General features: G+C 64.1%; 32 protein-coding genes. 19 read left to right on the top strand and 13 right to left on the bottom strand.

The genetic code is table 11. The features are described from left to right. From gatA to dnaK, 5 genes are all read right to left on the bottom strand, one after another. Positions 1 to 1,456, bottom strand: a 1,456-nt coding sequence (gene gatA, locus ACQRBR_RS11840) for an Asp-tRNA(Asn)/Glu-tRNA(Gln) amidotransferase subunit GatA (RefSeq protein WP_427813037.1), incomplete at its 3' end; no start/stop codon positions are given. Positions 1,457 to 1,468: 12 nt separating this feature from the next. Further along, on the bottom strand, positions 1,469 to 1,765 hold the full coding sequence (gene gatC, locus ACQRBR_RS11835) for an Asp-tRNA(Asn)/Glu-tRNA(Gln) amidotransferase subunit GatC (protein WP_006007921.1): 297 nt from the start codon (positions 1,763 to 1,765) through the stop codon (positions 1,469 to 1,471). A gap of 23 nt (positions 1,766 to 1,788) precedes the next feature. Next, positions 1,789 to 3,195, bottom strand: a complete 1,407-nt coding sequence (locus ACQRBR_RS11830) for a hypothetical protein (RefSeq protein ID WP_303880960.1) — start codon at positions 3,193 to 3,195, stop codon at positions 1,789 to 1,791. Between the two features lie 545 nt (positions 3,196 to 3,740). Continuing rightward, positions 3,741 to 4,034 (bottom strand): hypothetical protein, encoded by a 294-nt coding sequence (locus tag ACQRBR_RS11825; RefSeq protein WP_303880962.1) that lies wholly within the window; start codon positions 4,032 to 4,034, stop codon positions 3,741 to 3,743. A gap of 117 nt (positions 4,035 to 4,151) precedes the next feature. After that, positions 4,152 to 6,068, bottom strand: coding sequence for a molecular chaperone DnaK (gene dnaK, locus ACQRBR_RS11820; RefSeq protein ID WP_303880963.1), 1,917 nt, complete (start codon positions 6,066 to 6,068; stop codon positions 4,152 to 4,154). 427 nt (positions 6,069 to 6,495) lie between these two features. Between dnaK and ACQRBR_RS11815 the strand changes: the two genes are divergently transcribed. Continuing rightward, positions 6,496 to 7,332 carry a split-Soret cytochrome c gene (locus ACQRBR_RS11815; protein WP_427813036.1) on the top strand — a complete coding sequence of 279 codons (837 nt, stop codon included), beginning with the start codon at positions 6,496 to 6,498 and terminating at the stop codon, positions 7,330 to 7,332. Positions 7,333 to 7,505: 173 nt separating this feature from the next. Here ACQRBR_RS11815 and ACQRBR_RS11810 read toward each other — a convergent pair whose 3' ends face one another. From ACQRBR_RS11810 to ACQRBR_RS11790, 5 genes are all read right to left on the bottom strand, one after another. Next, positions 7,506 to 8,321 (bottom strand): ZIP family metal transporter, encoded by an 816-nt coding sequence (locus tag ACQRBR_RS11810; RefSeq protein ID WP_006007932.1) that lies wholly within the window; start codon positions 8,319 to 8,321, stop codon positions 7,506 to 7,508. 437 nt (positions 8,322 to 8,758) lie between these two features. After that, a complete protein-coding gene (gene recR, locus ACQRBR_RS11805) occupies positions 8,759 to 9,367 on the bottom strand; it encodes a recombination mediator RecR (protein WP_168936081.1) in 609 nt (202 codons plus the stop codon). A gap of 3 nt (positions 9,368 to 9,370) precedes the next feature. Further along, the gene (locus ACQRBR_RS11800) at positions 9,371 to 9,682 is read right to left on the bottom strand and encodes a YbaB/EbfC family nucleoid-associated protein (RefSeq protein ID WP_006007936.1); all 312 of its coding nucleotides are present in this window, start codon (positions 9,680 to 9,682) and stop codon (positions 9,371 to 9,373) included. Further along, positions 9,675 to 11,675: a DNA polymerase III subunit gamma/tau gene (dnaX, locus tag ACQRBR_RS11795; RefSeq protein WP_427813035.1), complete on the bottom strand. Its 2,001-nt coding sequence runs from the start codon at positions 11,673 to 11,675 to the stop codon at positions 9,675 to 9,677. The genes ACQRBR_RS11800 and dnaX overlap by 8 nt, the downstream gene beginning before the upstream one ends. 60 nt (positions 11,676 to 11,735) lie before the next feature. Continuing rightward, complete coding sequence (locus tag ACQRBR_RS11790) at positions 11,736 to 12,656, bottom strand: branched-chain amino acid transaminase (RefSeq protein ID WP_006007938.1); 921 nt, start codon at positions 12,654 to 12,656, stop codon at positions 11,736 to 11,738. Between the two features lie 421 nt (positions 12,657 to 13,077). On the opposite strand from ACQRBR_RS11790, the gene ACQRBR_RS11785 reads away from it, so the two are divergent. From ACQRBR_RS11785 to ACQRBR_RS11705, 17 genes are all read left to right on the top strand, one after another. Beyond that, complete coding sequence (locus ACQRBR_RS11785) at positions 13,078 to 14,814, top strand: hydantoinase/oxoprolinase family protein (protein ID WP_427813034.1); 1,737 nt, start codon at positions 13,078 to 13,080, stop codon at positions 14,812 to 14,814. Between the two features lie 264 nt (positions 14,815 to 15,078). Beyond that, positions 15,079 to 15,564, top strand: coding sequence for a tRNA (cytidine(34)-2'-O)-methyltransferase (locus ACQRBR_RS11780; protein ID WP_427813033.1), 486 nt, complete (start codon positions 15,079 to 15,081; stop codon positions 15,562 to 15,564). Between the two features lie 345 nt (positions 15,565 to 15,909). Continuing rightward, positions 15,910 to 16,650, top strand: a complete 741-nt coding sequence (locus ACQRBR_RS11775) for a sulfite exporter TauE/SafE family protein (protein ID WP_006007943.1) — start codon at positions 15,910 to 15,912, stop codon at positions 16,648 to 16,650. A gap of 141 nt (positions 16,651 to 16,791) precedes the next feature. Next, complete coding sequence (locus ACQRBR_RS11770) at positions 16,792 to 19,944, top strand: efflux RND transporter permease subunit (RefSeq protein WP_303880975.1); 3,153 nt, start codon at positions 16,792 to 16,794, stop codon at positions 19,942 to 19,944. Further along, positions 19,934 to 20,560, top strand: coding sequence for a hypothetical protein (locus tag ACQRBR_RS11765; protein ID WP_427813032.1), 627 nt, complete (start codon positions 19,934 to 19,936; stop codon positions 20,558 to 20,560). The genes ACQRBR_RS11770 and ACQRBR_RS11765 overlap by 11 nt, the downstream gene beginning before the upstream one ends. A 184-nt stretch (positions 20,561 to 20,744) precedes the next feature. Beyond that, positions 20,745 to 21,959 carry a bifunctional 3,4-dihydroxy-2-butanone-4-phosphate synthase/GTP cyclohydrolase II gene (locus tag ACQRBR_RS11760; RefSeq protein ID WP_204625544.1) on the top strand — a complete coding sequence of 405 codons (1,215 nt, stop codon included), beginning with the start codon at positions 20,745 to 20,747 and terminating at the stop codon, positions 21,957 to 21,959. Between the two features lie 740 nt (positions 21,960 to 22,699). Further along, positions 22,700 to 23,680 (top strand): lipoate--protein ligase, encoded by a 981-nt coding sequence (locus ACQRBR_RS11755; protein ID WP_427813031.1) that lies wholly within the window; start codon positions 22,700 to 22,702, stop codon positions 23,678 to 23,680. Positions 23,681 to 23,825: 145 nt separating this feature from the next. Then, positions 23,826 to 24,908: a glycine cleavage system aminomethyltransferase GcvT gene (gene gcvT, locus ACQRBR_RS11750; protein ID WP_321128340.1), complete on the top strand. Its 1,083-nt coding sequence runs from the start codon at positions 23,826 to 23,828 to the stop codon at positions 24,906 to 24,908. 204 nt (positions 24,909 to 25,112) lie between these two features. After that, positions 25,113 to 25,496: a glycine cleavage system protein GcvH gene (gene gcvH / locus ACQRBR_RS11745; RefSeq protein ID WP_040369793.1), complete on the top strand. Its 384-nt coding sequence runs from the start codon at positions 25,113 to 25,115 to the stop codon at positions 25,494 to 25,496. Positions 25,497 to 25,573: 77 nt separating this feature from the next. Continuing rightward, complete coding sequence (gene gcvPA, locus ACQRBR_RS11740; RefSeq protein ID WP_204625885.1) at positions 25,574 to 26,905, top strand: aminomethyl-transferring glycine dehydrogenase subunit GcvPA; 1,332 nt, start codon at positions 25,574 to 25,576, stop codon at positions 26,903 to 26,905. Continuing rightward, positions 26,902 to 28,353, top strand: coding sequence for an aminomethyl-transferring glycine dehydrogenase subunit GcvPB (gene gcvPB, locus ACQRBR_RS11735; RefSeq protein ID WP_303880974.1), 1,452 nt, complete (start codon positions 26,902 to 26,904; stop codon positions 28,351 to 28,353). Before gcvPA ends, gcvPB begins: the two co-directional genes overlap by 4 nt. A 666-nt stretch (positions 28,354 to 29,019) precedes the next feature. Then, the gene (locus ACQRBR_RS11730; RefSeq protein WP_006007954.1) at positions 29,020 to 29,481 is read left to right on the top strand and encodes an EVE domain-containing protein; all 462 of its coding nucleotides are present in this window, start codon (positions 29,020 to 29,022) and stop codon (positions 29,479 to 29,481) included. Between the two features lie 521 nt (positions 29,482 to 30,002). Next, entirely contained in the window at positions 30,003 to 31,388 is a 1,386-nt protein-coding gene (locus ACQRBR_RS11725; RefSeq protein WP_006007961.1) for an FAD-binding oxidoreductase, read from the top strand. An 11-nt stretch (positions 31,389 to 31,399) separates the two neighbouring features. Further along, a complete protein-coding gene (locus tag ACQRBR_RS11720; protein ID WP_006007962.1) occupies positions 31,400 to 32,692 on the top strand; it encodes a (Fe-S)-binding protein in 1,293 nt (430 codons plus the stop codon). Between the two features lie 29 nt (positions 32,693 to 32,721). Then, the gene (locus ACQRBR_RS11715; RefSeq protein ID WP_006007963.1) at positions 32,722 to 33,360 is read left to right on the top strand and encodes a lactate utilization protein; all 639 of its coding nucleotides are present in this window, start codon (positions 32,722 to 32,724) and stop codon (positions 33,358 to 33,360) included. A gap of 3 nt (positions 33,361 to 33,363) precedes the next feature. After that, the gene (gene ldhH / locus ACQRBR_RS11710) at positions 33,364 to 35,520 is read left to right on the top strand and encodes an L-lactate dehydrogenase (quinone) large subunit LdhH (RefSeq protein ID WP_289616808.1); all 2,157 of its coding nucleotides are present in this window, start codon (positions 33,364 to 33,366) and stop codon (positions 35,518 to 35,520) included. Positions 35,521 to 35,910: 390 nt separating this feature from the next. Further along, positions 35,911 to 37,608, top strand: coding sequence for an L-lactate permease (locus ACQRBR_RS11705; RefSeq protein WP_303881487.1), 1,698 nt, complete (start codon positions 35,911 to 35,913; stop codon positions 37,606 to 37,608). Between the two features lie 131 nt (positions 37,609 to 37,739). Here the strand turns inward: ACQRBR_RS11705 and ACQRBR_RS11700 are convergent, their stop codons facing one another. The 3 genes from ACQRBR_RS11700 to ACQRBR_RS11690 all read right to left on the bottom strand — a co-directional run bounded on the left by ACQRBR_RS11700 (position 37,740) and on the right by ACQRBR_RS11690 (position 40,041). Further along, a complete protein-coding gene (locus ACQRBR_RS11700) occupies positions 37,740 to 38,144 on the bottom strand; it encodes a hypothetical protein (RefSeq protein ID WP_427813030.1) in 405 nt (134 codons plus the stop codon). A gap of 164 nt (positions 38,145 to 38,308) precedes the next feature. Beyond that, complete coding sequence (locus ACQRBR_RS11695; RefSeq protein WP_427813029.1) at positions 38,309 to 38,908, bottom strand: hypothetical protein; 600 nt, start codon at positions 38,906 to 38,908, stop codon at positions 38,309 to 38,311. A gap of 74 nt (positions 38,909 to 38,982) precedes the next feature. Beyond that, positions 38,983 to 40,041: an alpha/beta hydrolase family protein gene (locus ACQRBR_RS11690; RefSeq protein ID WP_427813028.1), complete on the bottom strand. Its 1,059-nt coding sequence runs from the start codon at positions 40,039 to 40,041 to the stop codon at positions 38,983 to 38,985. Between the two features lie 134 nt (positions 40,042 to 40,175). Between ACQRBR_RS11690 and ACQRBR_RS11685 the strand changes: the two genes are divergently transcribed. Then, the coding region (locus tag ACQRBR_RS11685; protein WP_427813027.1) for a DedA family protein at positions 40,176 to 40,845 on the top strand (670 nt) is incomplete at its 3' end.

Raw genomic sequence — 40,845 nt, 5'->3', positions numbered from 1 at the left:
GCTGGGCCAGACCGATGCCGGGCAGGGCGGCTTCGAGACCGGCGCCCAGGCGGAAGAGACCGGCTTCGTCAAAGGCCTTGCCGATGAGCTGCATGCCCACGGGCATCTTGCTCTCGGCGGCCATGCCCACGGGCAGGGACAGGCCGGGCAGACCGGCCAGGTTCAGGGACAGGGTGTAGGCGTCCATGAGGTACATCTGCAGCGGATCGGCGCTGTGGCAGCCCATTTCCCAGGCCGTGACGGGGGAGACGGGGGCCAGCAGGGCGTCGCACTGTTCGAGGGCGGCCAGGTATTCGTCGCGGATAAGGCGGCGGACCTGGGCGGCCTTGCGGAAGTAGGCGTCGTAGTAGCCGGAGGAGAGCACATAGGTGCCCAGCAGGATGCGGCGCTTGACTTCCTGGCCGAAGCCTTCGCTGCGCGAGCGCACATAGAGCTCGGCCAGCTGCTTGACGTCGGCGGCACGATGGCCGTAGCGCACGCCGTCGAAGCGGGCCAGGTTGGAGCTCGCTTCGGCCATGGCGATGATGTAGTAGGTGGCGATGGCCGCGTTGGTATGCGGCAGGCTCACTTCCACGATCTCGGCACCTTCGGCGCGGGCCGTTTCGATGGCTTTTTCACACACGGCGCGCACTTCGGGGGCCAGACCTTCGGCATAGAATTCCTTGGGCAGGCCCAGGCGGGCGCCCTTGAGGGAAGGCGCGGCGGCAGCGGCGTCATAGTCGTCCACGGGGCGGGGATCGCAGGTGGCGTCGCGCTGGTCATGACCGGCGATGACGCCCAGCACGCGGGCGCAGTCGGCCACGCTGCGGCCCAGGGGACCGATCTGGTCCAGGGAGGAGCCGTAGGCGATGAGGCCGTAACGGGACACGCGGCCGTAGGTAGGCTTGATGCCGGTGCAGCCGCAAAGGCTGGCGGGCTGGCGGATGGAGCCGCCGGTATCGGAGCCCAGGGAGGCGAAGCACTGGCAGGCGGCCACGGATGCGGCGGAACCGCCGCTGGAGCCGCCGGGCACGCGCTGGAGATCCCAGGGGTTGTGCGTGGTCTTGTAGGCGGAATTTTCCGTGGTGGAGCCCATGGCGAATTCGTCGAGGTTGTTCTTGCCCAGGATCACGGCACCGGCCTCACGCAGGCGCTGCACGGCAAAGGCGTCGTACACGGGCATGTAGCCTTCGAGGATGCGGGAACCGGCGGTGGTGGGCATGCCCTGGGTGGACAGGGCGTCTTTGACGGTGACGGGCACGCCCCAGAGGGGCCGGGAGGCGTCGGGGCCCTGGGCGTCCAGCTGGCGGGCATGGGCCAGAGCGCCTTCGGCATCCACATGGAGCAGGGCCCCCACGCGTTCTTCAGTGGCGGCGATGCGGTCGAGGCAGGCGCGGGTGGCTTCTTCGGCACCGATCTCTTTCTTTTGCAGGGCATCGGCCAGCGCGGTCAGGTTCAGCGAGCAGATCTCGTTCATTATGCGTCTCCTTTAGACGATGCGCGGCACGATGAAATAGTCTTCATCATGTTCGGGAGCGTTGCCCAGCACGTCCTCACGGCGACGCTTGCGCTCGGGCTGGTCGTCGCGCATGGGGGTGGCATGACTCACGGGGCTGTAGAGGGGTTCCACGGCGCTGGTGTCCACCTGGGCCAGCACATCCATATAGGCGAGGATGTCGCCGAACTGGCGGGCAAAGAGGGCCTTTTCCTCGTCACTGACGGCAAGGCGGGACAGTTGGGCCATGTGGGCCACGACGTCCTGGCTGATATTCTTGTTTTCGGACATGGGATCTACCTTGAGGTGCACCGTTATCGGGCGGTACGGGTTGTGCCGGTGGTGGCCGGCGAAAGGCGCAGTTTGTACGACGGCTGGGGCGTGGTGGACAGGGGCGCCACACCGGGCGTCGGGGACGTGGCCGCGGGCGTGTTGAGCACGGCAGGCCCGGCCGACATGCCGGGCAGGCCCGGAATGAGGGAGTTGCCCTGCTCGTCCACGGTGGGCAGCCCCTGCATGCGCAGGGCGGCACGCTGCAGGATGGCTTCACGCATGTTGCGGAAGCGGGTCAGATCCAGCGGCTCCATACCGTTGGCGCCGGGCTGGAACAGATGCAGTTTCTGATGGGCGATGCCTTTTTCGTCCCAGGAAAGGGGAGCCATGGCCCACTGGATCTTCATGTTGGCAGCCTGGGCATTGACCGTGGCGGCCGGGGGACGGCTGTCGAAGGCCATGCGCACGGCAAATCGCACGAAGTCATAGCCCAGGGCCACCCAAAAATCGGTGCCGGGGGCCCGCAGGGCGGCGGGGGCCTGCGTGGCGTCCCAGGCGGCGGGGAAGACGGCCAGGGCATAGCGGTCGGGCTCGGCCACGGTCTTGCCGTCCAGGCCCTGCTCCCACAGGGTGGTGCCCAGCAGCACGAGGCGGTCCTCGCCGTTGTACATCAGGCTGGTGGTCAGCAGGTTCATGTTCTTCCAGGAGTCGGGCAGGAAGAGCGCCTCGAACTGCGTCTGGGGGATGGGCGCGGTGATGTTCTCCTGGGTGGTCGGATTGATGAGCGTGGCGGCCTGGCCGCTCCAGGTGCTGGACTGACCGGGCGTGTAGCTGGCCGAATGCAGGGTGATGCCCATGCCGGTGAGCTTCTGGTCCAGCAGGCCGGTCATGCGGGGGCCGTAATTGTCCGTGGGATAGAAGGCGCCGAAGGTACGCAGGCCCAGGTCTTCGGTGACGAAGCTCACCAGACGGTCGATCTGGTCCTGGGGGCTGGGGAAGAAGCGCCAGGCCCGCACGCCTTCGTCACCGGGCAGCAGGCTGGGCATGAAGGCGAAGAAGACGCGCTTTTCCAGCATGCCGGACGTCTGGAGCTGCTTGAAGACGGGGGCCTGCAGGGGGCCGCCCACCATGACGCAGTTGGGGGGCAGGGCGGCAAGCTGGGCGTTCCAGTCGGGCTTGCTGGTATCCACCACATGCAGCTGGGCCAGCAGACCGCCGGCCTGGAGTTCGCGCAGGGCGATCTCGGCGCCGTTGCGGATCTTGGCACTTACGCCGGCATAGGGGCCGCTGCTGGGCAGGGCCAGGGCGATGTGAGGCCCCGTGGGCGTGGCGGGCTTGGGAGCCGGAGCCTTGCTGGGAGCGGAGGAAGAGAACTGGCAGGCGCTGAGCGCCAGAGCCAGGAGCAGCAGGATCGGGAGAAAAACGCGGGGCGAGCAGCTGTTTTTCATGGCAGTACAGGGCTGAAAGGATGCGTCGTTTCCGGACGCGGGACGGGCCGGGACCGGATGGCCGGTGATGGCATGCCTCAGGCAGGCGGCATGACGGACATGCTGCCGGGCACGGGACGGGCAGGAGCGGCGTTCCCGGGCAAGTCTGGAATCATAGCCCGCTCTGCGGCGTGGCGCAAGGGGCGGGAGAGAGGCAGGCGGGGAGGGGAAAGGGACAAAAAAACGCGACGCGCCCAAGGATTGGATTGGAGCGGAGCGCGTCGCGGCTGTGCCTGTGGGAGGCACAAATATGGAGGTCTTCCGGTGTGCCGGAAGGGGGGACCATCTGCAAATCCAGAAAGTTATGCAGCAAAAAAAAATTTTTGTAAAGATGCGTCATGGCAGGAAATATCCTTGTCCCGACAAAGCGTTTCCCGGTAGCGGCCGGCGGTGTGCGCAGGGCCTGTTGCAGGCCGTATGCGGGGCTGCGGCCATCCCCGTTCCATGCCCTGTGCGGGGCCGGAGACGAAAAATGCGGAAGCTCCGGGGAGCTTCCGCAAAGGGGATCAGCGGCGCGGGGGATGGTCCCGCCTGTCGTCACGGCGGTCATGGACCGGGATGGGCTTGTTGTCCCCGTGACGGGGTTCCGGGCGGGGAGACACATGGGGCGGCGGCGCGGGCTTGCTGGGCTGGGCCCTGTGCGGCGGTGGCGGCGGTTGCCGGTGATGGCGCGGCGGTGGCGGGTCGTCATACCAGGGGTCATTGTTATGCACACAGCCTGTCCCCAGGACGAAGAGCCCGGAGAGCAGGATCAGGGCCAGGACATGCAGGAGCCTGACAAAAGCGGGATGCGTACGCATAGGCACTCCTTGGTTCCCTCCAGGATAGCACCCCCGGCCAAGGAACAAAAGAGGCTGCGGGCATAAAAAAAGGGACGGCCCCGAAGGGCCGTCCCTGAGATGCACAGGGTATGGGGATTATTTCTTCACTTCGGTGAAGTCGGCGTCCACCACGTCGTCGTTGTTGTTGCCCTGGGCGGCACCGGCGCCGGGGTTGGCGCCCGCACCGGGCTGCTGGGCACCGCCGTTGGGGGCCTGCTGCTGGTAGAGCTGTTCGGCCAGCTTGTGGGAAGCCTTGGCCAGCTCTTCGGTGGCAGCCTTGATGGCGGCGGCGTCATCGCCTTCCATGGTCTTGCGCAGGGCGGCGATCTTGCCTTCCACGTCGCTCTTCACAGCGGCGTCCACCTTGTCGCCCAGATCGTTCAGGGACTTTTCGGTACCGTAGATCAGGCTGTCGGCGTGGTTGCGGGCCTCGATGGTCTCCTGCTTCTTCTTGTCTTCGCTGGCGTGGGCTTCAGCTTCACGCACCAGGCGCTGGATGTCTTCTTCGGACAGACCGGAAGAGGACTGGATCTTGATGGACTGTTCCTTGCCGGTGCCCATATCCTTGGCGGACACGTTGACGATACCGTTGGCGTCGATATCGAAGGTCACTTCGATCTGCGGCACGCCACGGGGTGCCGGCGGGATACCGGTCAGGTCGAAGCGGGCCATGGTCATATTGTCGGCCGCCATGGGACGTTCGCCCTGCAGCACGTGGATGGACACGGAGGGCTGGTTGTCAGCGGCCGTGGTGAACACGTTGCTCTTGCGGGTGGGGATGGTGGTGTTGCGGTCGATCAGCTTGGTGAACACGCCGCCCATGGTCTCGATACCCAGGGACAGGGGCGTCACGTCCAGCAGCAGCACGTCCTTCACGTCACCGGCCAGGATGCCGCCCTGGATGGCGGCGCCCATGGCCACCACTTCGTCGGGGTTCACGGAACGGTTGGGATCCTTACCGAAGAACTCGCCCACCTTCTTCTGCACCAGGGGCATACGGGTCATGCCGCCCACCAGGATGACTTCGTCGATCTGGTTGGGGGAAAGACCGGCGTCGGCCAGAGCCTTCTGGCAGGGAGCGATGGTGCGGTCCACCAGGTCGCTGACCAGGGCTTCCAGCTTGGCGCGGGAGAGCTTGACCACCAGGTGCTTGGGACCGGTCTGGTCGGCGGTGATGAAGGGCAGGTTCACTTCCGCTTCCATGGAGGTGGACAGGTCCTTCTTGGTCTTTTCAGCGGCTTCTTTCAGGCGCTGCAGGGCCATGCTGTCCTTGGACAGGTCGATGCCGTTTTCCTTCTTGAATTCTTCCACCAGGTAGTTGATGACGCGCTGGTCGAAGTCTTCGCCGCCCAGGAAGGTATCACCGTTGGTGGCGAGCACTTCCACCACGTTGTCGCCCACTTCCAGGATGGAGATATCGAAGGTACCGCCGCCCAGGTCGAACACGGCGATCTTTTCGTTGGCCTTCTTGTCGAAACCGTAGGCCAGAGAGGCGGCCGTGGGTTCGTTGATGATACGCTTCACTTCCAGACCGGCGATGCGGCCGGCGTCCTTGGTGGCCTGACGCTGGGCGTCGTTGAAGTAGGCGGGCACGGTGATGACGGCTTCGGTCACGGATTCGCCCAGGTAAGCTTCGGCGTCGGCCTTCAGCTTGGCCAGGATCATGGCCGAAACTTCAGGAGCGGTGTAGGTGCGGCCGTCCACTTCCACACCGGCGTCGCTGTTGGCGGCGGAGGTGATGGTGTAGGGGGAATGTTCCTTCCAGCGGTCCACTTCAGGAGAAGCGTACTTGCGGCCCATCAGACGCTTGATGGCGAAAATGGTACGCTTGGGGTTGGTCACGGCCTGACGTTTGGCGATCTCGCCCACCAGGCGTTCCTTATCGGTGAAAGCCACCACGGAGGGAGTGGTGCGGCCGCCCTCAGGATTGGTGATGCACTTGGGGTCCTTGCCTTCCATGACGTAGACACAGGAGTTGGTGGTCCCAAGGTCGATGCCGATGATTTTGGACATATGTGGATCCTCCTCGGAGAAATAAAAACTGTATCGGTGAACGCCTTAGCGGCGTCTCTTTCGCTTGCGTCCTCTAAGTAAGTCTTTCTGCGTGCTCGTCCAGTGGCAAATGAAAATTTTTTTCTGTAGGCCCGGCATCCAGGCAGGGAGGAAAGGGGAAGCGCGGAGGATGGGCAGCCATGAAAAGATAGCCGTCCGACACTGGCGGCAGGCCCTGTCTACAGGCGGGGAGGGGCGGGCAAGAGCGCCTCATGCCCGCATGACCGGCAGGGGAGCGGAGCTGTTTGTCGAGGGCCGGGACCCGGCCGGAGCGGAGGAAAAGTACCCCTGTTCCAAGGGATGTGGTCTTGCTTTCCCCGCTGGAAAAATGTAGTGAAAAAAGTAACGACTATCATAGAGGGCGCAACGCGCCGAAGAAGGAGGATATATGGACAACAGCAGACGCAATTGCCTGTGTGGCCTCGGTGGTCTGGCCGTAGGCGGGGCTGTGGCAGCCCTGGTGGGTACCGGCAGCAGCATCGCCCAGGCGGCGGCTCCGGCCAAGCGCTTCGAGCAGGTCAACGGCGAATTCGGCTGGAAGCCCCACAAGCTGGATCCCAAGGAATGCGCCAAGGTGGCCTATGAAGGTTACTGGTACAAGGGCTACGCCTGTGGTTACGGTGCCTTCTACAGCATCATCGGTGTGCTGGGCGAAAAATACGGCGCTCCCTACAACCAGTTCCCCTTCAGCATGCTGGAAGCCAACAAGGGCGGCATCTCCGACTGGGGCACCATCTGCGGCGCCCTGTATGGCGCTGCTGCGGCCTTTGCCCTGTTCTGGGGCCGCAAGGAACGCACCCCCATGGTCAACGAGCTGTACCGCTGGTACGAAGTGACCAAACTGCCTATCTACAACCCCGGCGACCTGGCCCAGGGCGTCAAGGGCGACCTGCCCAACAACGCTTCCGGCTCCGTGCTCTGCCACATCTCCGTGTCCAAATGGTGTGCCGCCAACAAGATCGAAGCCACCAGCAAGGCCCGCAGCGAGCGCTGCGGCCGTCTGACCGCCGACGTGGCCTACAAGGCCGTGGAGATCTTCAACGCCAAGATCGAACAGGGCAAGAACTACAAGGGCACCTTCGCCGTGCAGCCCGTCGTGAGCGGCTGTGGCGAATGCCATCAGACCAAGGGCAACGATGCCAACTGGGCCAAGGGCGTCATGGACTGCACCCCCTGCCACAACGGTGCGGAACCCCTGCTGAACAAGTTCGAAAACCATCCCTAGGTCTGGGACCCCGCTGCGGGGCATCCCTGCCTGAAAGCATAGGATAAAAAGAAGGGCGCGGCTCCAAGGAGCTGCGCCCTTTTCGTTTGGCTGGTTTCCGTTGGTCCGATGGTCAGGCTCCATGCCTTGTCGGCTGAAGGTGCGGCAGCAGGCCGCAGGCTCCCTTCCGTCGCCTAGCCCACCAGGCTGGAAAAACTCATGACCAGACAGAGGCCGCCGATGCAGGCCACCGTGGCGGCGTTGCCGTTGCCGGAGGCATTGGCTTCGGGGATGACTTCTTCGATGACCACATAGACCATGGCGCCCGCCGCCGCGGCCAGGGCAAAGGGCAGCAGGCTGCCCGCCACCTGGGAGGCGACGGCACCGAGGATGGCGCCGATGGGCGCCGTACAGCCGGAAAAGACGCCGCACAACCAGGACCGTTTGGCCGAGAAGCCTTCGGCACGCAGGGCCGTGGCCACCACCAGGCCTTCGGGCAGGTTCTGGAGCAGGGTGGTACCGGTGACCATGAAGGCGGAGCTCATCTCCAGGGCCACGCCCGAGGGCAGGGTACTGCCCGCAGCCACCGCGCCGTAACCCACGCCCATGGTCAGGCCTTCGGGGATGTGGTGCAGGGCCATGGCCGTGACCAGCAGGACGCTGCGGCGCCAGCTGGTGGAAAGGCCTTCCTGCTGCTTCTGGCGGATGTGCAGATGGGGCAGGAGATGGTCAAGGCCCATGAGGAAGGCGGCACCGGCCATGAGGCCGCAGACGATGGGGATGAAGTGCCAGCGGCCCATATGAGAGGCCATCTCGGCCGCGGGCTGCAGCAGGCCCAGGAAGGCCGCGCCCAGCATCATGCCGCCGGCGGCCCCCAGCATGCAGTCCATGGCCAGACGGGAAAACTCGCGGCGCAGGAAGATGGCACTGGCCCCCAGACTGACCGAGATCCAGGAAAGGATACCGGCAAGCAGGGACTGCAGGATGGGATGACCAAAAAGTGCTTCCATGAAACATTCTCCTTCTGGTTGGTCAGACCGGGCCCGACGTGTCACGCGTTGTTGCAGCAACGCGCGACCGGATGGCGGCCGCAGGCCGTGCCCGTTGGCCAAAACTCTCGGCAAAAGGCCGGGCGTGGATCCGGGGCCGTCGGTATGACCGGCAGGGGGCTGTAAGGCGAAAGGTCCACGGAACACACCGTAAAACGGCATCCCTGCGGCCTGCCGCGCCCCCCGGAACGGCAGCCGCCGGACATGCGTACATGACGGCGTGATGAAGACGTCTTCCCGGTATGTGCCGGGAAGGAGGGGACGGCTCTGGCCGTCCCTGCGGGAAGATCCCCGTGCCGGGACAGGGGCGGACGGGCCGCCGCTGTTCCCGGGCATGAAAAAAAGAAAGGGCGCCTTGGGCAAGGCTCCCTTTCCCGTCTGGAAATTGCCGGGATGCGCTAGATGTCCTGCCGGTATTGCAGGGACTGGCGCAATGTCTCCCGGTCCATATATTTGACCTCTGCCCCCAGGGGGATGCCCTGGGCCAGGCGCGACACCCTGATATGCGGGAAACGCTTGCGGACGAGGTTCCTGATGAACGACGCCGTGTTCTCCGCATCGATGGTGGCCCCCAGGGCAAGGATGAGCTCGTGGATCTCGCCTTCCTCCAGCCGGGAGATGAGGCGGTCGAGGTCGAGGCTGTCGCTGTCCATGTTGGCCAGCGGGGCCAGCAGGCCGCCGAGGATCATGTACTGGCCGTGGTAGAAGCCGCCTTCGTCCAGGGTCAGCATGCTGTCCCATTCGTTGACCAGGCAGAGCGTATCCCGGGAGCGGTTCTCGTCCTTGCAGATGTCACAGGGATCGGTGGCCGAAAGGCCGCCGCAGCGCGAACACAGGTGCAGATTGTCCCGCAGGTCGTGGATGCCCTTGCCCAGGCGCCGGGTCTCGGCCTCGGGCCATTTGAGCAGGGTCATGGCCACGCGCATGGCCGATTTGGGGCCAAGCCCGGGCAGGCGCGCCAGCTGTTCCACCAGGGCGCGCAGCGGTTCGGGAATCTGGCTGTGCATGGCCTAGAACACGCCGGGAAGGCGGATGCCGCCGGAGATGGCGCTCATCTCGCGGTCCAGGGTCTCGCGGGCGATGCGGCCGGCTTCATTGACGGCAGCCATGATGAGGTCCTGCAGCATTTCCACGTCGCCGCCTTCCAGGGCCTTGGGGTCGATGGTGAGGCCGCGCAGTTCCTGCTTGCCGGAGACCACGGCCTTGACCATACCGCCGCCGCTGCTGGCTTCGTAGGTGCGTTCGTTGAGTTCGTTCTGCAGCTTGGCCAGCTTGTTCTGCATGACCTGCGCCTGGCGCAGGATATCGTTCATGTTACGCATGGGTATCTCCTTGGTTGGATTCAGTGCAATGTTCGATATTGGCGTTGAGCAGACGGAGGCAGGCCTGCATCTCGGGCCTGTTCCGAAATTCTTCTATCAATTCCGCCTCGGTACGGGCCTGACGCGGGGCCACGAACTCCAGGCGCAGATGCCCGGCGCCCCAGGCCGCCAGGGCCTGTTCCAGCTGGGGCCGCTGCTTCTCGGTCTGATGCAGCAGGGTCTCGGCCTTGGGGGTCAGGCGCAGGCAGTCCGGTTCCCAGCTGGCGCGCAACTGGCGCAGCAGATGGAGCTGCGGCGCGGCCTCGCCCTTTTCCAGACGCTGGGCGCAGAAATCACAAAAGGCCTGCCAGTCGGGACGGAAGCCTTCCGCAGCCGCAGGGGCTGCCGGACGCGTCTCCACAGCAGGGGCTGCCGGAGGCACGGGGGCCGTCGTCGCGGCCGGTGCCACAGGGGCGGTCGGAGCTGCGGGCCGGGCGGGTGCCACCGGTGCGGCGGCCGGGATGTCGTCCGCTTCGATCATGCCCGCTTCGCTGGGCCCCACATGCTCCAGATGCTCCGGGGCCACGGGGATGGGCTGGGCGGCTTTCGGGGCTGAGGTTTCCGTCACCCGTGCGGGACGGGCCGTAGTCTGGCGGGCGGGCATTTCCCGCTGGGGCCGGGCGCAACTTCCGGGACGCCGGGAGGGCGCAGGCTCGGGAGCGGGTTCGTTGCTGCCGGCAGCGGCGCTCTTTTCCGCCGGGGTCCCGTGCTCACGGGAGCGGGTCGCCGGGGCCTGGACAGGCGCGGCATGGCCCATGTCCCGGGGCGGGAGGGGGCTGCCTTCCTGCCTGTCGTGAGCGGGATGCCCCTGTACGGGCGCGGACGGTGCAGGGACGCTGTCCATACGCTCCAAAGGCAGCAGCTGCGGCAGCAGGGCCAGGTTGAGCAGCAACAGTTCCAGGGCCGCGGCCGGCTCGGGATTCTGCACGATACCGCGCTGGGCGTCCAGTACCATCTGCCAGGCCGCGTGCAGGTGTCCGGCGGAGAAACGCGGGGCCAGGCCCTGCCAGAAAAGGATCTCCTCGCCGGGCAGGCCCAGGGTAGGGGCCACGGCCTCACCACCCTGCCGCAGCAGGAACAGGTCGCGCAGATGTCCGGCCAGCTCGCGCACGAAAAATCCGATGTCCACCCCCTGGCGGAACAGGCTGGCGCACAGCTGCGAGACGGCGGCGCAGTCCCGGGCATGGAGGGCGTCGAAGAGGTCGGCGAACAGCTCCTGCCCGGCCAGGCCCAGCACTTCGCGGGTCACGGCGCTGGTAAGGTTGTCGCCGCCCAGGGCCAGGGTCTGGTCCAAAAGGGACATGCTGTCGCGCACGCTGCCCGCGGCCCGGCGCGCGATGAGGCGCACGGCGCCTTCCTCGAAGGGGACGTTCTCCTTGTTCAGGACCTGGGAAAGGTGCTGCACGAGGGCGTCCTCGCCCAGATGGCGGAAGACGAAATGCTGGCAGCGGCTGACGATGGTGATGGGGAACTTGTGCGCCTCGGTGGTGGCGAAGATGAAGACCACGCGCGCGGGCGGCTCTTCCAGCGTCTTGAGCAGGGCATTGAAGGCGCTGCGCGAGAGCATGTGGGCTTCGTCAATGATGAAGACCTTGTAGCGACCCTCCATAGGGGCGTAGCCGATGTTCTCGCGCAGGGCGCGGGCGTCTTCCACGCTGTTGTTGGAGGCGCCGTCGATCTCGGTGACGTCCACATGGCTGCCCTGGGTGATCTTGCGGCACTGGTCGCACTGGTTGCAGGGCTCGGGGCCCGGCGCATGGCGGCAGTTGAGGGCCTTGGCGAAGATGCGGGCGATGGTGGTCTTGCCCACGCCGCGCGTGCCGCTGAGCAGATAGGCGGCGGCGACCCGGTCTTCGGCGGCGGCACGGGAGAGCACGGCCTTGACCATGTCCTGTCCGGCGACCTGGGCAAAGGTCTGGGGGCGGTATTTGGCGGCGAGGGAGAGGTGCTTCATGAAAAAAACGGCAGGGCGCGCCTGTCCCCCTAAAGGTTACAGGCGCGCCGGAAGAGAGTGCTAGAACGTGTAGTGGCTCAGCCAGTCGGCGTACTTGGCGTTCTGGCCCTTGACCACGCCGAAGTATTCCTTCTGCAGATGCTTGGTCACAGGACCGGCATGGCCGGCGCCGATGGTGCGGTTGTCCACTTCGCGGATGGGCGTGATCTCGGCGGCGGTACCGGTGAAGAAGGCTTCGTCGGCGATGTACAGTTCGTCACGGGTGAACTGCTGTTCTTCCACGGTGTAGCCCAGGTCGCGGGCCACCTTCATGACGGAGTCACGGGTGATGCCGCCCAGGATGGAGGTCCAGGGCGTGGTCTTGATGATGCCGTCACGCACGATGAAGATGTTTTCACCGGTGGCTTCGGAAACGAAACCGTTGGTGTCCAGCATCACGGCTTCGTCGTAGCCGTCTTCCTTGGCTTCGATCTTGGCCAGGATGGAGTTCACATAGTTGCCGGCGGCCTTGGCCTTGCTCATCAGAGTATTGACGTGCATGCGGGCGAAGGAGCTGGTCTTGGCGCGGATGCCCATTTCCAGGGCTTCGGGGCCGAGGTAGGCGCCCCAGGGCCACACGGCGATGATGGTGTGGACCTTGTTGTTGCCGGGGTAGACGCCCATTTCGCCATCACCCACGAAGGACAGGGGACGGATGTAGCCTTCCTTCATCTTGTTGGCCTTCAGGGTGTCCAGGATGCCCTGGCTGATCTCGTCGACGGTGTAGGGAATGTTCAGACGCAGGATCTTCGCGGAATTGAGTAGGCGCTGGCTGTGTTCCTTCAGGCGGAAAACGGCGGAAGTGCCGTCGGCACAGGCATAGGCGCGGATGCCTTCGAAAACGGCGCTGCCGTAATGCAGGGCATGGGTGAGAACGTGAACCTGGGCGTCGGCCCAGGGGACCATTTTGCCGTCAAACCAGATGAAATCGGTCGTTTGCATGATACATTCCTCAATATATTCCGCGATATTGGTCAGGCCGGATCTTCCGCGCGCGGCGGGGCCTGTCCGAAGGGTAAAAATTTACTGGAAAGCGCCGCGTATGGCAAGCGTCCGCGGGCAGGAAGATGCGCTGCCCGCAACGGGAAGAGGCAGGGACCGGCACAGGACGCGGACTGTCGTGCCGCAGAGCGGGGAATCCCCGGTAGCCTTTCGGCGGGGCAGCCCGGGCGGCTCTCCCGCATCCCTGTTGCCGCCGGGCATCCACCGGCAGTCTTCCCCGTCCGCGCCCGGGAGGTCTGACCTCCGGCGATCCCGTCCTCCAGCCGTCAGGGCTGTGGCCGGGCCTTGCTTGTCAGTGGCGGGACGAAAGTTTACAACCCAGCAGACAAACATTTCAGGCAGCGATGCCTGTGGAGGCAGCATGACAGCGCAGACGTTTCTGGGGATCGATGCGGGCGGCACGCACACCGATGCCGTGCTTTGCGGACCGGAAGGCATCCTGGCCGGGGCCAAGGCGCCCACCTGCCACGAAGATCTGCCCTCTTCGGTGCGCGCGGCACTGGCCGCTCTGGAAAAGGCTCTGGAAGAAAAGTTCGGCCCCGAGGGCCCGGCGCGTTTGCGTGCCGCGGATCGGGTGACCGTGGGCACCACCCTGGCCGTCAACGCCCTGGTGCAGGGCCGGGCCGACCGCGTGGCCCTGGCGTTGAGTGCCGGGCCTGGTCTGGCGCCCGCCCGTTTCGCCATCGGGGACGATGTCTGCATCCTGCCCGGCGGTCTGGACCATCGCGGCGTGGAAGTGACGCCGCTGGATACCCGTCCCCTGGCCGACGCCTGCGCCGCCTGGAAAAAGAAGGGCGTGCGGGCCGTGGCCTGCGTGGGCAAGTTCTCGCCCCGCAATGCCGCGCACGAGCTGGCCATGGCCGACGTGGTGCGCGCTGCCGGGCTCACGCCCGTGTGCGGGCACAGCCTGTCCGGCGAACTCAATTTCCCGCGCCGTATCGCCACGGCCTATTACAATGCCGCCGTGGCCCGCATCGTGGACGGCTTTTTGACCGCCGTGGAGCAGAGCCTGCAGGAAGCGGGCATCCGGGCCCCCCTGCGCCTGCTCAAGGCCGACGGCGGGGCCGTCCCGGCGGCCCTGGCCCGGCAGGAACCCGTGCAGTCCGTCCTGTCCGGCCCGGCGGCCAGCGTCATGGGCATTTTGGCCCTGTGTCCCGCCGTGGCGGAAGATGCCTGCTCCGTATTGCTGGACGTGGGCGGCACCACCACGGACGTGGCCCTGTTCGCCCAGGGCTCGCCGGTGGTGGACCGTGACGGCATGAGTGTGCGCGGCCGCCGGACGCTGGTGCGTTCGCTGGCGTCCCTGTCCATCGGCGTGGGCGGCGATTCCCTGCTGCGCGTGGAAGGGCAGGGCGCGGAGGCCCGCGTGCATACCGGCCCCCTGCGCGAAGGCCCGGCCATGGCCTTTGGCGGCACGCGCCCCACGCTGCTGGATGCCCTCAACGTTTGTGATCGGGAGCGCCCCGGCAGTCTTTCCGGGGATGCGGCGGCCTCCCTGCGCGGCGTGGCGGCCCTGGCCGGGGAACACGGCATGGAGCCCGAAGACCTGGCGGCCCGGGCCGTGGCCGATGCCCTCGATCAGGTAGCGGCGGCCGTGCGCGAGCTAGTGGACGGCGTCAATGCCCGCCCCGTCTACACGCTGGCGGCCCTGCGCGGCCTGCGCGACATCGCACCGGAGCGGGTCTGGCTGGTGGGCGGCCCGGCGGAACGCCTGCGCGAGCGTCTGGCCGGACGGCTGGCCCTGCCCGTGGACTGTCCGCCCCATGCGCCGGTAGCCAATGCCGTAGGCGCGGCCCTGACCCTGCCCACCGCCGGTCTGGAAGTCTACGCCGACAGCGGCCGTGCCCTGCTGCGCGTGCCCTCGCTGGAGCTGGAAGAAAAGTTGCCGCGTGCGGCCACCCTGGAGACCGTGAAGGAACGCGCCGTGGCCCTGCTGGAAGAACGCCTGGCCGCCCATGACGCTGCCGGGGCCCGGGTGGAGGTGGTGGAAGCCGACCTTTTTGCCGTGCTGGACGACAGCGGCCGTGCTTCGCGCGACATGCGCGTGCGCTGTCAGGCCGTGCCGGGTATCACCGGGCAGGTGGGGACCGCCGGTTAGGCGGGACGCTTCACCGGTTGGGCGTATCGTTTTTGGGGGAGGGGAGTCCCCTGCGCGCTGCCCATGCCTGCAAGGCCGGCCCAGCGGATACGGCCCTTCGTTTTTTGCAGCCTTCGCACCTCTCCCCATGCCTGTGACACCTCCGTGTGGCCGGCGGGTAGGGCCCCGTGAAGGCTCCTGCTGCCGGTGCGGGAGGATCGTTTCACCATTGCCTCTTCCCGCCACACATGAGTTACCGTCGTCATCAATAAGGGACATCATCCTATGAAGATCGTCTTGTTCGAGCCGGAGATCCCGCCCAATACCGGCAACATCGCGCGCCTGTGCGCCTCCACGGGCATCCACCTCAACCTCATCGAGCCGCTGGGCTTCAAGCTGGAAGACCGCTACCTCAAGCGTGCCGGACTGGATTACTGGCCGCATGTGCGCATGGATGTCTGGCCGGACTGGGACAGCTGGCTGGCCGCCGCCACGGCGGAGAACGGCGGTACGCCGCCGCGCTGTGTGCTGACCTCGGCCCGGGGCGGGGAGCCTTTGCAGCACTTCGTCTTCGCGCCGGACGACTGTCTGGTCTTCGGGCCCGAGACGCGCGGCCTGCCGCCGGAGATCCTGAAGCGCTCCCCGTACAAGGTGCGCATCCCCATGCTCAAGGACAGCGTGCGCAGCATCAATCTTTCCACGGCTGCGGGTATCGTGCTGTTCACGGCCATGAGTTCCTGCGGGCTCATGGAAGGCCCGGAATGGCAGTGATCCGGCTTTTCGCGCCGTAGCCCTGCGGGGCAGGGGCGGTCTTTCCCAAAGCCAGACAGGCAGGGCATGGCCCTGCCTTTTTTCATGCCCTTTGCCGGGACGGCGCGCCTGCCGTGCTCCCCTGTTGGGAGGGCGCTCTGTCGGGGTATGCGGCAACTATCAGTAAAAAGAATTTATTACCTTTTTATGATGCACGGATGCAACGCATTTTGAGCCTCGGGGAAGGCTGAGGACGCATCCGCGCAACATTCGCGCCGTATCTTGCCAGCAGGGCCAAAAAGGAGAATAAGGCATAGAAGGTGCGGCCAGCGTGCCGCATCGACTTTTGCACATCCGGGGGTCGTGATGATCGTTGTTTTGCTGGTATGTCTGCTGGTGGGCTTTCTTGTGGGGCTGGCCGGGGTGGGCGGCATCCTGGTGCCGCCGGTGCTCATCCTCATGAGCGGTCTGGAGCCGCACACGGCCATGGGGACGGCGCTGGCCTCCTTCATCGGCACGGGCTTCGTGGGCACATGGCTCTATCACAAGAACGGGCATTATCGTTTTATGGAGGCCGTGCCCTTTGCCCTGGGCAGCTTTGTTTGTGCTGCGCCCGGTGCGCTGGTCAATGCCCGCATCGACGCCGGACCGCTGGTCATGATCCTGGCGGTCATCATCGTCTTTGCCGGTGCCTGTACCTTGCGTCCGCCCAAACCGGGCCGCAAGGGCAGCCCCTTCTGGCTGGGCTGGAAGGGCAGGGCGGTCATCGGCGGCGCCACGGGCTTCATGGCCGGGCTCACCGGTGCGGGCGGTCCCGTAGCCTCCATCCCCTGGATGGTGCTGGTGGGCTATTCCCCCATCCATGCCGTGGCCCTGTCCATGCCCTACCAGATCGCCACCTCGTTTTCCGGCAGCGTGGGCAACATGATGGGCGGCCATGTGGACTGGATGCTGCTGCCCGCCCTGTGCGCCGTGCAGGTGGTGGGTCTGCTGGGCGGCATCGCCATGGCCCAGCGCGTGTCGGCGCCGTTTTTGCGCAAGGTCATCGGTGCCCTGTGCATCGGGTTGGGGGCCTTCCTCTTCCTGCGTCAGGCGGGCTGTTTTTAGCAGAAAAAATTCCCGGCTTTTTTCTTGGGGATAATCCCCTTGAATCTCAAATAAAATACCGTTGCAGACGCAACATTTGTGCGGGCGGGCCAGGGGCTCGCCCGCTTGTGTCCTGCGGGACGGGCAGGTATGCTGCAGCGTATGAATATCGCTGCCCTTTTCATCCGCCGACCTGTGGCCACGGCACTCATCATGCTGGGCATGCTCTTCTTCGGGGCTGCCAGTTATGTGAACCTGCCGGTCAACCAGTTGCCCAACGTGGACTTTCCCACCATCCAGGTGAGCGCCGACCTTTCCGGCGCTGACCCGGAGACCATGGCCGCTTCCGTGGCCACGCCGCTGGAAAAGGAATTCTTCACCATCGCGGGCATCGACTCCATCTCGTCCGTCAATGCCACGGGCCGAACACGCATCACCATCCAGTTCGCCCTGGACCGTGATATCGACGCCGCGGCCCTGGACGTGCAGGCCGCCATCGGTCTGGCCCAGCGCCGTCTGCCTACCAACATGACCAATGACCCCAGCTTCCGCAAGGTCAACCCGGCAGACTATCCCATTCTTTACCTGCGCGTGGGCTCTCCCACCCTGCCGCTGTACGAGCTCAACGAATACGCCGATACCCTGGTGGGGCAGCGACTCTCCATGGTCAAAGGGGTGGCCCAGGTGGTCATCTACGGGCAGAAAAAATATGCCGTGCGCGTGCGGGTAGACCCCGACGCCCTGGCCAGCCGCGGGCTGGGCATCGATGAAGTGGCCGATGCCGTGAGCGGCGCCAACAGCAAGCTGCCCACGGGGTCGCTGGAAGGGGAGCGACGCGCCAGCGCCATCAAGGCCTCGGGCCAGCTGGAGAATGCCGAGGCCTTCCGTGATGTGGTGGCGGCCTACCGCAACGGTGCGCCCGTGCGCCTTTCGGACATCGGCGAAGTGGTGGACAGCGTGGAGCAGGACAAGCAGCTCTCCTGGGAGGATGACGGCAAGCCCTGTATCATGCTGGCTGTGGAACGCCAGCCCGGCGCCAATACCGTGCAGGTGGTGGACGACATCAAGACCCTGTTGCCCGGCCTGACCCGCCAGCTGCCGCCATCGGTCAAGCTGGAGATCTTCTATGACCGTTCGGAATCCATCCGCGAGTCCGTGGCCGAGGTGAAGTTCACCCTGGTGCTGACGGTCTTCCTGGTGGTGCTGGTCATCTTCCTCTTCCTGCGTAACCTGCCGGCCACCATCATCCCCAGCCTGGCCCTGCCCATGTCGGTCATCTCCACCTTCTCGGTGATGCTGGCCATGGGATTCAGCCTGGACAACCTGTCGCTCATGGCCCTTACCCTGGCCGTGGGCTTTGTGGTGGACGACGCCATCGTCATGCTGGAGAACATCGTCCGCCACCAGGAGATGGGCAAAGACCCGCTCACGGCGGCCTATGACGGCTCGGGCGAGATCGGCTTCACCATCCTTTCCATGACCGTCTCCCTGGCGGCGGTGTTCATCCCGGTACTGTTCATGGGTGGCATCGTGGGCCGTCTGTTCTACGAGTTCGCCGTGGTCATCATCACGGCCATCCTGTTCTCGGGCGTGGTCTCCCTGACCCTGACCCCCATGCTCTGCGCCTACTTCCTGCGCCATTCGGGCAGCAAGCACCGCGTGGGCTATGAGGGCATCTACGGCAAGCTGGAGCGCGCCTTCGAATGGCTGGCCGACAAGTACGCCCGCTCTCTGGATGTGGTGCTGCGGCATCGTCGCACCACGCTGATCTTCTCGCTCCTGTTGCTGCTGGCCACCGGCTGGCTGGGCGTCATCGTGCCCAAGGGCTTCCTGCCCAGCGAAGACATGGGCTTTGTGGTGGCCACCACCGAGGCGGAGCAGGGCATCTCCTTTGAAGGCATGGTCAAGGCCCAGCACAAGCTGGACGAGGTGCTGCGCAACAACCCGCACGTGGACCGCTTCAATTCCGTGGTGGGTATCGTGGGCAGCAGCCAGAGCATGAGCAACGGCACGCTCATGATCCACCTCAAGCCCCACGGCGAGCGGCCGGACATCCAGACCGTGGTGCAGCGCCTGCGCCGCGAGCTCAACACCTCGCCGGCCATGCAGGTCTTCCTGCGCGTGCCGCCGGCCATCAACATCGGCGGGCGTTCCACCAAGGCCCTGTACCAGTACACCCTCACCGGTACCAATATGCAGGAGCTCTTCGAGTGCGCCCAGAAGGTGGAGGCCGCCCTGCGCCAGGTGCCGGAGATCCAGGACGTCAACAGCGACCTCCAGCTCAAGAACCCCGAGATCCGGGTGACCATCGACCGTAACCGCGCCTCGGCCCTGGGCATCAGCGCCGGGCAGATCGAACTGGCCCTGCAGACGGCCTACGGCTCGCGCGAAGTCTCCACCATCTACGCGCCCACCAACGACTACACGGTCTTCGTGGAGGTGCGCAAAGACTTCCAGCGCAACCCCGACGCCCTGACGCGCCTGTATGTGCGCTCTTCCAGCGGCGAGCTGGTGCCCCTGTCCACCGTGGCCAAGATGAGCCCCGGCGTGGGCCCCATCGCCGTGAACCATGACGGCCAGTTCCCGGCCGTGACCATTTCGTACAACCTGCGTCCCGGCGTGGCCCTGAGCGAAGGCGTGGCCGCCGTGGAACGCGTCAGCCTGCCGCTGTTGCCCGACTCGGTGAGCGCCAAGTCCCAGGGCACGGCCCAGGCCTTCCAGGATTCGCTCAAGGGCATGGGCTGGCTGCTCCTGCTGGCCATCGTGGTCATCTATCTGGTGCTGGGCATCCTCTACGAAAGCTTCATCCATCCGCTGACCATCCTTTCCGGCCTGCCGTCGGCGGGCTTCGGGGCCCTGTTCACCCTTTGGATATTCGGCCAGCCGCTGGACCTCTACGGCTTCGTGGGCGTCATCATGCTGCTGGGCATCGTGAAGAAGAACGCCATCATGATGCTGGACTTCGCTCTGGAAGCCCAGCGCCATGATCCTTCGCGCACGCCGCTGGACGCCATCACCGAAGGCTGCCATGTGCGTTTCCGTCCCATCATGATGACCACCATGGCGGCCCTCATGGGCGCGCTGCCCATCGCCATCGGCATGGGTGCCGGCGCCGAGGCCCGCCGTCCCCTGGGTCTGGCGGTGGTGGGCGGCCTGTGCTTCTCGCAGCTGGTGACCCTGTACATCACGCCTGTGTACTACGCTTATATGGAAGACTTCTCGCGCTGGCTCACCCGCCGCTTCGGACAGCGTTTCGAGGCCAACCGTGCCGCCCGCGCCGAGCATGAGAAGGAGGAAGGCAGCCATGCCGGATAACACGCCTGTTTGCCGCCGTTGCGGCCGTTGCTGTGAGCTGGGCGGGCCCGGCCTGCTGCGGGACGATGCCCCGCTGCTGTCCTCGGGCTCTCTGAAACCGGAGATGCTCGTCTGCCTGCGTCGCGGCCAGTGGGCCCGGCAGGACGGCATGGGCGGCGGTCTGGCCCAGCTGGAGAACGAGATGATCAAACTGGCCGGGACGGGCAAGGCCCCGCATCCGTGGCAATGCCTGGCCTATGCGCCCGGCACGGGCTGTACCATCTATGACCGGCGTCCCGTGCAGTGCGGCGTGCTGTTCTGCGAGGACACCCGGCCGCTGGAGGCCCTGCTGCGGGATGTCCCGGCCCTGGACCGCCGGGCGGCCATCGCCCTGCTGCCCCTGCCCGACGCGCAGCGCCGTTTGTGGGAGGAGTTGGTGCAGGCCCATGAGGAAGCCTGCGACGTGCGTCAGTATTTCGCCCTGCTGGACATGGGCGACCGTGAGGCCGCCGCGGCCATGGAGCGATACGACGCCGCTTTCCGGCAGCTTTGCGTGGAGCGCGGCGCGCTGACGGAGGCCGAACTGCCCTTTTTGCTGGGACAACCCCTGCGCGATCTGCCCCGCAACGAGGGCTAGCCCCCGGCTGCGGACTGCGGGCCGCCGGATGCTCCTGCCTGTCTTCGGGCTTCCTGCGGAGGGCATGCCCGGCCACGACCCGGCCCCAAAGCGCGTCCCCCGTTGACAGGACGGCAGAGCGGCCCTACCTTTAGGCACAAACGAAGATAACGCCGTCCCGTACGGCACAAGCCAAGGAATTGACATGCCTCTGTGCAGCACTGAAGAAGCCATTGCCGAGATCCGGCAGGGCAAAATGATCATTCTTGTGGACGATGAGGACAGGGAAAACGAAGGCGACCTGACCATGGCCGCTGAATTCGTGACCCCTGAAGCCATCAATTTCATGGCCAAGTTCGGCCGTGGTCTCATCTGCCTGCCCATGTCCGGCGAAATGGCCGACAAGCTGCAACTGCCCCTGATGGCCAAACATAACGGCTCGCGTTTCGGCACCAACTTCACGGTGTCCATCGAGGCCCGCGAAGGCATCACCACCGGCATCTCCGCCGCCGACCGCGCCACCACCATCAAGACCGCCGTGGCCGACGGCGCCCGTCCCGACGACCTGGTGACCCCCGGCCACGTCTTCCCCCTGCGCGCCCGTCCCGACGGCGTGCTGGCCCGCGCCGGCCAGACCGAAGGCAGCGTGGACCTGGCCCGTCTGGCCGGTCTCAAGCCCGCCGCCGTCATCTGCGAGATCATGAAGGACGACGGCACCATGGCCCGCATGCCCGACCTGGAAGTCTTTGCCGCCGAACATGGCCTGAAGATCGCCTCCGTGCGCGACCTCATCTGCTACCGCATGCGTCGCGGCCAGGTGTCCGTCAAATGCGATGCCAAGGCTCATCTGCCCAGCCTGTACGGTGACTTCACGGTCTACGCCTACGAGAGCGACCGCGAGCCCGGCACTCATCTGGCTCTGGTCAAGGGCGACATCACCACGCCCGAACCCGTGCTGGTGCGCGTGCACAGCCAGTGCCTCACCGGTGACGCCCTGGGCTCCCTGCGCTGTGACTGCCGTGGCCAGCTGGCCGCCGCCCTGCGCCAGATCGAAAAGGAAGGCCGCGGCGTGCTGCTCTACATGCGCCAGGAAGGCCGCGGCATCGGCCTGGCCAACAAGATCCGCGCCTATGCCCTGCAGGACGAGGGCTACGACACCGTGGAAGCCAACCGCAAGCTGGGCTTCCCCGATGACCTGCGCGACTACGGCACCGGCGCCCAGATCCTCGTGGACCTCGGCATCACCAAGATCCGCCTGCTGACCAACAACCCCAAGAAGATCGTGGGTCTGTCCGGTTACGGTATGGAGATCGTGGAACGCGTGCCCATCGAGATCGAAGCCTGCCCCGAAAACGAATCCTACCTGCGTACCAAGAAGGAAAAGATGGCCCATCTGCTGACGGGCATCCGCTGCCACTAGGCCGCAGGACAAAGCGTCCGCATGGCGGGGAAGAGGACTTGCTCCTCTTCCCCGCTTTTTTTGTGCCCTTGCTCCATCCCCGGCTGCGGAAGGAGCGGATCGGGCCCTGCCATGGACGGACCGCAGGAGAAAAACGGGGCTGATGGCGCGAAGATGTTTACGTCATTACAGGTGAATGTTTGTAAACGATAGATGAAATTTATAAGATATTTAAAAAAATTTTATAAGAAAATCATTTCACATGATTGCATAAATTATTTTTTATGACAGTCTGTCTTCTGGTAGAGTGCTGTTTTTTACATATTCGCTCTTTCTTCCTGCATTGGTATCGCAAAAAATGAACAGGAAAAATCGACGCAGTATGCGGATAGTATGCATGAGACTGCGTTGAAAAACGTTCTTTTCCTGAGGAGGATGATTCCTTTTTACCTCTGCATCCAAATGTGGCACAGCGGCGGCAGCCTTGCGGCCGGTCCCGTGCGCGGCCTTTTGGAATGGGCGTATCTTTCCGGGCGTGTCGGGGGGTGGCGTTCCCTTTTTTTTCACAGCAGGCTATGCTCCTGCACTGTCTCGGGATGCCAGGAGGCGGCCTGTGCCGCCCTTGCCGTCACCGGGCTGGGGCTCGACTTCACGCCATATTTCACAAAGTATTTTTTGAAATATTTCTTGTTGGGGCCCTGTCGCTATGCTATTTTTATGCCGGACCCGGCACCGACCGGCGGTCTTTTCAGGAGCGTCCCATGCAGTTTCTTTCCCTTTCCTCCACGGATCCTGCTCTCAATCTCGCTCTTGAAGAATGCCTGCTGCAATGGCTGCCCGCGGATCATCCGGGCCTGTTTTTGCTCTGGCAGAATGCCCCCAGCGTCATCGTGGGGCGCCATCAGGTGACGCTGGACGAGATCGACAGCGACTTTGTCCGTCGGCGCGGCCTGCCTGTAGTCCGCCGCATGACCGGCGGCGGCGCGGTCTATCATGATCTGGGCAACCTCAATTTTTCCTTCATGGAGAATGCGCACGGGCGCAAGACCGTGGACTTCGTGCGCTACTTGCGCCCTGTCTGCGCGGCGCTGGCCGAGCTCGGCGTGCAGGCCTCCCTTACCGGACGCAACGATCTGGAAGCCGGGGGCCGCAAGATCTCGGGCAGCGCGCAGTCCCTGCGGCAGGGGCGCATCCTGCATCACGGCACCCTGTTGGTATCGCTGGATTTTAGCGAGCTGGTGCAGGCCCTGCATGTGGACCCGGACAAGATCCGCTCCAAGGGCATCGCCTCGGTACGCTCGCGGGTGGCCAACATCTCCGATTTCTGGGCGCCGGGCAGCAGCATGGAAGACCTGCGGGCCGCGCTGCTGCGCCACTGCGCCGACGGGGAAGGGAAGCTGGAGCCGGAGGTGCTGCGGGCCGCGGAAGAACTGGCGGAACGCAAATACCGCAGCTGGGACTGGAATTACGGTGCCTCGCCGGCCTTCACCCTGCAACGGCGCGAGCGTTTCCCCTGGGGGCTGGTGGACTGGCGCCTGGACGTGCGGGACGGCGTCGTCCGGGACTGCCGCATCTGCGGGGACTTTTTCGCCACTGCGGACATCGCCGGTCTGGAAGAGCGCCTGCGCGGGGTACGCTGCCGGAGCGACGCGCTGGCCGGGGCCCTGAACGGGGTGGCCTGGCAGGAATATTTTTCCCATTGCGATCCGCAGCGCATGGAGCAGTTTTTCACGACGTTGTAGGCCATCCCTCCGGGCGTTCCGGGACAGGTCCCGCACGCTTCGGGGAGGAGCGACCTCTCTGCGCTAACATCAGGCCGGTCGGGCCCTGCCCTGACCGTGCCATCCGTCATCCGGCCGGAGCCGCGCCGGAAAGGAGGAAGGAACCGTGGCCGAACTCAAGACCCCGCTCACGGACTGGCATGTGGCCCACGGCGCCAAGATGGCGCCTTTCGCGGGCTGGCTGATGCCCATCCAGTATGAGGGCATCCTCGTGGAGCACCAGCATACCCGTCAGCATGCCGGCCTGTTCGATATCTGCCATATGGGCGAGTTCCGCATCCGGGGCGCCGGTGCCGATGCGGCGCTGGCCGCCGCCGTGAGCCACAACCTGGCCACGCTGGCCCCGGGCCGCTGCCGCTACGGCTTCCTGCTGACGGAAAAGGGGACGGTGCTGGATGACTGCATCGTCTACCGTTTCGGCCCGGACGACTTCATGGTGGTGGTCAATGCCGCCTGCGCCGCCGGGGATTTTGCCACCCTGCGTGCCCGCCTGCCCGAAGGCGTGGTCCTTGACGACATCTCGGAGCAGACCGGCAAGATCGACCTGCAGGGCCCCGAAGCCGTGGACGTTCTGGAGACCCTGTTGGGCCGCAGCCTGCGCGACATGCCCTATTTCGGCTTCCGCAGCGAGGACTGGCAGGGCTGCGAGCTGCTGGTGAGCCGCACCGGTTACACCGGTGAGCTGGGCTTCGAGCTCTACGTGCCTGCCGGTCGGACCCAGGCCTTGTGGGAAGCCCTGCTGGCCGATGAGCGGGTCAAACCTGTGGGCCTTGGCGCGCGCGATACCCTGCGTCTGGAAGCCGGTCTGCCCCTCTATGGCCACGAGCTGGACGAGAACCACACCCCGGCCGAGGCGGGCATGGGCCGCATGCTGACCAGCACCGCCCCGTATGTGGGCCGTGAAGGCGCGCAGGAAGTACGCCAGAAACTGCTGGCCCTGAGCATCGAAGGCCGCCGCGCCGCCCGCAACGGCGATGCGCTCCTGCTGGAAGACGGCACACCGGCGGGCGTGGTCACCAGCGGGTCGTTCGCGCCTTCGCTGGGCCATGTGGTGGCCTTTGCCTGGGCCGACGCCGACAAGGCCGATGCCGCCACCTATCTGGTGCAGGCCTCGCGCAGCCAGCTCAAGGCCACGGTCACCGAAGCGCCCTTCTACAAGGAAGGCACGGCCCGCAAAAAGTTGGCCTAGGCACGGGACGTCCCGGCTTTCGCGGGCCGGTACGGCCGGACGAAGAAAGGCGGTGCTCCCGCCATATTTCAGGAAAGATCCCGGCAGGGCAGGGGAGGCCCGGCAGCACCATGCGGATGACGGACTGCCGGGGCCCCTCGCCCCGCCACAGATGCTGACATCAACTTCCGGGACAGCGCATCGCCCCGGACCAAGGAGAAGACCATGAGCAATCCCGAAGACCTGCTGTACAGTGCGTCCCACGAATGGGCCAAAGTCAACGGTGAAGAAGCTGTCCTCGGCATCACCCATTTCGCTCAGGAATCCCTGGGTGACATCACCTATGTGGACATGCCCGCCGAAGGTGACGAACTGACCGCCGGCAGCGAGTTCGGCGCCGTGGAATCCGTGAAGGCGGCCAGCGACCTGATCTCGCCCGTCAGCGGCACGGTGGTGGCCGTGAACACCGAGCTGGAGAACGCTCCCGAAGTCATGAACAGTGACCCCTACGGCGCCGGCTGGATCGTGCGCGTGAAGCTGTCCGCCCAGCCCGAAGGCCTGATGGACGCCGCGGCCTACGAAGAACACTGCAAGAACGAGCAGCACTAGTCCGTGGAGCGGCAGGGCCCTGGCCCTGCCGCCTTTTTTCCACCAGCACGGCAGCCTTCGCTGCAAGGAGCTCCCCTATGCCATTCATTCCCCATACGCCGGACGAAGTGCAGGAAATGCTCTCCGTCGTGGGTGTGCGCAACCTTGATGACCTTTTTGCGGACATTCCGCCTGAAATGCGCCCCAAACATTTCGATTTGCCCAAGGGGCAGAGCGAATTTGCCGTGTGCCGCTACTTCGAGGACCTGGCCGCCGCCAACGTCTCGCCCTCCGTCTCCTTCCTGGGCGCGGGCTTCTATGCCCATTACGTGCCCCGCGCCGTGGACGCCCTTTCCGGTCGCAGCGAGTTCTACACCTCCTACACGCCCTATCAGGCCGAATGCTCGCAGGGCACCCTGCAGGCCATCTTCGAATACCAGACCGCGGTGAGCCGCCTGCTGGACATGGATTGCGCCAATGCCTCCGTCTATGACGGCGGCACGGCCCTGTTCGAGGCCTGCATGATGGCCGTGCGCGCCACCCGCCGCAAAAAGCTGGTGGTGGACCAGTGCATCAATCCCATTTGGCGGGCCATGCTGGAGACCTACTCCTCCAGCCTGGACATCACCCTGGTGACCGTGCCCCATAAGGACGGCCTGAGCGACATGGAAGGCCTCAAGGCCGCCGTGGACGCCACCTGCGCCGCCGTGCTGGTGCAGAACCCCAACTTCTTCGGCGCCGTGGCCGACTTCAGCGAGCTTTTCGCCCATGCCCGCGCCTGCAAGGCCCTGGGCGTCATCTCCGTCTATCCGGTCATGCAGTCCGTGCTCAAGACCCCCGGCGAGATGGGCGCCGACATCGCCGTGGCCGAAGGCCAGAGCCTGGGCCAGCCCCTGAGCTTCGGCGGTCCCTATCTGGGCATCATGACCTGCCGCAAGGAGCATATTCGCCAGTTCCCCGGCCGTATCGTGGGCCGCACCACGGATCTGGAAGGCCGCACCGGCTATGTGCTCACCCTGCAGGCCCGCGAGCAGCACATCCGCCGCGCCAAGGCCACGTCCAACATCTGCTCCAACCAGTCCCTGTGCGCTCTGCGCGCGCTCATGTACCTTTCGCTGGTGGGCCCGGACGGTCTGGCCCGCGTGGCCGAACACGGCATGGCCCTGGCCCGCTACGCGGTGGAAAAGCTCACGGCCCTGCCCGGCGTCTCCCTGCTCAATGACGCGCCCTTCGGCAACGAAGTGGCCCTGCGCCTGCCGCGTCCCGCCGAGGAGGTGGTGCAGGCCCTGCTGCGTCAGGGCGTGGCCGCCGGTTATCCTGTGGGCCGTGCCTATGCGGGCATGGATGATGTGCTCTTGCTGGCCTGCACCGAATGCAACACGCGTGCGCAGGTGGATGCCATGGTCGAAAAGCTGGGAGGTCTGCTGTGAAAACCATCTTTGCCGAATCCGTAGAAGGCCGCCGCGCTCCCGGTCTGGCCCTGCCTGTGGACGACGACGCGCCCCGCGCCGCGCAGATGCTGCCCGAAGCCCTGCTGCGCAAGAGCGCGCCGCGCCTGCCCCAATGCTCCGAACTGGACGTGGTGCGCCACTTCACCAATCTGTCCAAGCTCAACTATAGCGTGGATGCCAATTTCTATCCCCTTGGCTCCTGCACCATGAAGTACAACCCCAAGTTCACGGAATACGTGGCCGCCTTGCCGGGCTTTGCCCGCATGCATCCCCTGCTGGCCCAGCTTTCCGGCGAACTGGCCCAGGGCGCCCTGCAATGCCTGTATGACGCCGAACAGTGGCTGTGCGAGGTCACGGGCATGAAGGCCTTCACCTTCCAGCCCATGGCCGGGGCCAACGGCGAATATACCGGCGTCAAGCTCATCGCCGCCTACCACAAGGCCAAGGGCCGCAACCGCACCAAGATGCTCATTCCCGACTCGGCCCACGGCACCAACCCTGCCTCGGCCGTGCTGGCGGGCTTCGAGATCGTCAACGTGCCTTCGCGTGACGGCATGGTGGACCCCGCTGCCCTTGAAGAAGCCATGGCCAAATATCCCGACCAGGTGGCCGGTCTGATGATGACCAACCCCAACACCCTGGGCCTGCTGGAGCTGCATCTGCCGCGCATCGTGGAAGTGCTGCGCCGCGAAGATGCCCTGCTGTACTACGACGGCGCCAACATGAACGCCATCCTGGGCAAGATGCGTGTGGGCGACGTGGGCTTCGACGTGGTGCACCTCAATGTCCACAAGACCCTGGGAACGCCCCACGGCGGTGGTGGCCCCGGCTGCGGTCCCGTGGGTGTGGGCGAGCGCCTGCTGCCCTTCCTGCCCGCGCCGCGTGTGCGCAAGGCCGAAGACGGCAGCTATGCCCTGGACTACGATCTGCCGCAGAGCATCGGCCACATCGGTCCCTTCTACGGCAGTTTCGCCGTGGTGCTGAAGGCCCTGGCCTACATGATGCGTCTGGGCGCCGAGGGCCTGACCCGCGCGGCCGAGTTCGCCAGCCTCAATGCCAACTATCTGCGCAAGAAGCTGGAAGGCGTGCTCGATGTGCCCTTCGACCGCATCTGCGCCCACGAGTTCGTGGCCTCCGCGCCCGAAGGCCTGCGCGCCCTGGACATCGCCAAGGCCCTGCTGGATCGCGGTTTCCATGCGCCCACGGTGTACTTCCCGCTCATCGTCCATGAATGCCTCATGGCCGAGCCCACGGAGACCGAGAGCAAGCAGACCCTGGATGCCTACATCGAGGCCCTGCGCGAGATCGTGGCCCTGGGCAAGTCCGATCCCCAGCAGCTGCTGGATGCTCCGGTGAAGATGCCCGTCCGCCGTCTGGACGAGACCGCGGCCGCGCGCCACATGATCCTTACGGAAGATATGGAATAGCTGGCAGGACGGCCGTGCCCCCTGTGAGGGCGCGGCCTTCCGCGTGTCATGCCTTCGTCACGGCGGTCCTTCGGGGCCGCCGTTGTTTTTTGGGGGATGGGTGCTGTGGACTGGTGGAGCAGGGGGGACGAGAGGGGAAGAGGCGTTTTTTGTAAAACCTGCCCCTTCCCCTCTCGTGCTCTCCCCAACCCCGAAAAAACTTTTGTCAGGGGCTGGCCGTCAGTCCCCGTCGTTGGCCGTCAGTTGCGGCGATATTTGGTGATCGGGAGAGGAAGGAGGGCGGGGGGCTGTCCGTTTTTCCCGGGACAGGGGAGGGGATAGTGGTTGCCGTGGCGTGGGTGTGAAAAGCTGGCAAAATATGCAGGAGAATAAGTGACGGTGGCGTCCGTATCACAACGTTACGGGGGCAGATCCCCTGTCTATGGTTTGGCCGTTACATATCGTTACGTGACTTCCTGCCCGTTTGCAGAGGACGATGCTGACACTTTTTATCCGGCGACGGGGACTTTCCATACCGTTCAGAGAAAAAGTTTTTGGAAGGGGAGGGGGATGCAAGGGGGAGGCCTTTTTCCAAAAAGGTCTTCCCTCCCCCTGCGTGCCCGACCTCTTTCCAGAACACTTGCTACTTTCTTTTTGAGAATATATCCTGATAAAAAAGGAGGTACCATGAACTACTGGTTGTTCAAGAGCGAGCCGGGCTGCTATTCCTGGCAGGATCTGGAGGCCGCGCCCGGGCAGACCACGTCCTGGGACGGCGTGCGCAACTATCAGGCCCGCAACTTCATGAAGGCCATGAAAAAAGGCGACCTGGGCTTTTTCTACCACAGCGGTGCCGATCCCTCCATCGTGGGCGTGGTGGAAGTGGTGCGCGAGGCCTATCCCGACCATACGGCGCAGGACCCCGAGAACAATCATTTTGATCCCCGGGCCACGCCGGAAAAGCCCATCTGGGAGATGGTGGACGTGCGCCTGCACAAGGCCCTGCCTGCACTGAGCCGCAAGGAGCTTTCCGCGCATGCGGCCCTGGCCGGCATGGAGCTCATGCGCCGGGGCAGCCGTCTCTCCGTTCAGCCGGTGAGCGCGGAAGCCTTTGAATATATTATGCATTTGGCGAATGAGAAAAAATAGACAATCTCAGGGCCTGCATGGGGCGCAGAAAAAATGTTTCCGGAAGATTCTGGACAGGATATAAAAAAATTTTTTGTTTTGATTTCTTACCGGTAAGATAAGTGTGCCTGAAAGAGACTGTAGTAATGTGCAAAATGAAGAGCATATTGCATATCTATTCTTTCTCTTTTGTGTGGCCGTTCTTTGGAAAAGAGTGATTGTATCATCTGTGTTGTCGCATTTTTTGTACATTTTACCTTAATAAAAGAAGAGAAGGAGTTTATAGTTGTATTTTATAAAATATTTTTAAAAATACAAGAAAAAGAGGATCCTCTTTTTTCTTTGCAACAGCAGGTTGGGGAGCAGTTTTACCTTTTCAAAAAAAGAAATTCTTGCTAAAAAAATTCATTCGGCCCGGATCAACCTATTCTTCGGAGCAGGTCTTGCTGCGTGCTCTTTTTTCGTGTTCCGGGTAGATTGGGTGCAGGCCCGGTCGGGAGCCCGGGTTGATGAGCATATTTCATGAGTAACAGGAGGCCCTTATGGCAAGCCAGGCGCTTATCAAAGAATTTGAAGATCTCCTCGGCAAGGAAAACGTGTTCAGCTCCGAAGCTGACCGCCAGAGTTATTCCTATGATTCCGCGGTGCTGCCCCCCGTGGTGCCCGCTTTCGCGCTGCGTCCCACCACCACCGAGCAGCTCGGCATCTGTGTGAAGAAACTCTATGACTACGGCATTCCCATGACCGTGCGCGGTGCCGGTACCAACCTGTCCGGCGGCACCATCCCGGACAGCAAGGAAAGCGTGGTCATCCTGACCAACGGCCTGAACCGCATTCTCGAGATCAACTCCGACGACCTGTACGCCGTGGTGGAACCCGGCGTGGTCACGGCCACTTTCGCTGCCGAGGTTGCCAAGAAGAACCTGTTCTATCCCCCGGATCCGGGGTCCCAGGCCGTGTCCACCCTGGCCGGTAACATCGCCGAAAACGCCGGTGGTCTGCGCGGTCTGAAGTACGGCGTCACCAAGGACTATCTGATGGGCCTGGAATTCTTTGACGCCACCGGCGAACTGGTCAAGAGCGGTTCCCGCACCGTCAAATGCGTCACCGGTTACAATCTGGCCGGCATGATGCTGCAGTCCGAAGGCACCCTGGGTATCATCTCCCAGGCCGTGCTCAAGCTGGTGCCCCCGCCGCAGGCCTCCAAGGCCCTGATGGCCGTGTTCGATGACATGCAGAAGGCCGCCGAAGCCGTGGCCGGCATCATCGCCGCCCACGTGGTGCCCTGTACGCTGGAATTCCTCGATAACAACACCATCGTGCGCGTGGACGACTACACCAAGGCCGGCCTGCCCCGCGACGCCGCGGCCATCCTGCTCATCGAAGTGGACGGCCATCCCGCCCAGGTGGCTGACGAAGCCGTGGTCGTGGAACGCGTGCTGCAGCAGACCGGTGCCGTGGCCGTGCATGTGGCCAAGGACGCTGCCGAAAAGTTCAAGCTGTGGGAAGCCCGCCGCCAGGCCCTGCCCGTGCTGGCCCGCTGCAAGCCCACCACCGTGCTCGAAGACGCCACCGTGCCGCGCTCCCAGATCCCTGCCATGATGAAGGCCGTCAACGACATCGCCAAGAAGTACAATGTCGAAGTGGGCACCTTCGGTCATGCCGGTGACGGCAACCTGCATCCCACCTTCCTGTGCGACAAGCGCGACAAGGAAGAATTCGCCCGCGTGGAAGCCGCCGTCGACGAAATGTTCGATGTGGCCATCAGCCTGCACGGTACCCTGTCCGGTGAACACGGCATCGGCACCGCCAAGTCCAAGTGGATGGAAAAGGAAACCTCCCGCGGCACCATCCTCTTCTCGCAGCGCCTGCGCCGCGCTCTGGATCCCAAGGGTCTGCTCAATCCCACCAAGCTGGTGGGCATTTAGGGAGACACGCCATGAGCGACCTGAAGAAACTGGCAAAGCGTCTGATGACGCTTGACGACCGCATCATCGCCTGCATGAAGTGCGGCATGTGCCAGGCTGTCTGCCCCATGTTCGGCGCCACCATGATGGAAGCCGACGTGGCCCGCGGCAAGCTGGCCCTGGTGGACAATCTGGCCCACGAAATGATCGCTGACCCCGAGGCCGTGGCCGACAAGCTGGGCCGCTGCCTGCTGTGCGGTTCCTGTGAGGCCAACTGCCCCTCCGGTGTGAAGATCATGGACATCTTCATGGAGGCTCGCGAGATCGTGAACACCTATCTTGGCCTGCACCCGGTCAAGAAGATGGTGTTCCGTGCCCTGCTGCCGTATCCCGGCCTGTTCAACTTTGCCATGCGGGTGGGCGCGCCCATGCAGCGCGTCATCTTCCGCAGCAACAAGGACACCCAGAACACGGCCTGCGCTCCCATGCTCAACTTCATGCTGGGCGACCGCCACATCCGTTCCCTGGCCCTCAAGCCCCTGCACGCCATCTACGGCAACCTGGACGAGCCCCGCGTCATGGGCGGTCTGAAGGTGGCCTTCTTCCCCGGCTGCATGGGCGACAAGCTATACGTGGATGTGTCCGAAGCCTGCATCAAGGTGCTGCACCACCATAACGTGGCCATCTACATGCCCAGCAGCTTTGCCTGCTGCGGTATCCCGGCCCTGTCCTCCGGCGACGCCGAAGGCATGGTGAAGCAGATGGCCAAGAGCCTGGCCGCCTTTGGTGAAAGCAGCTTCGACTATGTGCTGACCGCCTGTTCCTCCTGTACCTCCACCATCAAGGAACTGTGGCCTCGCTACGCCGCCCGTCTGGGCAGCGTGGAACAGCATCAGGCCGAAGCCCTGGCCGCCATCACCATGGATATCAACGAATTCCTGGTGAAGGTGCTCAAGGTCGAAGCCGTGGAAAGCCTGCCCGGCGCCAAGACCGTGACCTACCACGACTCCTGCCACCTCAAGAAGGCCCTGGGCCTTTCCGAGGAGCCGCGCACCATCATCAAGACCAACCCCAACTACAAGCTGGTGGAGATGAAGGAAGCTGACCGTTGCTGCGGTTGCGGCGGTTCCTTCAACCTCTTCCACTACGACCTGTCGCGTGTCATCGGCCAGCGCAAGCGTGACAACGTGGTGGCCACGGGCGCCCATGTGGTGGCCGCCGGCTGCCCCGCCTGCATGATGCAGCTGGAAGACGTGCTCTCGCACAACAATGACCCCGTGCAGGTCAAGCATACTATCCAGATCTATGCCGAAACCCTTAAATAGGGTGCGGCATTCATTATAAGGAGACATCAATGGCCCCTGAAGAAATACAGGATCTTGTTCAGGACTTCACCGCCAAAGCCACGGCCGTCAACGCCGTGGTGCAGGAGCTGCCCAACATGGCCGCCGCGCTGCAGTACGTGGTGGACGTGTGCGAAAACAAAGCCCCGTGCGAACTGATGGCGGACGAGGACGTGGAAAAGGGCCCCAATGGCCCCAACGGTGTGCCCACCCGCGTGCAGCGTATCGTGGCCGCCCCTGTCCTGAACGATGAAGACTTCGCCACCCTGGAAGCCGCCTGCAAGGAAAAGGGCTTCCTGTGCATCCGTGAAGGTCTGCGCAACCATCTGGCCGGTATCGACGTGGGTCTGACCTCCGCCGAGATGGGCGTGTCTTCCAGTGCCACCTGTCTGGTGAATACTGACAACGAAGATGCCCGTCTGGCCGGTATGATCAGCGAAATCCACGTGCTGCTGCTGGCCAAGTCCAAGCTGGTGCGCACCCTGCCCGAGATCGCCGGTCGTATGCGAGAGCTGCTCATGGCCAACCCCAAGGGCGGCAACTACACGACCCTGATCAGCGGCCCCAGCCGTACCGCCGATATCGAGCGCGTGGCCGCCGTGGGCGTTCATGGCCCGCTGGAATTGCATATCATTCTTCTGGAGGACTAAGCCATGAGCCACACTGCACCCAAAACCCTTTCGGATTACCGCAAGGATATTGATTCCGCCCTTGAGGACAGCTTCCTGCGCCGTACCCTCGACACCTTCGCCGTGGCCTACCGCGCCAACCGTGAAGCTGTGTTCAAGGAAGTGGATGAACGCGGCCTGATCAAACAGATCGCCGACGCCAAGGACGATGCCTGCAAACACATGGAAGAACTGTACGAACAGTTCCGCCGTGTGGCTGAAGAACGCGGCGTGCATGTGCACCGTGCTGCCACCGCCGAAGATGCCAACCGCATCATCGCCAGCATCGCCCGCGAGAACAACGTCAAGCGCATCATCAAGTCCAAGTCCATGACCGCTGAAGAAATTCAGCTGAACCCCTACCTGGAAAAGGAAGGGTTCATCGTGGACGAGACCGACCTCGGTGAATGGATCATCCAGCTGCGCCACGAAGGTCCCTCGCACATGGTCATGCCCGCCATCCACCTGTCCCGCTATCAGGTGGCTGACGACTTCACCAAGGAGACCGGTGTCAAGCAGGATGCCGAAGACATCCAGCGCCTGGTGAAGGTGGCCCGCGTGCAGCTGCGCCGCAAGTTCATCAACGGCGACATGGGCATCTCCGGCTGCAACTTCGCCGTGGCCGAAATGGGTGCCGTCAGCACCGTGACCAACGAAGGCAACGCCCGTATGGTCACCACCCTGCCGCGCGTCCATGTGGCCATCGCCGGCCTGGACAAGCTGATCCCCAACCTGGAAGTGGCCCTGACCGCTCTGCAGGTGCTGCCCCGTAACGCTACGGCCCAGCGCCTGACCGCCTACGCCACCTTCATGGCCGGTGCCGGCGAATGCGGCGCCTGTGAGGACAACAAGAAGGTCATGCACGTGGTCTTCCTGGACAACGGCCGTACCGAGATCGCCCGTGATCCGCTGTTCTCCCAGATCTTCCGCTGCGTGCGCTGCGGCGCCTGCGCCAACGTCTGCCCCGTGTTCCGTCTGGTGGGCGGCCACAAGATGGGCTACATCTACATCGGCGCCATCGGCCTGATCCTGACCTACTTCTTCCACGGCAAGGACAAGGCTAAGGTGCTGTGCCAGAACTGCGTGGGCTGCGAATCCTGCAAGAACGTCTGCGCCGGCGGCATCGACCTGCCTCGCCTGATCCGCGAGATCCGCTCCCGCCTGACCGACGAGCAGGGCGGTGGTGTGGAAGGCACCCTGATGGCTGCTGTGATGAAGAACCGCAAGATGTTCCACAGCCTGCTGAAGTTCGCCTCCTACGCCCAGAAGCCCTTCACCGGCGGCACCCAGTTCCAGCGTCACCTGCCTGCCATGTTCCTTGGCAAGCACGGCTTCAAGGCCCTGCCCGCCATCGCCAACGAAGCCTTCCGTGACCGCTGGGCCAAGATCGCCCCGCGCGTGGCCACCCCGCGCTACCGTGTGGCCATCTTCGGCGGCTGCGCTCAGGACTTCATCTACCCCGAACAGCTGGAAGCCTGCGTCAAGGTGCTGGGCGCCCGTGGCGTGGCCGTGGAATACCCCATGGCCCAGACCTGCTGCGGCCTGCCTCTGGAAATGATGGGTCAGCGCAAGACCTCCGTGGATGTGGCCAAGCAGAACCTGGAAGCCTTCGACGCCAGCAAGTACGACGCCATCATCACCCTGTGCGCCAGCTGCGCCTCCCACCTGAAGCATGTGTACCCCCACATCCTGGAAGGCAAGGCCGACGCCGCCCGCGTGCAGCTCTTCTCCGACAAGGTGACGGACTACAGCTCCTTCGTGCATGATGTCCTCGGCCTGACCGAGAAGGACTTCAACAACAGCGGTGAAAAGGTGACCTACCACGCTTCCTGCCACATCTGCCGTGGCCTGGGCGTGACCAAGGCCCCGCGTGACCTCATCGCCGACGCGGCCACCTATGTGCCGTGCGCCGAAGAAGACGTGTGCTGCGGTTTCGGTGGTACCTACTCCATGAAGTTCCCCGAGATCTCCGGCACGCTGCTGGCCAAGAAGCTGAAGCACATCGAAGAGACCGGCGCTTCCCGCGTGGTCATGGACTGCCCCGGCTGCGTCATGCAGCTGCGCGGTGGTGTGGAAAAGCAGGGCATGAAGGTCAAGGTTTCGCACATCGCGGAACTGGTGGCCGAAAACCTGAAAAACTAACTGAAAATGAGCGGCGGCGTGCCTTGCGGCGCGCCGCCGCCTTGCCATGCGGGCCTGATCTGTCCGGGCCTGCAGGGATCGCCGGCCTCGTGCCGGGCCGGGTGCAGCCCAGGGCGCCCCGGCAGCAGGGACAGAAGGAATTTTTGAGCAGGCACCGGGTTTCCCGGGCGGTTTTGAGGAAGGCCGCAGTCTGCTCGAAAGCGCCGTATGATAAAGGCCTTTTCCTGGCGAACCTGAAGGAGCGCCGGTGGGCCTACGGTCATGCGGCAAGGTCACGACCGTAATGCGGCATGTCGTCATGCCGCCGGTTTGGGGAAGGTCACGGCTGCGTGTGGTGCGAAAATATGCGGCCGGGACATGTTCAACATGGACACTTGCAGAGGAGGTCTCATGTCCATCGGTCTTCTGGCATTTCTTGCCTTCATCCCGATCCTGATTGCCCTGATCCTCATGGCCGGCATGCGCTGGCCCTCCACCCGTGCCATGCCTATCGCCTGGCTCGCCGGTGTGGTGCTGGCTTTTGCCTTCTGGGGTCAGGAGCCCCTGCGTCTGTTGGCCCTTTCCATCGAAGGCACCATCACGGCTGTGGGCGTGCTGATCATCGTGTTCGGCGCGCTGCTGATCTACTACACCATGCAGTATAGCGGCGCCATGGAAACCATCCAGGCCGGCATGAAGAAGATCAGCCCCGACAAACGCTTGCAGGCCATCATCATCGGCTTCATGTTCGCCGCCTTTATCGAAGGTGCCGCCGGTTTCGGCACGCCTGCCGCCCTGGCCGCGCCCCTGCTGCTGGGCCTTGGCTTCCCGCCCCTGTGCGCGGCCGTCATCTGCCTGGCCTTCAACAGTGTGCCCGTGACCTTTGGCGCCGTGGGCACCCCCGTGTTGCAGGGCTTCAAATCCATCGAAGCCGTGGCCATGCAGGCCATGAACTTTTCGGACCCTGCCATGGCCTACAAGACCATCGGCGAATATGTCACCCTCATGCATTTCCCCATGGGCATCATCCTGCCCATCTTCATGCTGGGCTTCATGACCCGTTTCTTCGGCAAGAACAAGTCCTGGATGGAAGGCTTCCGCGCGTGGAAGTACTGCCTCATGGCTTCCGCCTGCTTCCTGGTGCCGTATCTGATCCTGGCCTGGCTGGTGGGCCCCGAACTGCCTTCCATGGTTGGCGGCCTGCTGGGCCTCGGTGCGCTGGTCTGGCTGACCCAGAAGGGTTTCTGCGTGCCCCGCGACGGCGTGTGGGACTTCGACCACAAGGATGCCTGGGATGCTGAATGGACCGGTTCCATCGAAGCCAGCTCCGCCACCGAGTACAAGGAACACATGAGCCAGACCATGGCCTGGTTGCCCTATGTGCTGTGCGGCCTGCTGCTGGTGCTGACCCGCGTGCCCGCCTTCCACCTGAAGCCCATCGTCACCGATCCCATGTTCAGTGTGGGGTGGGCCAATATCCTGGGCTTCCAGGGCGTGACCTCCAAGATCGCCCTGCTCAACCTGCCCGGCACCATCCCCTTCATCCTGGTATCCATCATCACCATCGGCCTGCACAGGATGAACGGTGAAAAGATCCGTCAGGCCTGGGGCACCGCTCTGGAAAAGATGACGGCCCCCACCATCGCCCTGGTGGCTGCCGTGGCCCTGGTATCCATCCTGCGCGGCTCCGGCGTCAATACCGCCGGTCCTGATGGTGCGGCCCTGCCGTCCATGCCCATGGCCATGGCGCTGTTCGCCTCTGACGTGGCCGGTGCCGCCTGGCCCATGCTGGCCGCTTTCGTGGGCGGTCTGGGCGCCTTCATCACCGGCTCCTGCACCGTGTCTGACATGCTCTTTGCCAACTTCCAGTGGGATATGGGCGGTCTGCTGAATTATCCCGCTCTCGGCAAGTACATCATTGTGGCTGCCCAGGGCGTGGGCGGCGCTGCCGGCAACATGATCTGCATCCACAACATCGTGGCCGTGTGCGCCGTGCTGGGCATGATCGGCAAGGAAGGCATCATCCTGCGTCGTACCATCTGGCCCTTCCTGCTGTACTGCGTGGTGGCCGGTACGGTGTGCTTCTATCTTATTGGCCGTGTCCTGTAGCAACGGCTGAAACTATGCAAAGAAAGGCCCGCTTTGGCGGGCCTTTTTTTATGCCGTGCAACGGCCGGAAGAGCCGACGCTGCAACAAAAAAACCACCCGGAGGATGGTTCGGACGGAGGCAGGAAGAGGGCTAGTTGTCGAGGAGGGCGGCCGGTGCGTGCCAGTACCAGTGCGCGACCAGGGTCAGGTCATCCGGCAGCCATTCCCCGCTGTGTTCGAACTGGAACAGCAGCTCTTCTTCGGCCTCGTCCAGCGGGATGGCCGGATGGGCCAGCTTGCGCAGGTGGACCAGGACGGCCAGACACTCGAAAAGCGAGAAGAGCGCCTCGGAAGAAAGGTCTGCAGCAGCAATGGTGCGCAACAATTCGGGATGGAAGGGATTGTTGCTGACACGGGCTGCATCATACAGGTCGCAATGCCGGCACAGGGAATCCAGAGTATCGGCGACCAGCAGATCCCGTTTTTCCTGAGGGGATCGTTGCCGTAACGCTGCGGCGAACTGGCTGATGGAGGTACGTTTTTCGCGAATGGTCACCGGGAGCTCCTGTTTTCTGATGATTATAGAATAACACATATATAAAAGCAACGTTCTTCCGCGCCAATGCGGGCCAAAAGAGCGCACTTTCCTTTTGGGCAGACTGTAGCTGGGCACCAGTAACAGTGCTGCTTCGGTGCTGTTTTTCCGCTGGACGGGGCCTTTTAGCGGCGAGGGTCGAGATAGCGGGGATCTATATGCAGGCGATAGCTCCGTGCCGCCGGATTGCGGCGGGGCGGCAGGGATATGTTGCCTTCGATGGACAGGGGCTTGTCTGAAAGGCCGAAGGGCTGGAGGCCCTGAAGGCCCTGGGGCATGGCGGCCAGCCGGTCGCCCAGGACGTAGAGGACGGGCATGCTGCGCTGGGCACGGCCAGCCAGGAGCATGCTGCCGCCGTGGCTGCTGCCCAGGATGCTGGTGAGCAGGGAAGGCAGGCGCACGTCGGCGCGGCGCAGCAGTTCCAGGAAGTCATTGCCTGTCTGTCCCACGAAGGAGACCAGGGACATGCCGTCGCGGCTCACCAGCAGGCTCACCGGCACGGTACCGCCGTGGATGCCCAGATAGGTGGAGCGGGCGCCCGCAGGCATGGCTGTCCAGCCTTCCGGGAGGGATTGGCCGCTGACGGTGGCCGTTTGCTGGGGCGTATCGGCGGTGCTGCTGCCGGCCGCGGTGAACAGGGAACTTTTGTCCAGCGCGGGCCACGCACAGGCCAGGGCGGCCAGGGCCAGCAGGGCGCAGGCCAGCAGGGATTGGAGATGGCGCATGCCGTTATGTCCTTGATACAGGGGTGATTTCCCTTCCTAGGAAGAATGGCGGGACCTTGTCAAGCCAGGCCGGTCTACTCGCCGGTGCCGAGGGAGAAGAAGCTTTCCGGGCCTTCCTGGGTCCCGAGCCATTCCAGAAAGAATGAGGCCAGTCTGCGGGTAAGCGTGCGGAACAGCTGCTGGCGCAGGGGATCCAGCTCGTCATGGCACATCTCGGGCAGCTCATTGGCCAGGCTGGGCGGACAGGGGGCCATGAGCAGCGACATGTCCGCTTTGTCCAGGAACAGGTGAGCGGGTTTCCTGTCCATGCGTTCATACAGAGCCTCGGCATGCAACGAGGAGATGCTCAGGTCGTCATGCTCAAGGCCCACCAGCAGCAGGTGCGGCTGCAGGCTGGCCAGCCCCTGATGGCTGAACAGCATGCCGAAGGTGGGGCCCACGGCGGCGATGGCCTTGACGCGGGGATCGGTCAGGCTGCGCGGATCCAGCGGGAAATGGCCGCACATGCTGTCCATGCGGGCCCGGGGCTGGTCATAGCAATAGGCATCGTCCTGGGGGGCCTTGCGGCAGTAGTCCATCCAGCCGGAGCAGTCGGGCAGGGCGCCGCCCAGCAGCAGGGCGGCCGTAGCGCCGCTGCCGTAGCCCAGGACGCCGATGCGCTTGGGGTCGATGCTGGGGCCGATGTCTTTGTCGGCCAGCAGCAGGTCCATGGTGGCCGAAAGCTCCAGGGCCCTGTCCTTGAGCTGCCCCCAGAGGAAAAGATGATCCATGTTTTCCATGCAGTCGCGGGGATGGGTAGGCGCGGCTACCACGAAGCCACGCGCCGCCAGGGCCGCCGCCGTATCATGGAAGGAAAAGCGCGTCCCCGACGAGGGATGGGAGAGCAGGATCAGAGGAAAGCGGCCGGGCACGGGCTTGCCGTTGCGGGCGCCGCGGATGGTCCAGGGCGCGTAGGACAGGGAGCGCGGTGCGCGCACGGACGGATACCAGACATTGACGTCCACGCGGATGCCGCTTTCCTGCTGCCAGAAGCCCAGAGTGCGGAAACCGGGATTATAGCCGTTATCGGCCAGGGCCGGGACGGTGATGAACAGGCAGAGCAGGGCCATGATGACGGCGGAACGGACAGGCATGGGACCTCGCGAGACAGGAAAAGGGGTGGAGGCGTCCCCGCAGGCGGGAGCAGGGCCGCTGTAGGTGTTGTGCCACAGGCATGGCTGGGATACAAGGGAAAGGCTTTCAGTCTCAAATCCCTATCGAGGTGTACATGGAATTTCTGACATATCTGGTGGACTTCATCCTGCATATCGACGCCCATCTTTTCGAACTGGTGGAACAGTACGGGATGTGGATCTATGCCATCCTGTTCATCATCGTCTTTTGCGAGACCGGCCTCGTGGTCACGCCCTTCCTGCCGGGGGATTCCCTGCTCTTCGCCTCCGGCGTCGTGGCCGGTGCCGGGCTCATGGGCTACGGCCATGTGCTGCTGGTCCTGCTGGCCGCCGGTATCACGGGCGACGCGGTGAACTACTTCATCGGCCGTCATGTGGGCCCGGCCATCTTCCAGCGGGATTCCCGCTTCATCAAGAAGGAGCATCTGCTCAAGGCGCATCACTTTTATGAGAAGCACGGCGGCAAGGCCATCATCCTGGCCCGCTTCGTGCCCATCGTGCGGACCTTTGCGCCCTTCGTGGCCGGTATCGCCCTCATGTGCCCGCACCGCTTTTTCCTGTTCAACATCACGGGCTGTGTGCTCTGGGTGGGCGGTCTGGTCTCGGCCGGCTATTTTCTGGGCAACCTGGAATGGGTGCGCCAGAATTTCAGCATCATCGTCTACCTGATCATCATCATCTCCGTGCTGCCGGTGGCCATCGAAGTCCTGCGCGCCAAGCTGGGCAAGAAGCCGGAGCAGGTGGAAGAGTTGAAGAACCCCTTCG

The organism is Desulfovibrio sp. SGI.133, from assembly GCF_050313955.1.
GTDB lineage: Bacteria > Desulfobacterota > Desulfovibrionia > Desulfovibrionales > Desulfovibrionaceae > Desulfovibrio.
The sequence above is the reverse complement of the archived record's forward strand: the minus strand, read 5'-3'. Positions and strand labels throughout refer to the sequence as shown.

Coding starts and splice junctions, on each gene's coding strand:
- gatC (WP_006007921.1), bottom strand. CDS start 1,765: ATGTCCGAAAACAAGAATATCAGCCAGGACGTCGTGGCCCACATGGCC.
- ACQRBR_RS11830 (WP_303880960.1), bottom strand. CDS start 3,195: ATGAAAAACAGCTGCTCGCCCCGCGTTTTTCTCCCGATCCTGCTGCTC.
- ACQRBR_RS11825 (WP_303880962.1), bottom strand. CDS start 4,034: ATGCGTACGCATCCCGCTTTTGTCAGGCTCCTGCATGTCCTGGCCCTG.
- dnaK (WP_303880963.1), bottom strand. CDS start 6,068: ATGTCCAAAATCATCGGCATCGACCTTGGGACCACCAACTCCTGTGTC.
- ACQRBR_RS11815 (WP_427813036.1), top strand. CDS start 6,496: ATGGACAACAGCAGACGCAATTGCCTGTGTGGCCTCGGTGGTCTGGCC.
- ACQRBR_RS11810 (WP_006007932.1), bottom strand. CDS start 8,321: ATGGAAGCACTTTTTGGTCATCCCATCCTGCAGTCCCTGCTTGCCGGT.
- recR (WP_168936081.1), bottom strand. CDS start 9,367: ATGCACAGCCAGATTCCCGAACCGCTGCGCGCCCTGGTGGAACAGCTG.
- ACQRBR_RS11800 (WP_006007936.1), bottom strand. CDS start 9,682: ATGCGTAACATGAACGATATCCTGCGCCAGGCGCAGGTCATGCAGAAC.
- dnaX (WP_427813035.1), bottom strand. CDS start 11,675: ATGAAGCACCTCTCCCTCGCCGCCAAATACCGCCCCCAGACCTTTGCC.
- ACQRBR_RS11790 (WP_006007938.1), bottom strand. CDS start 12,656: ATGCAAACGACCGATTTCATCTGGTTTGACGGCAAAATGGTCCCCTGG.
- ACQRBR_RS11785 (WP_427813034.1), top strand. CDS start 13,078: ATGACAGCGCAGACGTTTCTGGGGATCGATGCGGGCGGCACGCACACC.
- ACQRBR_RS11780 (WP_427813033.1), top strand. CDS start 15,079: ATGAAGATCGTCTTGTTCGAGCCGGAGATCCCGCCCAATACCGGCAAC.
- ACQRBR_RS11775 (WP_006007943.1), top strand. CDS start 15,910: ATGATCGTTGTTTTGCTGGTATGTCTGCTGGTGGGCTTTCTTGTGGGG.
- ACQRBR_RS11770 (WP_303880975.1), top strand. CDS start 16,792: ATGAATATCGCTGCCCTTTTCATCCGCCGACCTGTGGCCACGGCACTC.
- ACQRBR_RS11765 (WP_427813032.1), top strand. CDS start 19,934: ATGCCGGATAACACGCCTGTTTGCCGCCGTTGCGGCCGTTGCTGTGAG.
- ACQRBR_RS11760 (WP_204625544.1), top strand. CDS start 20,745: ATGCCTCTGTGCAGCACTGAAGAAGCCATTGCCGAGATCCGGCAGGGC.
- ACQRBR_RS11755 (WP_427813031.1), top strand. CDS start 22,700: ATGCAGTTTCTTTCCCTTTCCTCCACGGATCCTGCTCTCAATCTCGCT.
- gcvH (WP_040369793.1), top strand. CDS start 25,113: ATGAGCAATCCCGAAGACCTGCTGTACAGTGCGTCCCACGAATGGGCC.
- gcvPA (WP_204625885.1), top strand. CDS start 25,574: ATGCCATTCATTCCCCATACGCCGGACGAAGTGCAGGAAATGCTCTCC.
- ACQRBR_RS11730 (WP_006007954.1), top strand. CDS start 29,020: ATGAACTACTGGTTGTTCAAGAGCGAGCCGGGCTGCTATTCCTGGCAG.
- ACQRBR_RS11725 (WP_006007961.1), top strand. CDS start 30,003: ATGGCAAGCCAGGCGCTTATCAAAGAATTTGAAGATCTCCTCGGCAAG.
- ACQRBR_RS11720 (WP_006007962.1), top strand. CDS start 31,400: ATGAGCGACCTGAAGAAACTGGCAAAGCGTCTGATGACGCTTGACGAC.
- ACQRBR_RS11715 (WP_006007963.1), top strand. CDS start 32,722: ATGGCCCCTGAAGAAATACAGGATCTTGTTCAGGACTTCACCGCCAAA.
- ldhH (WP_289616808.1), top strand. CDS start 33,364: ATGAGCCACACTGCACCCAAAACCCTTTCGGATTACCGCAAGGATATT.
- ACQRBR_RS11705 (WP_303881487.1), top strand. CDS start 35,911: ATGTCCATCGGTCTTCTGGCATTTCTTGCCTTCATCCCGATCCTGATT.
- ACQRBR_RS11695 (WP_427813029.1), bottom strand. CDS start 38,908: ATGCGCCATCTCCAATCCCTGCTGGCCTGCGCCCTGCTGGCCCTGGCC.
- ACQRBR_RS11690 (WP_427813028.1), bottom strand. CDS start 40,041: ATGCCTGTCCGTTCCGCCGTCATCATGGCCCTGCTCTGCCTGTTCATC.